The organism is Pedobacter vanadiisoli, assembly GCF_042684385.1.
In the GTDB taxonomy this organism is placed as follows: domain Bacteria; phylum Bacteroidota; class Bacteroidia; order Sphingobacteriales; family Sphingobacteriaceae; genus Pedobacter; species Pedobacter vanadiisoli.
Genome location: NZ_JBHULL010000004.1, coordinates 1 through 57,671, shown reverse-complemented (window position 1 = coordinate 57,671; position 57,671 = coordinate 1). Strand labels below are relative to the sequence as shown.

The window sequence follows — 57,671 nt, the reverse complement described above, 5'->3', positions numbered from 1 at the left end:
ATTTGATTCTGAGGCATTGGTTAAGAAGGCCCCTCGTATAAACAAAGTAACCAGTTGGTATGGAAGGCTTTGGTATAGCCTTAATGGAGGAAGAGATTATGAGGGCATAAACTATGATAATGATGGTAATCCCGTTCATGTATCCTATATTAAATTTGAGATCAATCCTCCTTTTGGGCCAAAAGGAAGTTTATCCCTTTTATCTCAGTTATCCGTAGAAGAAAAATTAGCGGGTTATTTACTAAATGCTGAACATGCTGTTGGGGCAAGTAAAGCAAAATGGTTTCAACAAGCTCTGGGTTATACTCAAGCAAACTCATCGGGATTAGCAAAACAATTAGTGTTTGATTCTGGTAAAGCTGTTCAAACCGCTGTAACCCAGTATGGCACTAAGTTTAATCAAGTTATAAAAGTTACTGGGGCCAATGGACGAACTATTGAAGTTATGACAGCTTGGATTAAAAATAACGATAATGTTGTTAGATTAATTACAGCTTTTCCAGTTAAATAGTCAATTCAATTATGATAAAGGAATATGATATTGTAAAGTCTTTAAAATCTTTAAATGATAAGGTACTCAAAGGATGTAAAGGCACTGTTCTAATTGTTTACTCCGATTTTCCTTCGACTTTTGAAGTAGAATTTGTTGATGAAATAAATGAAACTTTAGATGTCTTAACGGTTAAAGGTAATGATATAATTAAAATAGAGTAACTAAGCTGGTACGTGTTTCACGTGTGAGAAAAAAATAGGATATGGCAAAGCGTCCGGCGGTTTAAAAATTGCCGGGCTTTGTTATTTCTGTGCGAGTCCAAGTTTAATTAGCTTTGCTTTAATGGCTCCATAAGTTCGCATTATGGAATAATTAGTGTTTTTAGCGATAGCCAAAATCAGCTTATCAAGAAATAGGTATAGAATATCACTCCAAAAGTATCGTTCGTCAAAAAGATTTCTCTTTTTTGATGAGATATAATAGCTTTATCATAATTTATTAATCAATCATAAAAGATGTACATTAATCCCCCTTACTTTTATTTATGATTATTCGAATATTTTTAATTAAAATCTAAAATAACCCACAAAGATGAAACGTTTAACGCTCTTATTATTCTTAGTACCGCTATTGCTACTGTCGCAGATCAATTATGCACAAACCCCGGAATTTTATTTCAATGGTGCAGCAGATGTTATTTTTCGTTTTCCAGATCGTGGTATCGGAGGGAGGGCGCTGGTGCACGATTTCAACAATGTGTTTAGCTTAAATTATGGTGGCGATTTTACGGGTGGTACACGTATAGGTAATGGATTTCGTGTTGCAAACAATGGGAGTTTTAGTGCTTCTGACAAGCTATTCTTTTCTCCTGAAGGTAATCTCGGAATTGGAACATTCAATCCTGAAGCTCCTTTAACCGTTTATGGAAAGTCGCATTTTTATCCAAGTAGGGTGGGGCCAGGAGATGCAAGAACATTATCTATAGATAACGAATTAACTTCCATGAATTTTATGAGTAATGATTATCCTATCGTTTTTAAAACAGGTGGTGGTAACCAGCCGCTAATACTAAATGCTGCAAGGATAGGCATAGGAACAATAAACCCACAAGAAACGCTTTCTGTCAATGGCAACATCCGTGCGAAAGAAATCAAGGTCGAAGCCACCAATTGGCCTGATTATGTTTTTGAAAAAAAATACATTCTGCCAACTCTTAACCAGACAAAGTGCTACATCGAACAATACGGCCACCTTCCCGATATGCCGACTGCTGACGTTGTTACTAAAGAAGGTCAGAACCTCGGAGAAATTCAAGCTAAACTTTTAAAGAAAGTAGAAGAACTTACGCTGCATCTGATCCGTTTGGAAGAATCGAATACCGAACAGAAAAAACGGATTGACGAACAGGATAAAATAATAAATAACTTAAAAAAATCAGTTAAAAAATAAATTTAATACTAAATGAATGCTCTAATGAAAACTTTTACCAATAAGGTAGCAAATGCCTGTGCAATAATTTGCTTAATATTTTGTATTATAACAACAAAAAGCTTTGGCCAAACAGCTGCTAATGTAAACCAATATGGGTTAGCCTTTAATGCCCAAGATGCTTTTAATTTTATGGGGAATACTGTTTCGCATTATGGCTTAGGATGGTACAATGAATCGCCAAATACACCACCTATGGCCTATTTTTCGGGGTATCAGGGAATAAGGTTTTTTGCTCAAGGGCAGCCCAGGATGCTTATGGATGTGGGCGGAAATCTTGGCCTTGGTACATCAAGTCCCCATAGTCGTTTACATATTGCAGGGGGAGATGAAAGAATTACCCTTGGAGACTATAATAATTCTAATGATACGAAGGGGATATATTTTCCTGGATTTCGTGATATAATGCCCGGTTATTTTGGTGCTTCAATTGAATCAACACCAGATTGGATCTGTTGCGGTGGATTCCCTGCTGCAACGGGCTACCCAGGAATACGGAATATGGGGCTTAATTTCAATGTACATGGCAATGTTGATATAGCAGACAGTAAGGTAACTGCAATGGCGATCAATTCTAATGGAAATGTAGGTATTGGAACCTTAACGCCCAGGGAACGCCTTTCAGTTAACGGCAATATCCGTGCGAAAGAAATCAAGGTAGAAGCTACTAACTGGCCCGATTATGTTTTTGAAGAAGATTATAAGGTTGGTACGCTGAAAGAATTGGAAAGTTATATTAAAACGAATAAACACCTGCCTGAAATACCAAGCGCAAAAGAAATAGAGCGCAATGGCGTTGACCTAGGCGAAATGAATAAGTTGCTGTTAAAGAAAATGGAAGAACTTACGCTTCATCTAATCGAACAACAAAAACAACTTAGTGAGCAAGGAAAACTGATTAAAGTACTTCAAGAGAAATCCTCCACTAAAAAATAAGTGATGCCTTTAGGTATAGCTCTAATTATCTAAAAATCAGGTGTAATCAGAATACCTGATTTTTTTATGTTGGTAAATCAGTTCATCACTCCAAAAGTCAACAATATCACCTCAAAACACCCGTTCGTCAAAAAGATTTTTTAAGAATAAAACATTCGGCTAGTTTTATGAGATGATTCACAACATCCGTTGATAGTGGATTTTCCGGATAAACTAATTTTTATGAAAAAAAACTTTTACAGAATTTTGGCATCGGCTACTGCCTGCCTTTTGTTTGTACATGCAGACCGTGCAAATGCACAAGATCAGACCATTAATGGTAACCTGAATATTGGAGCGGGTTTTCATAATGCATTTGGGTATGGGCCAAGGATTTATTTCCTCGGAAACTCTGATGATTTTTTTATCAGCCATTATAACTCAGGAGGAAATCAAAGTGAATTCCGTTTCTGTATCGGTGATGATTTTCAGGCAGAAGACAAATTTGCGATCGGCGTTACTTATGCCGGAGATAACCAATGGTACGACAGGATGGTAGTACAGGGCGATGGAAATGTTGGCATTGGAACATCAAATCCAGACCAGAAACTTACTATAAAAGGTGGTGGAATCGGTTTTGATTATAATTCTGCCGATAAAAAATTATATTCTCCTCAAGATGGTGAGTTGGAATGGATGACTAATCAGGGTGCTGGTTATCATGGTTTTGCTGTCAGCCATCAGGGAGAAAGAAGAGTTTATTTAAATGTACTGGGTGATAGCTATATAAACGGAGGGAATTTAGGTATTGGCACAACATCACCAAAAGAAAAACTCTCCGTGAATGGAAAAATTCGGGCACACGAAATCAAGGTGGAAGCTACCAATTGGCCCGATTATGTTTTTCAAAAAGAATATTCGCTTAGCCCATTATCAGAAGTAGAAAAATACATCAATACCAATGGCCATTTACCTGAAATCCCCTCAGCACTTGAGGTTCAGAAAGAGGGGATTGCGTTAGGTGAGCTTAACAATACCCTTCTAAAGAAAATCGAAGAACTTACGCTTCACCTTATTGAGCAGAATAAATCTATCCTCAAGCAAAATGAAAAGCTCGTAGAACAAGACAAGCGCATTAGTTTACTCCAGGCTGAGCTTAGTCGAAATAAAAGGAAAAAATAAATAAAAGATAGTGGTGAAGTGGTAATGGATAACAATGGAGGTTCTTTTTTTGCAGGATAAACTCTGGTACTATACCATTCCCCACCACTGGTTTTTCATGAAATAAACCTGAAATGTTAAAAAATGTTAAGGGATTTTGAAAAAAACTTTTCGTTTTTTTGTTTTGAAATCTAATCAGATAAACAATCCAGAAAACATTTTTTAGAGCAATTATTAAAATTTTTGGTTTAGATGATGTCGAAAAAATTATTACCCAACAACTGGCGCAAAAAAATAATTGGCGCACTTTTATTATTAACCACCATTGCAGCAGCATTTCCTGCCAGTGCACAACAAACAAATGTGCAGAAAGGCCCATCGGGGCTAACCGCAAAGCTGATCAATATCGAGTCTGCAACAAACGAGCCTTTCCGTTTTTCGGTGTCGCTTCACAATGGAACTTCGTCACAGCAGCTTTACGAACTTAAAGCCGATCTGCCTGTTGGATGGCAGGCGAGCTACCGGGTAGAGGGCAGCCAGGTAACTTCGGTAAACCTGGAGGCCGGAAAAACCCAGGATATTGCAGTTGAAATTACGGCCAGTAATACTGCCCCAGCTAAGAAATACATCATTCCGTTTAAGGCCACATCAGCGGCTCAGCCCCTTTCGTTGCAACTCGAAGCGGTTGTTAAAGGAAGTTACGGTACCGCCATCAGTACCCCGAGCGGAAGACTCAGCGAAGAGGTAACATCAGGTGCCCACAAAGAAATTGAGCTCGAGGTGCGCAATACCGGTACACTTCCATTAAACGACCTTGAAGTTACGGCCCAATTACCGAGTGGTTGGGAGGCAAGTTTTGAACCGAGCAAGATCGCTAAGTTGGAGGGGGGTAAAAAGGCCATTGTAAAGGCTTCGCTCAAAGTTCCGGATAAGACCATAGCAGGAGATTACGGCGCAACCTTTAGCCTAAATGGCAATAATGCCAATGGTCAGGCTACATTCCGCATTTTTGTCAAAACGTCCATACTATCGGGATGGATTGGCATTTTAGTGATCCTTATCGCCATTGCAGCAGTATACGTGCTCATCCGCAAATACGGCAGGAGATAATCCATCGTTCAGCAAAATCTTATTGAAGAAAAGATGGAACCGATCATAAATTTGAATGGCCTGGAGAAAAACTATGGCACTCATAAAGCCGTTGATGGATTAAACCTTGACATTTACCCGGGAGAAATATTTGGCCTGCTTGGTCCGAATGGTGCTGGGAAAACCACTACTATACTGATGATGCTCGGACTTACCGAACCCGACAACGGTACAGCCATGGTTTGCGGTTACAATGCCACCAGAAATCCGATCGCGGTGAAGCAAAGAGTGGGTTATATGCCCGATAATGTGGGGTTTTATACACAGCTTAGCGCGCTTGAAAACCTGCTGTATATCGCCAGGCTTAATGGGCTCGAAGAACAGGGAATAGCAGAACGTGCACTCGCTGTGTTGGATATTGTCGGATTGAAGGATGCTGCGCATAAACGTACCTCTGGCTATTCAAGAGGAATGAAACAACGTTTGGGGCTTGCAGAAGTATTGATAAAAAATCCGGAAGTGATTATTTTAGACGAGCCTACCCTTGGTATTGACCCTACAGGAGTAAGGGAATTTCTGGAACTGATTAAAAGGTTAAGGGAAGAACAGGGCTTAACCGTGCTGTTGTCTTCGCACCACCTCCATCATGTACAGCAGGTTTGCGACCGGGTGGGTATATTTGTGGGCGGAAAACTGTTGGCACAAGGCAACCAGGCAACACTTACCGAAGAACTTTTCGGAAATGCAGGTATACAGACAGTGATCCAGCTGACCCAGGCTCCGGCAGATGTCGCCGCGCTGCGGAGGGAATTCTCGCAATGGCCAAACATTACCTCGCTGAACATATCAGGCGAGCTGCTAACCTTTAACAGTTCAGAAAATATTACTCCGGGCCTTATCCGTACCCTTGTTGAACGTGGAGAAGATATTCTGCGGGTTACCCAAAAAGAGTATGGTCTCGACGAGATCTATCAGAAATATTTTGAAAGCAGTCCTAACAAAACTACAGATCATGAAAGAAGCATCCGCAACCACTTATTCGGCCGTGGCAAACGAAAATAGCCTAAAGGAAAAAAAACAGAAGAGTGCCTTTAAGGTAATGGTGCATAAGGAAATTGCCGACCATGTACGGAGCTGGCGCTTTATTTTGCTGCTCGCGCTGGTGGTTTTAACCTTTACTGCCTCGCTTTATATATCGATGGGCAATATTAAAAATGTATTTAACAACACGGCAGATCCCGATCATGCCTTTCTATACCTGAAACTGCTCAGTAATACAGACGGTTCCATGCCGCCTTTCCATATCCTGCTCAGTTTTTTGGCACCTTTACTGGGCATCAGCATGGGTTTTGATGCCATAAATGCCGAGCATAATAGCGGTACCTTAACCAGGTTGCTGGCGCAGCCCATTTACCGTGATAATATTCTTTTAGCCAAATTCTATAGCGCGATGTTGATTATCGGCACCCTGTTTCTTTCGCTTACCTTGCTTATGATTGGTGGTGGGCTTCTGATTACCGGGGTAAGGATAGAACCACAGGAACTGATGCGGATTTTGGGCTTTGTCTTTACCACAATACTGTATGTGGCCTTTTATCTGAGCCTTTCTATACTATTGTCTATTGTGTTTCGCCAGGCGGCCACTTCGGCATTGAGCGCACTTGGTATATGGCTTTTCTTTACGGTTTTCTACCCGATTTTAGTGAACCTCATCATCAGGGCATTTATGCCCGATCCGGCCTACCTTACGCAGGCGCAAATCATGAATTACAATGAACTCATTCTCGATATCCTTCGTATTGCACCCAACCAGCTTTATAGCGATGCCGCCACCACACTGCTTATGCCTTCGATAAGGAGCTTAGGACCGATGAGTATGGAGCAACTATCCGGAGCAATACCTTCACCACTGCCCTTAAAAGAAAGCCTGATGATTGTATGGCCTCAACTCAGTGGGATGATTGCCAGTAGCATTGCCTGTTTTGCCCTGGCCTATTACCTGTTTATGAGGCGGGAGATCAGGAGTTAGAATAAACTATATTTATAGACTGATATAGTATAGCCATCACAACCTAAAAGCCAACCGATACTTATAGATTGATTACCGAAAACCGAATTTGGTATTGCAAAAAATAACGAAGGTATTAAGGAAAACGGGCAAGTACGAAAAATCAGTTGCTTGCCCATTTTACCATCTATTGCTTTGGCAATAAGCGTTTACCTGTCTTTTGTCGAATTAGGCTGTTATTGGCCCTGGTGCTCAGGCACGCCGTTCGGATCCATCCATACATATTCCCAATGGTGGCCATCAAGATCATCAAAACTGTGCTGATACATAAAGCCGTAATCGCTGGCAGGATTAGGTACTGTGGCGCCGGCAGCTACAGCCTTATCCACCATGGCATTAACCTCATCTTTACTTTCGGCCGATATGGCAATGGAGGTTTCTATGGCCTTATGCGCATCAATAATTTCTTTTTCAGTAAAAGTTTGGAAAAAAGTCCTGGTGAGCAGCATAACATAAATGGTATCGCTAATGATCATACAGGTTGCTTTTTCGTCTGTAAATTGCGGGTTAAAAGTATAACCTAATTTGGTGAAAAATTCTACTGATCTGTTAAGATCGCTAACAGCCAGGTTTACAAAAATTTGAGTTGCCATATTCTTTTCTTATTTAGTTTATCCAAAGATACAACCCTTGTTTATAGCTGTTAACGTGCAAAAACGACAAGTTAAGGGGTAAAACGCGACTTTGAAAACGAACGTTTTTGAACCATTGGACTCAGTACAATTACTTAAAAAATTAAATGCACGGAGTGTTATAATGCTTTGCAATTCTTTTTATCTTTAGTTGCGTTTTCAGATGGCAACCATTACATGCTAATTCTTTGAAAACCCTAAACCTTTTAGTGCTCATGAAACGAATATTACCCATTTTAATAGTCTTGGTTCCCTTTTCTGTTTTAGCTCAACATAAATTGCCGGTTGTAAAAGCAAGTGCTGCTCAGGCAAAGATTTACGAACAGGATAACGCCGTATCGAACTGGTACATCAATCCCAAAATAAAACCAGATGTTTATACAATCGGGAAGTTCACAAAATCTAAAAGCATAAAATTCAAAACCGACATCGATTCGATTGTTTTTAACATCAGCCCCGGACAGAAAAAAGAGTTTATTGTTTTATTGAGGGGAAAAGATTCGTGCTTTACCCAAATTATTGCTCCTGCCCTAAAAAACTTCAGTAAAGTATCACCCGAAATTCACGACTCCATACCTTTTTTTGTGAATAAATACAATACGAATTTCTTTCCGGTTGTTTTTAACGGGACAGATTCCCTGTCAATGAATTTTGATTCAGGCGCAAATGACATAGACTTTACCAATGCTGCACTGGCAAAAAAAATAAAATCGAACCCGAAGCTTTATCATACAGATTATGGGATAAAAATTGGAAACCATACCTATAAAAGCAAAATTTATGATATTGAACTGGCTGGAAATGAAGCTGATGGCCTGGTAGGATGGGATATATTCGATGGCATGATTGTGGCCTTAGATTACGATCAGAATAAAATGATGGTGCATTCCACCATGCCAAAGCAGATTTTACGGGACAAGCAATACGCCAGGTTTAAGATCTCCTACATCAAAAATAAACCTTTTATAGAAAGTGAAATTTCGCAGGGCGGAACCAAAAACAAAAGCCTGTTTTTCTTTGATTTAGGTTACCAGCGAACGGTTATGCTTGATAACGATCTGCTGCGGGAAATGAAGTTTCCGGCCGAAAAAATGGAAATTATCAAAAAGGTAATTATGCGCGGCATAAACGGTAACGAAGTACCGGTAACCACGGTAAAACTTCAAAGTTTAAAGATCGGTAACTTCGAACTGAAAGATGTGCCGGCTCAGGTGATGGAACGGAATAAACCCATGCCAGGCGTTAACGTTCATTATCTTGGAAACGATATTTTAAAAAGATTCAATACGGTTTTTGATTTTCAAAATAATGTAATCTATCTAAAGCCCAATCATCTTTATGATGTTGCCTATGCAGACCAAAAGACTTAAAATCGTCTTTCTATAACCATATTTTCCATTAATCAATAAATTGCAGCTGTTGAACCAGGTAGGCCTTCCCAAACTTCTGGGGATCTTGTACCACAGTAGCTTTAATGCCTTTCCATTTTGGTCTTTGTCCTTTTTGCCAGTTTGCACGGATTTCCTGCGCATTTAACCAGATTTCTTCGAGCTGGCCCTGAACGGTATTGTTTGCATAGGTAAGCTGTAATTTATCCGGGATCATATAATAATCAGTTCCTGTTTTATTTAGCCTGATAGCTGGTCCTCCAACAGCATAGTTTGTGATGAGCTGCACAGTGAACGGTTCAGTTCCTTCATATTGCTCTTTACTAATGATCTTTTCGAAAACAAAGTAGTATTCAGGCCCGTCTTGCAGAGGTACTTCATCGCGGTTGAACCTCGCTTTAATACGGTATGTATAACCGGGTTCGCGCTGATCAAAACCCCAAAGTGAGGCGCCGGCATCTACATGGTCAGGCAACTTTAACAAGGGGTCGTTATCGGATGCGTAGCGCGGGCTTACCAGCAATTCTACTTCCTGTCCGTTTTTTAAGTTTAGCGGGCCATATCTTTCCGATTTTTTGCAGGAAACAAATACGAAAGCAATTAATAAAATGAACAGGTTTTTCATGCGGTTGTGGTTTTAATTTACTGATGTACCCGTAAACGTAAAGATGGGGGGATACGCTACATGATATTGATCATTTTGAATCGCCTTCTGCAGATTTTTTACTGTTTTTTGGGAGGTGCCAATCCTGTACGGCCTGAGGGTGATAAGAAACACTCATCCCCTAAAATACTACGTTCCTGTACTTTATCTTTTTTCTTAGAATTTGTTTTCGTTGCTTTGTTCAGTGCAGAAAATTTTGGAAAAGAAACCCTACATATCGCTTTATTGGAAATGCCAGCTAATTGGTTGGTCGGTGGCTGCCCTGTATTGGACATTTCAAGGTTGGATTGATTCAGGCAATTTTAGAATCGACCTGGCGGTTGTGCAGTTTATTTTAGATGTGGCAATGTATATTTTAATTACCCACCTGTACCGTAATTTTGCGCATAAAAAGCATTGGAAAGATCTGACGCTTAAGAAACTGATGTGGCGGATGTTGATCGTTATTCCGGTGATGGGGATTTTTTATGCCATCGTTACCATTAGTAAGTTGTACCTGGTGAGGCTGTTGCTTTTAAGCCATCCCCTGCAATCGTTCGATGATTTTTTTAATGCAAATGCAGTAAATATTTTTGTTGCAGGTATCCGTTTAATGGCCATATGGCTTTTAGCCTATCATCTTTACCACTATGCAAAAAGAGAAATGCGCCTATCGGTAGAAAATGCGAGGCTTGAGCTTAGCTTTAAACAATCGCAGCTCGATAACCTCTCCGCCCAGCTAAATCCACACTTTCTATTCAATGCACTTAATAACATAAAGTTTTTGGTATATACCCGTCCCGATGCCGCGGGCAGGGCCGTCGATCTGTTGAGCGAACTATTACGCAGCGGATTGTATAAGGGCAATACCATGCTCATTAGGTTAAACGAAGAAGTAGACCTGGTGAGGGATTACCTGGAGCTGGAAGGGCTGAGAATGGAAGAAAGATTGCAATACGAATTAGATATCGATATTTCGCTATCAGGGCTGATGGTGCCACGACTCTGCATCCAAACCTTAGTGGAAAATGCGGTAAAACATGGTGTTGCCTTAGAAAAACAGGGAGGAAAGATTGATGTAGTCATCAACGAACGGGATCGCCTGGTCAGTATCCGTGTTTTAAGCCCCGGTAAACTGGAACAGGGTAAAGCAGTTGAAGGCATAGGGCTTAAAAACTTAAAGGAGCGGCTTAACCTCGGTTACCAGGGCCAGGCATCTTTCAACCTGTATGAAATGGATCAACAGGTTTGTGCTGAAATTAAAATTCCGATCAGATGAATAACATTAGGACTCTAATAATCGACGATGAACGCGGTGCCAGGCAGGAACTGATCAGGATGTTAAAAAGCTATCCGCAGTTTACGGTATTAGGCGAGGCTGCCAATGCTGATGAAGCCGAAAAGCTCATCGGATTTTTAAAACCCGACCTGATCTTTCTGGATATACAGATGCCTGGCCGTTCGGGTTTCGACCTGTTGGAAAATTTGATACATGTACCACAGGTGATTTTTGTAACCGCTTTCGACAATTATGCGGTGCAGGCTTTTGAAGTAAGCGCCATGGACTACCTGATGAAACCTGTAAGGGAAGAACGCTTTAAAAGTGCCATAGATAAAGCCCTGGAAAAAATTGGTACTAATGATGGAGCAGCCATTTTTGTAAAAGACAGGGGGAAACACCACCTCATAAAATGGAAAGATGTGCATTTGATCGAATCGGTGGAGAATTATGCGAGGCTCTTTTTCGGTCAGGAGCAGGTATTGCTTAAAACTTCATTAAACAAACTCGAAGAAAACCCTGGTTGCCAAAGGTTTTTTAGGGCAAACAGAAGCATTTTATTTAACATCGATTATATCAGTTTAATAAAAAAGGATGATGATGGTACCCTGGTAGAACTTAGTACAGGAGAGCTGGTCAGGATCTCAGAACGCCAGGCTATTAAATTTCGAAACTTGATTAAGCAATAAAAATTTAAAAATTTTAATAATGAACACGAACTTGGTAAAACTGGGTATGGCTGTGCTATGCCTTGTAATTGGGCTTAAAACTTTTGCTCAGCAAAAACTAACATTGCCCGATAGTAGTAATTATATCATCAACGACAGTGTGATGATTAAAACAAAGTATGGCATTACTTTATCTGCCGTGGTGGTGAGGAAAAAAGGTGTGCTGCAAAAATTGCCTGCCGCGCTCTTTTATTTTATCTATTCCAACACCAAGAGAAGTTTGATGGAAGCGAAATATGCGGCCGACCATGGTTATGTTGGTATTGTTGCAGATGCCAGAGGAAAACGGCTTAGCCCCGATGCACCCGTACCTTACGAACATGAAACCCGTGATGTAAATGCCGTTATCGATTGGATTATCCAACAGTCATGGAGCGATGGCAGGGTAGGGATGTATGGTGGAAGTTATTCGGGTTTTGCACAATGGGCAGCAGCAAAACACCTGCACCCGGCACTAAAAACCATTGTACCCTATGTGGCAGCTATACCAGGGCTTGGCTTACCCATGGAAAATAATGTTTTTTTAACTGCCAATTATCAATGGGCCTTTTACGTTACTAACAATAAGTATACTGACGATGCCATAAATAACGATAACGCACGTTGGCGCAAAATGAGGCTTAATTGGTGGCACAGTGGTGCTGCCTATAACAAAATCGACAGCGTTGATGGCACGCTAAACCCCTGGTTGCAGAAATGGCTTAGTCATCCCGATTATGATACTTACTGGCAATCGATGGTACCTTATGGCAAAGATTTTAAGCAGATCAATATTCCGGTACTCAGTATTACCGGTTATTACGATGATGGGCAGGTTTCGGCATTAGAATACCTGCGCGAACATTACAGGTATAATCCCTCGGCCGAACATTATTTAATTATAGGCCCATACGATCATTTTGGATCGCAGGTAGGAGGGGTAGCCCGGCTGAGGAGCTATGAAGTAGATTCAAATGCACTGATCAATACCCGCGAAATCACTTTTCAATGGCTCGATTATATCCTTAAAGGAGGGAAAAAACCTGCTCTGTTAAAAGATAAGATCAATTTTGAGGTAATGGGTGCAAATAAGTGGAAGCACACCCCTTCATTGGCACAGATGGAGGATTATCGCATCAGGTTTTACCTGGATAGTACTGCAAATGGAATGATACTGTCCGAGCAAAAGCCATCCAGAGAAGTGTATATGCATCAGCAGGTTAATCTGGCAGACAGAACCAGTTCCTATAATGATTATTATCCTGATCCGATTATTAAAAAAGAAATTGAAAGATCGAACGGATTGTTTTTTGTTACGAAACCATTTAATCAGGCTGTTTCAGTATCAGGTGCATTAGAGGGGCAGCTCAAAGCCATTATCAACAAAAAAGATATGGATGTGGGCCTGGTTTTGTATGAAATTACGCCTTCTGGCGAATATTTTCAACTCTCTTATTATTTAGGAAGAGCCAGTTATGCATATGATATGAGCAAAAGAAAACTCCTTAAACCCGGGAAATTGGAAACCATACCTTTTTATAGGTCAAGAGTGTTCAGCAGGCAGCTGCAAAAAGGCAGCAGGTTAATGTTGGTGCTCAATATTGATAAAAATTCTTTCGCACAGATCAATTATGGAACAGGTAAGGATGTGAGTAAAGAAACGGTAAAAGATGCCGGCCTCCCGCTTGAAATTAAATGGTCGTCAGAAAGTTTTATCGAGCTTGGTTTATCCGGAGATGCTGATTTTTGTTTTAAATAGTATAGGTTTTGAGTGTTAATCATTATTGCAGGGTGGGATATAAGCGAACCGAAGCAATCTTTTTTGATAATAAATTACAGAATAGATTGCTTCACTTCTACGCTAAGCCCGTTCTTCAGTTTGTAAATAGAGATTCCAGCTCGCTGTAGGCAGTATTGCGCAACGATTTACATCAAAACTCAAATTCAAGTTGGTTGCTTTCTGGCTTTTCGATTTCCAGCTCATCGTAAAACCGTGATAAAGTAATGCCCAGCAACCTAATCCGGGAGAGGCCGATAGCTGCCTCTTCCAAAAGTTTAACTGCTTCAGTATAAATTACTTCTGCTTGGTTAACCGGTACGGGGAAAGAACGGCTGCGTGTAATGATTTTAAAATCTGAAAACTTGATTTTTAAGGTTATCGTTTTTCCGCTCAGCTGGTATTTTGACAAGCGTTTGGCCACAATTTCGCTGATCTGTTTCAGCAGATCATGCATCACTGCATCATCATTGGTATCTTCTGAAAAGGTATCTTCTGCACCTACCGATTTGGTTTCGCGGTTTGACTGAACCGGGCGGTCATCAATGCCACGAACAATTTTATAATAAAAGCTACCCGATTTGCCGAATTGGGCAACAAGCTGCGCTTCTGTAAGTTTTTTTAAATCTGCACCCGTATTAATCTGCATGGCTTTCATTTTTGCGGCAGTAACCCTGCCTACGCCAAAGAATTTTTCTACAGGTAGTTTTTCCATAAAAGCTTCAATCTTCGATGGGCCAATAAAAGTTAAACCATCGGGTTTGTTCATATCTGAAGCCACTTTGGCCACAAATTTATTGATGGATACGCCTGCCGAAGCCGTTAAGTTTAACTCATCTTTAATCGCATCTTTAATTGATCGCGCAATATCAATGGCCGACCCGATTCCGAGTTTGTCTTCCGTTACATCCAGGTAGGCTTCATCCAGCGAAAGGGGCTCTATAATATCCGTATAGCGGCTAAAAATTTCCCTTATTGCTTTCGAAACCGCGGTATAGGCATCAAAACGTGGATATACGAAAATGGCCGTCGGGCAAAGCTGGTAAGCCTTACTCGATGGCATTGCCGAACGGATCCCATACTGGCGGGCTTCATAACTGGCCGTAGAAACCACCCCACGGCTATCCGGCTTGCCACCAACCACTAAGGGTTTCCCGCGGTATTCAGGGAAATCGCGCTGCTCAACAGATGCATAAAATGCATCCATATCGATGTGGATTATTTTTCTTAAAACCGGTGGGATTAAATCAGGCATGCAATGATCTAAATTTCGTGATTTTTATCAGGATTATTTGCCTGGATTTTTTTTCTTTACATAATATGGAGAGTAATCCGTTTTTATAAGAACGCCAAATACGAATGGTATGCCAATAATACCCGATTGGAGCATTACCACTCTGTAGCAGCGAAGTGGAAAACTGGTGCAAAATTGTTTTGCTGTGGCATTGCGCTCCAAATAGAAATAAGTTTTTCAAATCAGGAAATGAACGGATTGTGGTTCTTGGTGGTATACAGCCCTGCTTTCGCTTATAGTCCTCGCTGCGCTGCGGGCTATTCCGCTCAATCAGGTTTAGGAATAAGGGTTTCTGCACCTTACAACCTCACAAATGAAATGCTGTTTTGGCCACCTAGCCCCGGTTGGAGCATTACTCTGCAGCAATGAGGCATCCCGAACTTTCGGGAAAGCGTAAAAGCGAAAAAAGAGAGGAAATTTTCTGTATTGCACAAGCATTGCGCTCCAAATAGAAATAAGTTTTTCAAATCAGGAAATGAACGGATTGTGGTTCTTGGTGGTATACAGCCCTGCTTTCGCTTATAGTCCTCGCTGCGCTGCGGGCTATTCCGCTCAATCAGGTTTAGGAATAAGGGTTTCTGCACCTTACAACCTCACAAATGAAATGCTGTTTTGGCCACCTAGCCCCGGTTGGAGCGTTACCCTGCAGCAGCAAGGCATGAGGCAGCGAAGCGTATAAGCGGAAAACGGGAGCAAACTCTCTGTAGTGCAGAAGCGTTGCGCTCCCAAATATCAATTAGTGTTTAAAATCAGGAAATGATTAAGCTAATTATCGTATAAAAGGCCTTGAAATGAATTGGAAATAAAGCTTCTAAGCGGCATTACGCTAATCCAATAAAATTTCTACCCTGTTTAGCAACGAATCCATTTCGAATGGCTTTTCCATAAAATCATTTGCACCGGCATCCATTGCAGATTGCCTGATGTCTCTACTGGCCGAGATCATTAAAATAGGGATTTCTCTGTATTGAGGATCGTTTTTTAGCTGCTTGCATATATCCCTGCCGTCGTGTCCACTCATCCAGATATCCAGCATAATCAGATCCGGCTTGTTTTTTACTGCATCTATAACTGCCCCGCCATCATACGTAAATTCAACCTCATAACCCATCACTTCCAAAATCATTGTTACAGCATCAACAATTCCTTCGTCGTCATCGGCAATGAGTATTTTCTTATTCCCCATGTTGTAATTTTATTTCATATGGTTTTGTTTTTCAACCGGTAAATGAGAAGATGATTAATAGTGTATAAATTATTAATGCGGCAAAGATGCTTTTTGTTTTAAAAAAAATGAATATTTATTTAAAGAAATTACGAATAGACTAAGCAACTATTTTTACCGATTGTTTTGTTGCCTGATGACAAATTCATGATCGGATACAAAATCTACAATTTTAAAGCTTATAAAATATTTTGGACATTTATAGTTTATATTTACAGCGTTTATTCAAACTTATTGGGTTTAACAGCCAAAAATGGACAGCATTAATATTAAGAAGTTAGCAGAAGCATTAAATTTATCGACTTCTACAATTTCGAGGGCTTTTAGGGATAATAGTGATATAAATGGTGCTACCAAAGCGCGTATATTAGCCAAGGCAAAAGAATTAAACTATCAGCCCAACCACTACGCCAGTAATTTAAGGGAGCAGAAAAGTAAAACCATTGCAGTTATTGTACCCGAATTAGCCAATAATTATTTCTCGCAGGCCATTCATGGTATTGAACGCGTTGCCCGTGAAAACGGTTACCATATTCTGATTTACGTAACGGATGATGATTATGAAAAAGAAGTAACCTTCATCCGCCACCTGCATAATGGTAGGGCTGATGGCATTATCATGTCGGTTTCAGGAGAGGCCAACGATCATAATTACCTCAATAAATTTGGTGCTAAAAGATTACCCCTGGTATTTTTCGACCGGATTTACGAAGATATTGATACCCCAAGGGTAATTACGAACGATTATAACAGCAGTTTTCTGGCAACAGAACATTTAATTGAGCAGGGTTGCAGCAGGATTGCTTACCTCGTGGTGAATAAAAGCTTATCGATAGGTAAAACCCGTATGCAGGGCTATCTTGATGCATTGGCTAAGTATCAGGTTCCTTTCGATGAAAACCTGATTGTAGATTGCAGCAACAGTTATGAAGAAAATAGCGTAATCATCAAAGAGGCTCTAACGCAATTAAAGCCCGATGGTGTTTTTACTTCTGTTGAGCGTTTGGCTTTTGCCACTTATTATGCGTGTTACGATCTTAAGATCAATATCCCCAATGATTTAAAGGTGATCAGTTTCTCCAGTTTGGAGATTGCGCCTTTGTTAAACCCTTCGCTTACCACCATTACTCAGCCCGCTACTGAAATAGGAGAAGAAGCGGCAAAATTATTGTTTACTATTTTGGGTAATCATGCCGATAGAGACCCGTCAAATGAGGTGGTTTTAACATCTAAAATTATCAAGCGGAATTCCACCATGAATGGCTAAAAAAAGGGCCAAAAAATAAGCTGATTTTTAGCCCGGAATTTTCAAAAAAAATCTTCACTTAGTGTAAAATACGCAGAATTTTGATCAATTTTCGGGAACGTTCCCGAAAATTGATTGAAATTTAGACTGATTTTTTCGGGAACGTTCCCGAAAAAAGTGCTAAAAAACGCTTAGTGTAATTTTTACACTTTAAATTAAAATTTTATATTTTTAATTTATTGATTATTAAGTATTTATAAATAATAAATTTATTTAATGTGGTTTTTAAGTTTTCGAAAAAAGCTAATTTTTAGTTCGATTTTCTTGTCAATATTTCGGCCTGAAATATATTTTTTAAATAAATTTTGAAATATCATTAACAGCTGTAAATTAGGCCTATGTGTAAATCACTATAATATTTAACCAAATTTTTAAACTTAAACGAGCTTCAGATATGAGAATATTTTACCTGTTAAAACAGGGGCTTTTGGTGCTGTTGGTTTTTTCAGCATTAATGGTGAAAGCACAAACCGGATCGGTATCCGGTAAAGTGCTTGATGAAACCGGACTGCCATTGCCTGGCGCTTCTGTAGTTGTTAAAGGAACAACAAGAAGTACATCAACCGATGCTAATGGTAATTTTAAACTAGCAGGATTACCGAACGGTTCGATAACACTGTCTGCGAGTTTCATCGGTTACCAGAGCCTTGATAAAACCGTAAGTATTTCAGCAAATGCTACAGTTAATTTTCAATTGGTACCGGATGCACAAAAACTGAACGAAGTGGTGGTAATCGGTTATGGTACTGCAGAAAAGAAAAACCTGACCGGCTCAATCACTACGGTAAATGCCAAGGATTTCCAGAAAGGTACCATTACCACGCCCGAGCAATTGATCCAGGGTAAGGTAGCGGGTGTAAACATTGTTTCGGGCGGCGGAGCACCAGGTGGCGGTAGTACTATCCGTATCCGTGGAGGTGCCTCACTCAATGCCAGTAACGATCCTTTGATCGTGGTTGATGGAGTGCCTTTCAGCGGTAACAGCATTGGTAATGCACCAAGTCCGTTATCATTGATCAATCCCAATGATATCGAAACCTTTACCGTTTTAAAAGACGCAAATGCCACGGCCATTTATGGATCAAGGGCATCTAATGGGGTAATCCTGATTACCACTAAAAAAGGGGCATCCGGAGAGCCTGTAATCAATTTCAGTACCAATAATTCAATTGCAAGCGTTGCCAAAAAAGTAAATGTACTTACAGGCGATCAGGTGCGGGCCTTTGTAAATGCAAATGGTACTGCTGCCCAAAAAGCATTGCTGGGTACAGCCAGTACCGATTGGCAAAATGAAATTTATCAGAACGCATTCTCTACAGATAACAATTTAAGTATTGCCGGATCTTTAAAAGGTGTGCCTTACCGTGTATCGGCAGGGTATCTTGATCAGGATGGAGTGGTGATTACCAGTAAGTTGAAAAGGGCTACGGGTGCTATATCTGTTGCCCCTCGGTTTTTCACCGATCACCTCAAAGCCGAACTGAACTTAAAAGGTTCTTTAAGCCAGTCGCAATATCCCAACGATGGTGCTATTGGCGCAGCAATTCAGTTCGATCCTACACAATCCGTTTATGCCAACAATAACTATGGCGGGTATTTCGAATGGTTAAGCTCTACCGGTGTGCCTAATCCTAATGCCCCGCGCAATCCGGTAGCCTTAATCAGGCAACAGGATAACCGTGGAAACGCCGGAAGAAGCTTTGGTAACTTGAAATTGGATTATTCTTTCCATTTTTTACCTGAATTACATGCAGTGGTAAACCTGGGTTATGATTATTCAAAAGGTTATGGCCGCACCATCGTGCCCACTTATGCGGCACAGAGCGCATCAACCAGCGGATCATATTCAAACCGGTTAAATACCGAGATGAACAAATTTTCTGAGGCCTATTTAAGTTACGCCAAAACCGTTGAAAGCATTAAAAGTAAATTTGATGTGACTGCTGGTTACGGTTATTACGACGATGCAGTTACCAATTACAACTTCGCTACCTATAAAGGTACCGGAGAACTGTTAACTACGCCTGTTTTTCCTTTTTCAGTTGAGCAGAACAAATTGCTTTCTTATTACGGCCGCTTCAATTATACGCTGAACGAGAAATATATCTTATCAGGTACCATGAGGGCAGATGCTTCCTCTAAATTCGCGCAGAACAACCGTTGGGGTTATTTCCCATCGGTAGGTTTTACCTGGAGAATTATTGGTGAGAATTTCCTCAAAAACAGCGAAACCTTATCTGACCTGAAATTACGCTTAAGCTATGGTGAAACGGGTAACAAGGATGGTATCGGCAATTATGATTACCTTTCTAAATATTACGCCAGCACAAACAATGGTCAGTATCAGGTTGGTAACAATTTCTATAATTATTATAGTCCGGCAGGTTACGATCCTGACTTGAAATGGGAAACCACAACCACTTACAATGCCGGCTTGGATTATGGTTTTATAAAAGGAAGGTTATATGGAAGCATTGATGTTTACTATAAAAAAACCAAGGATCTGTTAAGTACCGTAACTATTCCGGTAGGAACCAACTTCACCAACGTATTAACCACCAATGTGGGTAATATGGATGTACGGGGTGCTGAGGTAAGCTTAAATTATGTGGCCATTAAAACAGCCAATACAAATTGGGAACTGGGAATCAATGCCGCATACAATAAAAGAGAGGTAACCAACCTGACCTTAAATCCAAATTCGGGTTTCAAGATTGATGCTGGTGACATTACCGGAGGTACAGGTATACACCTGAAATACAATGCGGTAAATCAGTTGCCGGGTTCATTCTATGTATATAAACAGGTGTACAATGCCGATGGCAAACCACTTGAAGGTGTTTATCAGGATCTGAACGGCGATGGTAGCATTTCTGCCGCAGACCAGTATTTTTATAAATCGCCTGATCCTAAAGTAATCCTGGGTTTCAACACCTCATTTACTTATAAAAAATGGACAGCAAGCACCGTGTTAAGAGCCAATATCGGTAACTATGTTTACGACAATATTTCGTCAAACTTTGGCATTAGAAATAACGTATTGAGTACCCAGGGAATTCTGAATAACTCCACTTCAGATTTATATGTAACCAACTTCTCAGGAAGTTCAGGGGTGCAGTACCTGAGCGATTATTTTATCAAAAATGCCTCTTTCCTGAAAATGGATAACCTGGGTTTATCTTATAATGTTGGTAAACTGTCGAAAACCGGAAATGCAAACATGCGCATCTCCGCAAACTGCCAAAACGTGTTTGTGGTTTCTAAATACAAGGGAATAGATCCGGAACTGGTTTCAGGTATCGATTATAACCTTTACCCTCGTCCACGTACATATACTTTGGGCTTAAATGTTGGTTTCTAATACTGAACAAAGAAATAGAAAGATGAAAAATTCATTTAAAACGATATTGGCATTGGGTTTTCTGGCAATCAGTTTAAATGCCTGTAAAAAAGAAGATTTAAACCTGAGGCCTACCAATGATGTAACCGCCGAGAATGTTTATGCAACGCCGGCAGGTTATAAAAACAGCTTAGTTAAGCTATACGCAACCTATGCACTTACCAGTCCATCCGGATCTGATAACAGCGATGTAGGCGGTTTGAATGCAGGTTTTGCCGATTTCTTGAGGTTATTCTGGACTTCACAGGAACTGGTAACCGATGAGGCCATCTGTGCCTGGGGCGATGTGGGCATTCCAGAACTGGATTACGGTACACCAAGTCCGGATAACCAGTTTTTGCGCGGATTGTATTCGAGGAGCATTCTGCAGATCACTTTCTGCAATGAGTTTCTCCGCGAAAGTACACCTGAGAAATTAGCCAGCAGAAATATCACGGGAGCCGATGCTACCGCGATCAATCGTTACCGTGCCGAGGCCCGTTTCTTACGTGCCTATCAATATTGGGTATTGATGGATGCTTTCGGAAACCCTCCTTTTATTACTGAGGATGATGCCATTGGTAAAGTAAACCCGAAACAGATTCAAAGGGCCGCTTTATTTACCTATGTAGAATCGGAACTGAAAGCCATTGAGGGCGATTTAGCCGATGCGCGTACCAATGAGTACGGTCGTGCCGATAAAGGGGCCGATTGGGCTTTACTGGCAAGGTTATACCTAAACGCTCAGGTATACACCGGAACAGCTAAATATACCGAGGCCATTACCTATTCGAGCAAGGTGATCAATGCAGGCTATAGCTTAAAAGGAAACTACATGGATTTGTTCAAAGCAGATAATGAAGTGAACAATACCGAAAATATTCTTACCATTAACTATGACGGCATTAACGGTACCAATTATGGCGGAACTACCTTTATTATTAATGCAGCCATTAATGGCGATATGAATCCAACAGCTTACGGGGTACCCAATGGTGGCTGGGGTGGTAACAGGACCAGGCAAAACTTGCCGGCACTTTTTCCTGATGCCAATGGAAGCCAGGATAAACGCGGGGTATTTTTTGGAACAAAAAGAAATGTTGATGCTGTAGGCGAATTTACGGATGGTTTACGTGTAACGAAGTTCAAGAACGTAACCTCTGCCGGTGCAATGGGCCGCTCTCTGAACGGAACTTTCAGCTCACTTGATTTTGCACTATTCCGTTTAGCCGAGCAATATTTGATTTATGGCGAAGCGGTAGCCCGTGGAGGTTCTGGTGGTAGTGCTGCACAAGCATTAACTTATGTAAATCTTTTGCGTCAGCGCGCTTATGGCAATGCCAGTGGAAATGTGTCGGTAGCGGCACTGACGACTGATTTTTATTTAGATGAACGTGCCCGCGAACTATACTGGGAAGGCCATCGCCGTACTGACTTGGTCCGCTATGGTAAATTTACAGGTGCAACCTATCTGTGGCCTTTTAAAGGCGGAGTACAGGCCGGGGCATCTTTACCAGCCTACCGTAATTTGTATCCGCTGCCTTTAGCAGATCTGATTGCAAATCCGAATCTGGTTCAAAATACTGGTTATTAATTTTTAATCTTAAAGAGATGAAATCGATATTCTTCAAAACCCTGGCAGTTGGCCTTATGGCGGTTTCGCTGTGGTCATGTAAAAAAGACGAAACCCAGACCGTTTCAAACATTAGCCCTGCAGGAACATTAACAACATCGGCAACCACGATTAACCTGGTACAATCCAACGCCTCACAGGTGGCATTTACCTTGAGTTATCCGCTTGCCACTTCAACCGGATATGTGGTGCCGGTAAACACCAGCTTACAGTTTGGTTTAAAAGGCACTAATTTTTCTCCGGTAAGAGAAATAGCCGTAACTACTAAAACCTATGCACCAACCGTTACCGAGGTTAACAATATGATTTTGGCACTGGGTGGAAAGGTAGGTAGTGCAGCACAGATCGAGGTGAGGCTAAAATCAGGTGCGGCAGTTAACGATTTAACTTACTCAAACGTAATCACCTTAACCGCTACGCCTTATCTGGCCTCGGCATGGGTTTATGTTCCCGGTGCATATCAGGGCTGGAATCCTGCCACTGCCGATAGTCTGATCTCTGCTTCAAGCAATGGTGTTTATACCGGCATGATCGCCTTTACCCCTGGTAACCTCGAATTTAAAGTTACCCCGGCAAAAAAATGGGATGTAGCTTATGGCGACGCAGGAGGGGGTAAAATCAGCAGCAGTGCAGGCGATAACCTTAAATCGACTGATGCTGTGGTGAAACAGGTAACCGTTGACCTGAATGCGGGTACTTATACCATCGGCGTTCCGAAAGAATGGTCGATTATTGGCGACGCTACCGCAGGTGGCTGGGGCAATGATACCGATATGAAGGTAACCAATGATGGCAAGGCGAACTTTTATACCATTAAAACCACATTAACCACCGGGGCTTTCAAATTTAGGTTTGCCCATGATTGGGGTACAAACCTTGGTGGTAGCTTAAGTACGCTTACGAACGGAGGCGATAATATTGCCGTTACCACTGCCGGCACTTATACCATTACTTTAGATGTGGCGGCCAAAAAAGCCACTATGGTTAAAAACTAATTGTTATACATACCGTCCTGCAGCATTTTTTGCTGTAGGGCATTTTTAAGTTTTAGCATGATCAGACCTCAAACCCTTAAAAAATTTCCATTGCTATTTAATGCTCATACTAATACTTTTTTTAAAAAGATAAGCAGCACCCTTGCGCTTTTGCTTATCCTTTCTTTCAATAGCCTTTTCGGCCAAACACTCGAGCGTATCGAACCGATGTTTTGGTTTACCGGTATGCACAACCCAAAACTGCAATTATTGGTACATGGCGAAAACATTGCCAATACCACTGTGGCCTTAACTTATCCGGGGGTTAAACTCGTTAAGGTTAATAAAGTAGAAAACCCAAATTATTTATTTCTCGATTTAACAGTTGCGCCAACAGCTAAAGCCGGGAAATTCCCGATTAACTTTACTGTTAACGGAAAAAAGATATTGACTTACACTTACGAATTAAAAAACCGCGATAAAAGTGCGGGCAGGATTCAGGGGGTAACCAGCAAAGATTTTATTTACCTGCTCATGCCCGATCGTTTTTCGAACGGCGATAAAAGCAACGATGTGGTTCAGGGCTTAGCTGAAACGGCATTAAACCGTGATAGCATGTACTACCGCCATGGCGGCGATATTCAAGGTGTAATTAACCACCTCGATTACCTGAAAGATTTGGGGATAACTACCGTTTGGATGACACCAGAGGTAGAAAACGACATGCCGCAAGCTTCCTATCACGGCTATGCGGTAACCGATCATTATAAAATAGATCCTCGATATGGCACAAATGCACTTTATAAAAAGTATGTAGAAATTGCCCATGCTAAAGGACTGAAGGTGATTAAAGATGTTGTGCACAACCACATCGGCACCCATCATTGGTTTTATAAAGATTTACCAATGAAAAACTGGTTAAACCAATGGCCAAAATATACCCAAACCAGCTACCGCGATCAAACTTTAATGGATATACATGCATCGGCGGCAGACCGTAAACAGATGCTAGATGGTTGGTTTGTACCTACAATGCCCGATTTAAACCAGCGTAATCCTTATGTGCAAAATTACCTTACGCAAAATCACATCTGGTGGATCGAATATGCTGGTATTGATGGCTTGCGTTTAGATACTTACGGATATAACGATCCGGTTTACATGGCCGATTGGGCTTTAAAAGTTCAGGCAGAATTCCCGCATTTATCTGTTTTTGGCGAAACACTGGTTACTGCGGTGGCGAACCAGGCCTTTTTTACCGGTGGCAATACCGTTAACCGCGGCTTCGATACCCATTTGCAAGGCATCACCGATGCGGCTTTAAAAGATGCGATTTACGAAGGAATAAATGGTAAAAATGGTTGGGTAGACGGAATTAACCGTTTGTATGCCACCCTGGCACACGATTTTCTTTATAAAAACCCAAATACCAACTGCATCTTTTTAGATAACCATGATTTGAGCGGATTTTACTCGATGGTTGGCGAAGATTTCGATAAATATAAAATGGGTATGGGTATCCTGTTAACTATGCGTGGTATTCCGCAGATGTATTATGGAACCGAAATCCTGATGAAAAACTTCTCTAATCCCGATGGTTTGATCCGTTCTGATTTTCCTGGTGGATGGGAGGGCGACAAAAAAGATAAGTTTGTGGCAGATGACCGGACCAACAAAGAGAATGAGGCTTTCAATTTTGTAAAAACACTGGCCAATTTCAGAAAAAACAGTGCTGCACTTCAAACCGGTAATTTGATGCAGTTTGTTCCGCAGGATGATCTTTATGTTTATTTCCGTTACCATGCAGAACCAAAAGGCACTGTAATGGTTATTATAAACAATACAGAAAAAGAAAAAACATTGAATACCGATCGCTTCGCCGAAAGAACAGCAGGAATTACCACAGCTAAAAATGTTATTACCGGCGAAAACATCAATTTTCAAAATATTAAGGTGCCTGCTAAAACCACATTGGTATTGGAATTAAGGTAAAAAAAGCAAAAAGTTGAAGGGGGTAAGGTTACATTTTTATGCCAGATACTCACTACCCGATGCCAAAAAACATAACAAAGATGCAAGATAATAATCATTCAAAACCTTCCGCCTCCCACCTTTCATCTTCCAGCTCAATAAAGGCTTGCCTATTCGATTTGGACGGTGTACTGGTTGATACGGCGGTATACCATTATAAAGCCTGGAAACGCCTGGCCAATACCATGGGCTTCGATTTTACGGAAGAACAGAACGAGCAGTTGAAAGGCGTTAGCCGTGTAGAAAGCTTAAACAAGATTCTCGCCTGGGGCGGGGTAGAAAAAACCGATACAGAAAAAGAAGAACTGGCGGCCTTAAAAAACGGCTGGTACGTAGAGATGATTACCAAAATGACCCCTGCAGAAGTTTTACCCGGAACGGTCGATTTCTTAACCACAATTCATAAAGCCGGTTACAAATTAGCTTTGGGTTCGGCAAGTAAAAACTCGGCAATTATTTTAGAAAAAACAGGTTTGGCCCATTTCTTTGATAAGATTGTGGATGGCAATATGGTAACCAAATCAAAACCCGATCCGGAAGTATTTTTAAAGGGAGCCGAACTTTTAGGCTTTAAACCTGATGAATGTGTGGTTTTTGAAGATGCCGTAGCCGGTGTGGAGGCTGCAAAAAGAGGTGGAATGAAAGCCATCGGTATCGGCGAAAAAAGTGTGCTTGGCCAGGCCGATCTGGTAGTAAGCGGATTAGACAAATTAACAGTTAACGATTTAGAGAATTTATAGGTTTAAGGTGTAGGGTTTAGGTTGAGGACATTGTCTCAAATCTCATATCTCACTACTCAATACTAATTATGAAAAATTACATTAAAGCAGATGAGTGGAATATTATCGAAGAAGGCTTTGATCCACATTTAAATAAAATTTCGGAAAGTATTTTCAGTTTGGGTAATGGACGTATGGGCCAGCGTGCTAATTTTGAAGAAACTTATACCGGAGAAACCCTGCCCGGAAATTATGTTGCAGGTGTTTATTATCCGGATAAAACCCGTGTGGGGTGGTGGAAAAACGGGTATCCGGAATATTTTGCCAAAGTACTAAATGCGGCAAACTGGGTAGGGATCGAAGTAAAACTGGATGACGAAATCCTTGATCTGGCAACAGCTAAGGTTAGTGATTTTAAACGCGTGTTAAACATGCATGCAGGGTATTTAGAACGTACTTTCACAGCCGAATTAAAAAGCGGTAAAACCCTAAAAGTTAAATCGACCCGTTTTTGCAGCATTGCCGATGATGAAGTTGGCGCCATCCGTTACAGCATTACTCCATTAAATTTCGATGGCAGATTAACATTAATGCCCTTTATTGATGGCGATGTTAAAAATCAGGACAGCAACTATGATGAAAAATTCTGGGATAAAATCACAGATGAAATTTCGGGAACAGAAGCTTATATCAAACTAAGAACAAAGAAAACCGCCTTTGAGGTTTGTACAGGAAGTAATGTTGAGCTATATAAAAATGCAGAGAAATTAGCGATCAGTCCGGATGCTGTACGTAAAGAGAAATTTGTCGGGCAAGTTTTTGCCCTGGATGTTAAAGCAAACGAGGAGATCACGCTGATTAAAATTGCAGCGAATTTATCTTCCGAAAATTACCCAAAAGAATCACTTTTAAAAGAAACAAAATCGGTAATTGCCAAAGCCTCTGCTAAAGGTTTTGATACTTTGTTAAAAGAACAAAGCGAAGCCTGGGCAACTAAATGGGAAGAAAGCGATATCATTATTGAGGGCGATGTTTCGGCTCAACAAGCCATCCGTTTTAATATTTTCCAGCTTTTTCAGACCTATACCGGTAAAGATGACCGCTTGAACATTGGTCCGAAGGGATTTACCGGGGAAAAATATGGTGGTTCAACCTATTGGGATACAGAGGCTTATTGCGTGCCTTTTTACCTCGCCACTGCTCCACAGGAAGTTAGTAAAAATCTGCTGGTTTACCGTCATAAACAATTGGGCAAAGCCATAGAAAATGCCGGGAAATTAGGTTTTAAAGACGGTGCAGCATTGTATCCAATGGTAACGATGAACGGCGAAGAATGCCATAACGAATGGGAAATTACTTTCGAAGAGATTCATCGTAACGGGGCCATTGCCTTTGCCATTTTTAATTACATCCGCTACACTGGCGATGAAAGTTATCTTTCTGATTTCGGTTTAGAAGTATTGATCGGTATCGCTCGTTTTTGGAAACAGCGTGTTAACTGGAGCAACGATAAACAGCAATATGTAATGCTTGGCGTAACGGGTCCAAATGAATACGAAAACAACGTAAACAACAATTGGTACACTAATGTTCTGGCAACATGGTGTATGAAATATGCCACCGAAGCAGCCGAAATTGTAAAAACACAACAACCTGAAAAATACGATAGTCTGTTAAAAAACTTAAATTTCGATGAAAAGGAATTTGCCGATTGGGCCGATATCATTGAGAAAATGTATTATCCACAAGATGAAAAATTGGGCATTTTCTTACAACAGGATGGATATTTAGATAAAGAACAAACTTTAGTAAAAGACCTGCCGGCAAGCGAAAGACCAATTAACCAGAAATGGAGCTGGGACAGGATTTTACGCTCGTGTTTTATTAAACAGGCCGATGTTTTACAGGGATTATATTTCTTTGAAGAAGATTACGACCAGGAAACATTGAAACGCAACTTCGATTTTTATGAGCCTCGTACCGTGCACGAAAGTTCATTGTCGCCTTGCGTACATAGTATTTTGGCCGCAAAATTAAACGACGAAGCCCGTGCTTACGAATTTTATTTACGTACTGCCCGTTTAGACTTAGACGATTATAACAACGATACCGAAGATGGTTTGCACATCACTTCTATGGCCGGCACTTGGATGAGTGTAGTAGAAGGTTTTGCAGGTATGCGTGTACGCGATGGTAAACTGCAGTTTAATCCTTTCTTGCCAGGCAAATGGAAGTCTTTCTCTTTTACTATTGGTTTCAGGGGAGCTACCTTAAAAATCAACATTGCCGAAAACGGTATCAGTATTAAGAACCATGCCTCCATCGATTTGGAAATCGGTATCCGAAACCAGGTATATAAATTGGCAGGAAATACCGAAATTGAAGTAAATAATGCCGAGTTGGTATGATTGTAGAGGTAAAATGTAAAATGAAAAATGCCACTTCCCTGATGAATGATCATTGCGCGGAGGAGCAGCAGAGCAATCTTAAAGCGGTTGTTTACATGGTGGTAATTTTCTTTTTAGTTATTTCAACATCATCCTTTGCACAAAAACAGTATGCCCACATGAACGATAAACAGGTCGTTATATACCAGTTGTTGCCCCGTTTGTTCGGAAATAAAAGCACTGCCAATATCCCTTACGGTACCATTGAACAAAATGGTTCGGGTAAGTTTAATGACATTACCGGTAAGGCACTCGATGGTATAAAAGAGCTTCATGCAAATTATGTTTGGTATACAGGCGTTATTGCCCACGCCAGCCTTACCGATTATTCGGCTTATGGAATCAAGGTTGATCATGCCAGTGTGGTGAAAGGAAGGGCGGGTTCGCCTTACGCTATACGCGATTATTACGATGTAGATCCCGATTTAGCCGTTGATGTTAAAAACAGGATGAAAGAATTTGAGGCTTTGGTTAAAAGAACACACGACAGCAATTTGAAGGTGTTGATCGATTTTGTACCCAACCATGTTGCCCGGAGCTATCATTCTTATGCAAAACCTGAAGGAATAACCGATTTTGGGGCTAAAGACGATGTAACCCGGGCATTTAGTCCCGAGAACGATTTTTATTATATCCCGGGCCAGGCTTTGGTGGTTCCTGCGGGTGCACAAAAAACACCACTTTCCATACATCAGGATGCTCCGTATCAAGAAAATCCTGCAAAAGCAACTGGCAATAATGTATTTTCAGCAAAGCCCAAATACGACGATTGGTACGAAACCATTAAGTTGAATTACGGCATAGATTACCAGAATGGCAAAAAACAATATTTTGATCCCATTCCACCGGTTTGGCTAAAAATGCGCGATATTTTAACCTACTGGACCAATAAGGGGGTAGATGGCTTTAGGTGTGATATGGCCGAAATGGTACCCATTGCTTTTTGGAGCTGGGTCATTCCACAGGTTAAAAAAGTGAATCCTGATTTAATTTTTATCGGAGAGGCCTACAATCCAAAAGTTTACAAACAATATTTAGATGAAGGTAAATTTGATTACCTCTATGATAAAGTGGGTTTATACGATGGACTTAAAAAACTGGTCAGAAATGAACCAGTTGCAGATGTAGCAGCGATTAAACATGTGTGGCAGGTAGAGAGTGCGGGTTTTGGCAAACATATGTTACGCTTTTTAGAAAATCACGATGAGGAGCGCATTGCATCAGCCGGATTTGCGGGCAAGGCCGAACTGGCTTTACCGGCCATGGTGGTTTCGGCAACCCTTGGGGGCGGACCGGTGATGCTTTATTTTGGCCAGGAAGTTGGAGAACCGGGGAAAGGACAAGAGGGGTTTGGTGGTGATGATAACCGCACCACGATTTTCGATTACTGGGGTGTTCCCAATCACCAGAAGTGGATGAACGGCGGCTTGTTCGACGGCCGGAAATTAAATGCTGCTCAGCAAAATTTAAGGGCTTATTACAAGCAATTATTAAAAGTAACTTCAACAAGTGATGCCGTCATCAATGGTGGGATTTATGAGGTGCCTGTAACTGGAAATATGAATAACCGCATGTATGCTTTTATCCGTTACTCGGGCAAGCAGCGCTTGTTGGTGGTGGCCAATTTCGACCGGAACCAAACTTTAACCGCCAATATCGAAATCCCTGATCAGATTTTAAAGGTAAAACCTTCATCACCAGTTACTGAGCTCATAACCGATAAAAAATTGAATATCCCACCAGGAACAAGCATACCTGTAACCTTGGCGCCGGTTAGTGCTCAGGTGATTGAATTTTAATAGTCTGTGTCGAACGTCTGGCGCCCCGCGTTGGCGATTTACAGATGAATGGCATTGAAATTAATTTAATTAAACCAAATTAGAACGCCATGCGCCCCGCGCTAAGCGCTTAAACGAAACAAAATGAGCTTAAAAACAATATTCGAAAACCCTAAATTAACCTTGGCACAAATTATCAATATGAGTGTGGGGTTTTTCGGGATCCAGTTCGGTTGGGATTTACAACGCGCCAACATGGGCCGTATTTACGAAAATCTTGGTGCCAATCCAGATCAGGTTCCATTATTGTTTTTAGCAGCACCTTTAACCGGCCTGTTGGTGCAGCCCATTATCGGTTATTTAAGCGATCGCACCTGGCATCCAAAATGGGGCAGAAGAAGACCTTATTTTATGATTGGGGCCATTGTAAGCAGTATTGCTTTAATTTTTATGCCACATAGCAGTGCATTATGGATGGCCGCTGGTTTACTTTGGATTCTGGATGTTTTTGGAAATATTGCAATGGAACCTTTCCGGGCTTTTGTTACCGATAAATTACCCGATAGCCAGGTTAACAGGGGTTTTATTATGCAGAGCATGATGATTGGTTTAGGAGGCAGCGTGGCTTCGGCCTTACCGTGGATCATGAACAATATCTTCCACCTTACCAATACAGCAGAGCAGGGAACTATTCCTGAAAACGTAAAGTTTTCTTTTTACATCGGTGCATTTTTCTTTTTTGCTGCGGTATTATGGACAGTGCTTACCACCAAAGAATACCCGCCACAGGATGTAGATTTTAAAGAAAAGGTAAAAGAAAGCAATAAAGGTTTTGGTGGCGGTGCAAGTGAAATTTTTCACGCCTTGAGGAATATGCCCAAAAGAATGCAGGTAGTTTCTTTGGTACAGTTTTTTACCTGGCCAGGTTTGTTTTTAATGTGGTTTTACTACACTACAGCTGTTGCTGTTAATGTTTTTGGCGGTAAGGATGCAGCTGATCCCGTTTATGCGCAGGGTGCAGATTTTGGCAGTTTAACCTTGGCCTATTACAGTGTGGTTACCTTCCTCTTTGCTTTAATACTCCCTAAAATTGCCGATACACTTGGCCGTAAAACCACCCACGCCCTGTGTTTAATCTGCGGCGCAGCTGGTTTAATCAGCGTAGCCTGGGTACACGACAAAAACATGTTGTACCTCTGCATGACGGGGGTGGGCATTGCCTGGGCGAGTATCCTTTCTATGCCATACGCCATGTTAAGCGGTTCGCTACCTAAAGATAAAATCGGGATCTACATGGGCATCTTCAACTTTTTTATTGTATTGCCGGAGATTATTGCCTCCTTAGGTTTTGGTTGGTTAATGCGTAATGTACTCCATAACGACAGGCTTTTGGCAGTTCAACTGGGGGGTGGCTTAATGATTTTAGCTGCTGTAATCTGTTATGTATTTATCCGTGAACCAAAGAAAACAGACGAAGTTTTGGCTTCAAAACTAGAAGTGGAAGAAAATAGGTCTGTGTAAACTATTCTTTGGTCTGTGTCCATACAGACCAGTAAAGATATAAATAGGTCAATATAAGATATCAATGGGCTGTGTGTTTACAACTCATTAACCACATTAATGATATTTCAGTCTGTGAAGACACAGATCGATAGAATTGCGAATCACAAAGCAATCTTACTACGATCGCTTTGTGCATTACAATGATATAAATTAATACAAAATCTCTAACCAAATGAAAAAAATTATCTACCTGTTGCTATTGGTAACAGCGTTTAATACTGCCTGTAAAAAAGCATTAACAGATGCTAGCTTAGAACCAACACCAACAACCCAAACAGCAGCCTTGCCTGCGGGAGCTAAAGATGGCGTGGTATTTATCAATAACGGAACATCGGCTATTGTAAGCTTGTATGCACCCAATAAAAAATCAGTCTCATTGATTGGTGAATTTAACGATTGGTCTACGACTACTTTACCCATGAAAAATACACCTGATGGAAATTATTGGTGGATTCAGGTTGATAATCTAAATCCGACTACTGAATATGCCTATCAGTTTTATGTTGATGGAAACCTAAAGGTTGCCGATCCTTATTGCGAGAAAGTGCTTGATCCTGATAACGATAAATACATTACTGCAGCAACGTATCCAAATTTAAAAATCTATCCAGCAGGTAAAACAACAGGAATTGTAAGTGTAATGCAAGCTAATCAGCCACTTTATACCTGGAAAAATGCCGGCTTTACCCGTCCTGCTAAAGATAACCTGGTAATTTACGAATTGCTCATCCGCGATTTTACTGCCGAGCATAATTACGCATCAACTTTGGCCAAACTCGATTATTTAACAGGTTTGGGCATCAACGCAATTGAGTTAATGCCGGTAAATGAATTTGAAGGGAATTTAAGCTGGGGTTATAATCCTTCTTTTTATTTTGCACCCGATAAATATTATGGTACCAAAGTGGCTTTGCAAAACTTTATCGATGAATGCCATGGCCGCGGCATTGCCGTAATTATGGATATGGTATTAAATCATTCTTTTGGCCAATCGCCTATGGTGCAATTGTATTTCGATGGTTCAAAACCTACTGCAAATAGCCCGTGGTTTAATGTTGATGCCAAACATCCTTTTAATGTGGGTTACGATTTTAACCATGAAAGCCAAGCCACCAAAAAATTCTCGAAAGATGTAATGAAATTTTGGATGCAGCAATATAAAATTGATGGCTTCCGTTTCGATCTTTCTAAAGGTTTTACCCAGAAAGCATCAACCGATGATGCGCAGTTCAGGTTATACGATGCTGGTCGTATCGCCATCTGGAAAGACTATAATGGTTACATCAAAAGTTTAGATCCCAGTTTTTATGTGATTTTAGAGCATTTTGCTGAAGAATCGGAAGAAAAAGTTTTGGCCGATGATGGCATGATGCTTTGGAACAACATGAATTATAACATGAACGAAGCAACCATGGGTTGGTTAGATAATTCTAATTTTCAGTGGGGTTTTTATGCCAATCATGGTTTTACCAGATCAGAGAATTTGGTTGGCTATGGCGAAAGTCACGACGAGGAGCGGTTAAACTTTAAGAATATTACCTATGGAAATGCTTCAGGTAGTTATGTAATTAAAGGAAATTTGGCCACCTCATTAAAAAGGGAAGAATTGGCAGCAGCTTTCCTCTTCAGCATTCCCGGGCCAAAAATGATCTGGCAGTTTGGAGAACTGGGTTACGATATTAACATCGATTTTAATGGAAGAACAGGAGAAAAACCTATTAAATGGGATTATTACGCAGATCCGAACCGTAAAGCTTTGTACGATGCTTATGCCAGGTTTATCAGGCTGAAAAAGAACAACAGTATTTTTAATTCAATAAACTCTGCTTATAGTCTTGCCGGAGGAATTAAATACATCAGATTAACAGAAGGTTCAAATACCGTTGTAGTAGTAGGCAATTTTGATGTAGTGAGCCAGACGGCCCATATTGATTTTGGTTCGTCGGGAGTTTGGGTAGATGCGGTCGGAAGCAGTATTAACCTTGCATCTAATAGTTATAACAGAACGCTGGCGCCGGGTGAATATCATATTTACAGTAAAACGGCTTTAAAGTAATATCTACCTCTCTGGTTTTCAAAACCTGAGAGGTTTTTTTTTAGATTCAACAATCTGCAGGTATAATCTTGTTGTTTTTAGTTAATATTGTGATAACAACTAACAGGTTAATGAGCAGTAAACTAACGCATCACTTATTATGGGAACGGTTACGGATTGGCGATAAAGATGCATTTTTTGATCTGTACGCAGCGCTTTATTACCCGCTCGTCAATTTCGGTATCAGGGTTTGTGCCGATGCCGATACTGCCAGTGAAGCTACAGATCTTGTTTTTACCACCATTTGGGAGAAACACGAAAGCTTAACCCGTGTAGATCATGTTGAAGCCTATCTGCGTACTTTTCTTAAACGTAAACTGCTCAGAATATTAGAAAGAAAGCGCAAAATTAACGATGCGCTTTTTAATGCCGGGGCCGATGGCGATTGGATGGAAATGAGCTACGAAGAGTTTATTGTTAAGGTGCAAAGCGACGAATTGGTTCAGCATCAGCTCAAAAATGCATTGGAAAAACTCACCTTTAAGCAAAAACAGCTCATCCATTTAAAATTTTTTGAAGGTTTAAGCTATGAGCAGATTGCCGAACAAAGCAACCAAACCATAAAAACGGCATATAATACCATTTACGATGCGCTTAAAATTCTGAGGAAAGAATTTAATGCGTAAACCTCGTTGTTTCGTCATCCCGATTGCAGCGCAGCGGAATAGAGAGATCTTTATTCATCTTAAAACTTCCAAAGCCTCCCTTACGATCAATCTCTTTATAACTTCTCATTTGGACAGAAAATATGCGTTAACGATAGAAGCGGCATCCTTTTGGTGTCATCCTGAGCCGGGTCGAAGGAAAGCCAAAAGATACAGCGGATAGCGTGTTAAACGCTCAAAAATTAATAACTTAAAACTGCTAAAGTCTTTCTATTCTCACAGTTTGCCAGTTTGAGATAATGGGTTTTATATTTTGAAAACGAACATTCCAAGCTCCGTAGGTGCTGTAGTCCCGTTATTCACTTCAATCTTTTTATTGCAGATAAACGGTATAGTTAAATATTGTTATTAAGCAATAAAAAGGATTTTCGTTACTACCGGGTTTAGGAATAGGAGGCTGGTGGTTCTTGGCGATCTAATCCCCTTCGAACAGTAAGTTATTTATTCTGCACCCTGCAACCCCAAATAGTAATACAGGCTGCGCCACCTAAACCTGATAGAAGCGGACATCGAACGCAGTGAGATAAAGCGGATAGCAGGACTATCGTACCCAAACGCTTCTGCAATTGCTTTCCATAAAAAATAAAAACCGCTTGAACCGGTAGCGGATCAACTCCTTTGTATCTTTTAATCTGCATTTCTGCAAATTAAATTTCTTTATCAAATCCACTTTCAGGGCACATATTTCGCCACATTAAAAAAAAGTTAAAATTTTCTTAGGAAAAAGTAAAGCTTTTGGGCACTGATATATAAAAGGCAAATGATAATGGTTGATAGAAGTAAATTCAATGCAGAAGATTTTCTTGTCGATAGCACTTTCCAGCAATATTGTGCCGGTACCGATAAGCTTTGCATTGGATATTGGGAAAAGTACATTAATGCCCACCCCGAGCAGGCTGCAGTAATTGCAGAAGCAAGAAAACTTTACGTGATATTGAGCGGGAATAAACGCCCATTAAATAAACAGACCGAGATTTTAAGGGGAAGTATGTTCCCTGAAGAAAAAGTGGTTAAACTGAACCGTTATTTATGGCTTAAAATTGCGGCGGCATTAGTTTTAGTGCTTGGTACAGTGTTGGTTTATAACACATACTTTAAGCACAACAATACAGGAAATGCTGCGCAGGAGGTTTACACCTTTACTACAAAAAGCGGCGAGCGTAAAAAAATTAAGCTCCAGGATGGAACTACAGTACTCTTAAATGCCAAAAGCACTTTAGAGGTTACCAGAGGTTTTAACGATCAATACAGAGAAGTTACCTTAACAGGGGAGGCTTTTTTTGATGTGGCTCATGATAAAAACAAACCTTTTAAAGTGCGTACAACCGATTTTAATATCAATGTATTGGGTACCGCTTTTAACGTAAAGGCTTATCCTGATGAAACAACATCAGAAGCCACTTTAATCCGTGGCCTAATTACCATGGAAGGGGTAAATGGTAACGGAGGAACCATTACCTTAAAACCAAGTGAGAAAGTTACTTTTTATAAGAGTGTGGTTCAGCAGCAGAAAAGTAAATTGCTTAAGCATGCCACTTTAAGGCCCGAAATTACCATTAACCATTACACAAAGATTAAAGACAGCACCATTGTAGAAACAGCCTGGACACAGAACCGGATCGAAATTTATGATCAGGATTTTGATGAGATTAAGAATGTTTTAGAAAAATGGTATAACGTTGAAATTAAATTTACAGATCCTTCAATAGAAAAATACCGTTTTACGGCAACCATTACAAACGAAAGCATTGAAGAAGTTTTACATGCTTTAAAAGCAGCTGAAAATAATTTTAAATATGAGATAAAAGGAAAACAGGTAACCATCTCGAAATAGGAAGAAAAAGGACGGTGTTGGAGCACCGCCCTTAACAATTTCTCTTTTGATTAATTAATGGCAGTTTATGCGCAAACAGATTGCTGCCAAGAACTTTATGCAACCAAAAAAAACAAAAATATGATTTATTATTACTTACTGCAAGGGCGCCCAAAATATAAGGCGCTTCTAAAATTCATTATGCTAATGAAACTAGCCTGTATTATGGTTTTCATTACCTGTCTTAATGTTTCGGCATCGGTTTTTTCCCAGGAAAAAATTTCTTTAGATGTTAAAAAAACAAAGCTAGCCAGGGTTTTACAGATTATTGAACAGCAGAGCAGTTACCATTTTGTTTACAGTTCTTCTTACGTTCCGGTAAATAAAGACGTAAGCATTACGGTAACCAATACTTTGGTTACGGATGTGCTGGCAGCCATTTTAAACAGAACGAACCTGAAATATTCTGTTTCTGAAGGCGGCTTAATCGTAATCAGTAAAAATAAAGAAGTACCTATTAGCGGAACCGTAAAAGATGCCCTTGGAGGGGCTTTACCCGGTGCAAGTGTGAGGGTTAAAGGAACTGGTATTGGCACTTCTACCGATATAAACGGAAAATTCGTCTTAAACGCCCCCGAAAATGCAGTTTTGGTGGTTTCTTATGCAGGTTTTCAGACAAGGGAAATCGCTATAGGCACGCAAAACAGTATCGATATCGTACTGGCAGAAGATACCAAACAGCTTACTGATGTGGTGGTTACTGCTTTGGGTATCAAAAAAGAAAGAAGAGCATTAGGTTATTCGGTTACACAGGTAAGTGGCGAAACGTTAACGCAGGCCAGAGAAAATAATGTAGCCAACTCTTTAGTAGGTAAAGTGGCCGGTTTAGACATCAGTTCCACATCAGGAGGTGCTGGCGCAGCAACCAGCGTAACCATTCGCGGGGTTTCAAGCTTAAGCCAAACCAACCAGCCCTTATATGTAATTAATGGTGTACCGATGGAAAATAAACCGGTAGGTTTAAATAACCTAAATGCCAATGGAAACTCTGGTAGCCAATATGATAATGCACCTGATTTTGGGGATGCGGTTGGAAATTTAAATCCGGATGATATTGAAAGTATTTCAGTACTTAAAGGTGCTGCGGCTGCAGCATTATATGGTTACCGTGCAAAAGCAGGGGTAATTCTGATCACCACCAAAAGCGGAAAAGGCAATAGCATCGAATTTAATACCAATTACGTTGCAGAGCAAGTAATGGACAGAACCAACTGGCAGTACGTTTACGGACAGGGTGCCAATGGTGTAAAGCCAACTGATGCCGCTGCTGCTGCACAGGTTGGTGGATCGAGCTGGGGTGCCAGATTAGATGGATCTAACGTGGTTCAGTTTGATGGGGTAAGCAGGCCTTATACTGCACAGAAAAATAATATAGAAGATTTCTACCGTACCGGAGGCACATGGTCTAACACCCTGGCTTTAAATAAAAGTTTTGATGGCGGCTCTATCCGGTTGTCTGCCAACGATGTACACAATACTTCGGTTGTGCCTAATTCTGGTTTAAACAGGCAATCTTTTAACCTGGTAGGTACCTTTAACCCAATTAAATGCCTAACCATTGATGCCCGAATGAATTACATTCTGGAGCAGGCAAAAAACAGGCCGATGGTATCAGATGGTGCAGGTAATGCCAATTATAATGTGGCTTTTTTACCAACGAGTGTAAGTGTAAAAAGCCTCGATCCATGGAAAGATGCAAATGGAAATGAAATTCAGTACAATAAAGGCAATGCCTATGCCACCAATCCATGGTTTGCGGCAAATGAATTTGTAAACGATACCAAACGCGAACGTTTGATCAGCTCTTTTAATGCCCGCTATACTTTTGATAATGGTTTGTTTTTACAAGGCCGTGCAGGTCGTGATGCTTATAACGACACCTATAAAAATGTAGTACCTTCAGGTACAGCTTATTATGCTCCAGGTAAAATTGTAGAGCAGGCTACCAAATTTGCAGATGTTAACGTCGATGTATTAATCGGCAAGCCTTTTAAAGTAGACGAAGATTTCTCGATCACGCCAAATATTGGTGGCAGTTACCGCAGAACAAATATAACTCAAACGACCAATAGTGGTACCGATTTTGCCGTAGCAGGTGTTTACAACATTTTAAATGCTAAAAATAAATCAGTGGCTTATGTCACATCCGAAGCCGAAACGCAATCGGTATACGGTACGCTTGAACTTGCCTATCAAGATATTTTGTATTTAACCGGTAGCGGACGTACTGACTGGTTTTCTACACTGGCAACGCCTGGTAAAGACAATAAGTTGAATGTGGTTTATCCTTCCATTAGTGGTTCATTTGTTTTTTCAGAAGTTTGGAAACCATCATTCTTAAGCTTTGGTAAAGTTAGGGCAGGTTACGCAGTAGTTGGCCAGGCCACTGATCCTTATCAAACTTTGTTGACCTATAGTTTGAGAAGTGAGGTTTTAAACGGATTGCCATTGGGTACCATTTCGAATGTAAATATTCCTAATTCTGCATTAAAGGCTTCAAAAGCATCAGAATTGGAGATCGGAACGGAAATGCGCTTCTTTGGAGACCGTTTAAACCTTGATTTTACCTGGTACAAAAAAATATCTAAAGATGAAATCACTTTTGTAACCACATCTACCTCAACAGGTTATAGTGGTGCGGTGTTGAACTCGGGCAAAATAGAAAATAAAGGAGTGGAGCTGTTGCTGTCTGGTCAGGTAGTAAAAAACAAAGATTTCGTATGGACTTCTTCTTTAAACGGATCGTATAATGATAACAAAGTAATCTCGCTCGCCGATGGTGTGACTTCAAATCTTATTGCCACTTCAAGATCTGGAGTTGGATTTTTACAGAATATTCCGGGCAAAGCAGCCTCTCAGGTAATGGCTTATGATTATAAGTACGATGCATCGGGCAATATCATGCTCGGCGCAAACGGTGCCCCCCAACGTGGAGATCTTGTTGCATATGGCTCTGCCTATAATAAATGGTTTGCCGGCTGGAATAACGAGTTTAATTATAAAGGGGCAACATTATCATTTCTGATTGATGGTAAATGGGGCGGAAAATTATTTTCAGCTACCGATTATTATGGCTACGTATTTGGGTTACACCAGGCCACACTTGAAAACCGTGAGGCTTTAGGAAATACTGCTGCAGCTTATTATCAGCTTTCTGCAGATAACGTATCAAATAAATTTGTACAGGATGCCAGTTTCATAAAGTTCAGACAGATAACCCTGGGTTATAACTTTCCTGCCAAGATGTTCAATAACAAGATACATGGCTTAAATGTAAGTCTTGTTGGCCGCAATTTATTTATCCTGATGAAAAAGACGGATAATATCGACCCTGAATCGAGTTACAATGCCACTTTTCCGGGATTGGAATTGGGTGGTGTACCGCCAGTTAGAACGTTTGGTGTAAACCTTAGTGTTAAGCTTTAATTTTAAACAGACAGAACAATGAAAACAAACATATTAAAAAAATATAGCCTGTTACTTTGTATCGGCATGTTAATGATCTCGGGTTGTACCAAAAACTTCGAGGATATCAATACCAACCCTTCCGCATATGGAGCAGCAACTTTTGATCCCAATTATACTTTAACTACTGCTCAGCTTACTTACACCGGGAGTATCGATTTCGCTTACGATACCTGGAGAGGAAACCTCATTTATTCATCAACCATGATGCAGGGACTTTCTACCGTGCTGAGTTATTGGGCAGGGGATAAATATTTACTTAATGAGGGTTACACCGCAGCATACTGGGGCAGTACCACTGTTGGGGCCTACGTAGAGCAGGTTAAACCGATTGTAGATATTGTTGAATTTACAAAAGGATCTCCTAAATATAATAACGTTCGTCAGGTGGCCAGGTTGTGGAAAGCGCTGATCTTTGAACGTATTACAGATTTATATGGCGATGCACCGTATTCGGAAGCAGGGCAAGGTTATTATACAGGCAATTTAGCCCCTAAATATGATAAACAACAGGCAATTTATACCGATTTGTTAAAAGAAGTAGAAGAAGCCACTAATGCCTTGGATGTTAATGGAGATAAGGTTACCGGAGATGCTATTTATAAAGGCGACATCAATAAATGGAAAAGGTTTGGAAATACATTATTGTTACGTATAGCCATGCGTTTAACCAAAGTAGATGAAAATACGGCTAAGGCCTATGCTCAAAAAGTTATTGGTAAAACAATGATTAGTAATGATGATAATGCCCTTGTTAAACATGATGTATCAGGTGCAAGAGTAACCCAGAATCGTAATAGTCAGGTGCTGGCCGGAGATGGCGGACAAGAAAATTATTATGTGAAGTGGTCACAGACATTTATTAATAAATTAAAAACAGCGAACGATCCACGTTTAGGAAAAGTTGCGGTTACAGGTCTTTATCTTGATGAAAACAGTAAAACACAAAATCCTAATTACAGTGCCGATCCACTTTTACAAAAAGGAATGCCTAATGGAAAAGACCTGAGCGGTATTGCAGGCAGAGATATCAGGCAAGATGCTTCCTATACCACTTTTGCTGCTTATTCATCACCAAACCCGGCAATGATTAAGAAAGACGGGGTAACTTTTATCTTAACCTATACCGAAAGTGAATTGTTATTGGCAGAAGCAGCACAAAGATGGGCAATTGGCGGATCTGCGGCGGCCCACTATGCCAATGGTTTATCTGCCGGTATCACTTTCTTATCACAATACGACGCTAGCCTGGCCATATCGGGCACAATAGCCGATGCCTATGCTATCGCCAACCCATATATTCCAGCAAACGGATTAGAAATGATCAATACCCAATACTGGCTGCATACATGTACCATGTTAGATTTTTACGAAACCTGGTCTAATTGGCGCAGGTCAGGTTTCCCGGCACTAAACCCTGTGGTTTACCCCGGAAATGCTACCAATGGAACTATTCCCCGCCGTTTCCCTTATCCAGTAGAAGAGGCAACCAAGAATGGTGTTAACTACAAGGCCGCTTCTGCAGCTGTACCAGGCGGAGATAATCTGACCGGTAGAGTTTGGTGGGATAAATAATTTATATCATCCCGGTTACTGGCCGACATTGCTTATGCAGTGTCGGCTTTTTTTGTTTCATTATTTTCTGTTGTATTTTCATCAAACGTTTGCGCAAAACTTGCTTGAGTGTATAAAGAAGTTTAGTTTATCTTTAACTCATAAGCGCATTATTTTCAGCATTAAAACTGTAATGTGCTTAACGGAATAACCTAAACACCAATTATAACCATTCACCATTTACACATGAAAAGCATTCTGATTACCATTGCTTTTGTTGTTGTCAGCCAAAGTCTTTTATTCGGTCAAACCGACAGTACGGTTATTCAATCCGTACCTGATATTAAAGAAATAAGGGTTGGCGATAAGAAAGTTATTTTCCCCCAAAGCCCCAAAGGTTATTCGTTGGTATTTAAGGGGAGTAACCGCGAACCCATTATTGATGGATCCGGAAACATAACTATCCCCCTGGTTGCAACAAATGTGAGCTTATATTTCGAGTTGATCAGTGAGCTTAGCGATTCGATAAAGTACGATGTGTCTAAACAGATCGTGGTGCCTGGAAAATTCTCCGATGGAGGGGTTAACCCACAGCCTTTTGTAATCCCTGCTTTACGGGAATGGCATGGCGGTAAAGGCAATTTTTCTTTAACCACAGCCAGCAGAATCGTTTTGAACACAGCGAATGAAAAACAGTTGCAAAGCGCTGCACGTATATTAAAACAAGAGCTGAAAGATCTGGCAGGTATTAACCTGTCAATTGCAAAAGGCAGGCCTAAGAAAGGGGATATTTTTTTAACCTTAAATGCAAAAGACAAAAGCATTGGCGAAGAAGGGTATTACTTTAGTACAGATGAGTATATTGCCATTAGTGCCGTAAACTATCAGGGATTGTTCTGGGGAACGAGAACCTTGCTGCAATTGCTGGAGCAGAAAAATGTTATTCCGAAAGGATTGGCAAGAGATTATCCAGAATTTAAAGTGCGTGGTTTTGTGCTGGATGTGGGGCGCAAGTTCTTTAGCCTGCAGTTTTTAAGAGATTATGTGAAATTCATGTCTTATTACAAATTGAACGATTTTCAGATCCACTTAAATGATAATGGTTTTAAAAAATATTTCAACGATAATTGGCCCGATACCTATTCGGCTTTCCGTTTAGAAAATACGACCTATCCGGGATTAACCGCAAAAGATGGTTCTTATAGTAAAAAGGAATTTATAGCATTGCAACAGCTGGCTGATGACTATGCTGTTCGTATTGTTCCGGAAATTGATGCACCGGCACATGCATTGGCCTTTACCAAAGTGGTTCCCGAAATTGGTAGTAAAGCGTATGGTATGGACCATCTCGATTTGCATAATCCGCTTAGTTATACCGTTATGGAAAATATATTTAAAGAGTATATTTCTGGCAGCACGCCGGTATTCACCAGCAAAGCGGTTCACATCGGTACAGATGAATATGCTAAAAAAGATGCAGAGGTTTTTAGGGCTTTTACCGATCGCATGATTAAATATGTAGAAAGTTTTGGAAAAGAGGTTCGGCTTTGGGGAGCGTTAACACACGCAAAAGGTACTACTCCTGTAAAAGTAGAAAATGTGGTGATGAATACCTGGTATAATGGTTACGCCAACCCTGTTGAAATGAAGAAACTGGGCTATAAGCAAATCAGCACTCCGGATGGGTGGTTGTATATTGTACCTGCGGCCGGCTATTATTACGATTACCTGAATATTAAAAATCTTTATAACAAATGGACACCCTCTATGATAGGCAATGTTCAGTTTAAACCTGGCGATCCAACCATATTAGGTGGGTCTTTTGCGGTATGGAATGATATTGTAGGCAATGGTATTACGGAGAAAGATGTACACGACAGGGTATTCCCTGCCATGCAGGTATTATCACAAAAGATGTGGGGCGGCAGTAACACTACTTTAAAGTTCGACGATTTTAATGTTCTGAGTAAAAAAATAGGAGAAGGCCCTTCCTTAAATATAAGTGGAAAGTTATCTAAAAACGATGCGCCATTTACAGTCCGGTTTAACTTTGATCAAAAAGATAATCAAATTAAAACCAAGGGCGCTGTTTACTTAGAAGGATATTCAAAAAATGCCTTGTCATTTTCAGGAAAAGATAGTTATGCCAGCTTACCATACACTGAAATAGGATATGATTATACCGTTTCGTTTTGGATAAACCCTGCCAGTAACAATTTGGATGACGCAGTATTATTCAGATCGCCTAACGCTACTGTAAAATTAAGACAGACAGGTACCGGCAAACTTGGCTTTTCAAGAGAAGGTTACGATATTGATTTTGGCTATGCCGTACCTGAAAATAGCTGGACACATATTGTTATAACCGGAACCAATAAAGGCACCAGCCTTTATGTAAATGGCAAACCCGAAAAGCGATTGTACGATAACTGGATCGTGTTTGCAGATAAAGACAAAACGAGAATGCGTAAATCGGAAACTTTGTTCTTCCCGCTTCAAACAGTGGGCGGATTTAAAGGAAAGTTAGACGAATTACAAATTTGGAACAAAGTCCTGTCAGACGACGAGATTCTGGAATTAAAGTGATAGATTCTTTGTGATCTGGTATTTGCTTATCAGTCAAACGTTTGCGTGTAGATTTAGGGAAATATCTTTTCCATAAAGCATTATCTTTAATTAACAGGCAACTATACCACCCGTAATTAGCGGTTATTAACTTCTATCACTACCAAAGGTTGTAGTTGTATTTTCTGGCACTATACACCAATAATTTTTAATTAATAGTTAACCCACTTAAACAAAAGAAAATGAAAAAAACAATTGCTTTACTCGTAGCTTCTTTAGCTTTTACAGTTTGTCTGTTCAGTAGTTTTATACCCGGAAAAGTAACCCTTTCTCCTAAAAAGGTTATGCGTAGGGGGGGAGTTACGGTTACGAAAAATTTTACTACCAGTAACGGCCTGTCTGCAGTAGCAACACTTCAGTATACCACGGGGCAGGTTTATTCAAGCATTACAGTAACCATACAGGGAGAGGGTAATGTTCCGCTAACGTCGGTGTCTCATTCCTCGGGTCCGATTTATGCCGATACTTTTGAAGGTTACAAGGCCGGGTCTTATTATGAATATTTTGTACATGTATTGGTTACCGGAAACCCAACTATAGGCTGGCAGATTGGAGATGCAAGTGCCGAAGCAGTTGTAATTTAAGTTGCAACCCTGAATAAAGAGTCTACTGCTTCATCGCAGCAGTTTTTTGCAGAACCGGCAGACCTAAAAGTTTGCTGGTTTTTTTATGTTAACATTTCTAATGCGCTTTTTTGATAAACGCCGTAATAGTTTGATATTTAGGAACCAAATCAAAACAATGAAATTCAAATTTATACTTGCTACATTTTTAAGCGTAAGTGCTTTGGCATATGCACAACCCGGACCGAATAAAAGCCAGTCTAAAGAAACGGTAACCACTACGCAGGTTACAGTTAAAGACGAAGCGAAACCATCTGCTAATGAAAGGATTATCAAGGTGGAAAGTTCGGTGGTTACCAATCACTCCGTAAACATCGATGGGAAGGCGGTGCCTTACAAGGCCACTGCAGGTACACTTCCTGTATGGGATGAAGACGGAAAGCCGATTGCAGGTTTGTTTTATACTTATTACGAACGCAGCGATGTTCAGAACCGCGATAAGAGGCCTTTGGTTATTTCTTTTAATGGAGGCCCCGGTTCGGCTTCAGTATGGATGCATATCGCCTATACCGGCCCAGTGATGTTAAATATTGATGATGAGGGTTATCCGGTACAGCCTTACGGTTATAAAGAAAATCCATATTCTATTTTAGATGTGGCCGATATCGTTTACATCGATCCGGTTAATACAGGGTATTCGCGGGCGGTGAGCAAAGATATCCCAACCAATAAATTCTTTGGTGTACGCGCCGATATTAAGTATCTGGCAGAGTGGATCAATACTTTTGTAACCCGGAACAACCGCTGGGCTTCGCCAAAATTTTTAATCGGCGAAAGTTATGGTACAACCCGTGTTTCGGGCCTTGCTTTAGAGCTGCAGAACAGCCAGTGGATGTATTTAAACGGGGTGGTGCTGGTATCGCCAACCGAATTGGGTATTGAACGGAGCGGTCCTGTTGATGCAGCTTTGCGTTTGCCTTACTTTGCCGCAACGGCATGGTACCATAAAGCCTTGGCCAGCGATTTACAAGGAAAAGATTTAACAGCAATGCTGCCCGAGGTAGAAACTTTTACCATTAACGAGCTCATCCCGGCAATTTCGCAGGGTGGCATGCTCAGTGCCGATAAAAAGAAAGCCATTGCCGTTAAAATGGCCCGTTATTCGGGGCTTTCTGAAAAGGTAATTCTAGATTATAACCTTAACGTACCGACCGATTTTTTCTGGAAAGAACTGTTAAGGGATAAAGGTTTCACAGTTGGGCGTTTAGATTCGCGCTACCGCGGTATAGATAAAATGACTGCGGGCGAAGGTCCGGATTATAATGCAGAGCTAACTTCCTGGCTGCATTCTTTTACCCCGGCCATTAACATGTATATCCGCAACGAGCTTAACTACAAAACCGATTTAAAATACAATATGTTCGGTTCTGTGTATCCCTGGGATAAAACCGGAGACCAAACAGGCGATAACCTCCGTCAGGCCATGGCACAAAATCCTTACCTGCATTTATTGGTACAATCGGGCTATTATGATGGTGCCTGCGATTATTTTAATGCCAAATATAGCATGTGGCAGTTAGATGCTGCCGGTAAACTTCAGGATCGTATGAGCTGGGAAGGTTACCGTAGCGGACACATGATGTACCTGCGTAAAGATGATTTAAAAATGGCCAATAACCACATTCGCGAATTTATTAAAAAAGCCCTGCCTAAAGCAGGTGAGGCAGCTAAGTTTTAAGATTTAGCGTTGGCAACAAACAGGACTTAAAGTTATTAGCTGTTTTAGGTTTTTTGGAGCGTAGCTTCAGCACAATAATGAATGTTAGTCCTGCTTTACATTACATCTTTTTTTGTTTATGTCATGCTGAGGTATGAAGCATCTGTTTCATCGGGGCGAGATGCTTCGTGCCTCAGCATGACAGCACATTTGAGGGCGGCGGTACAGAACTTACATAGTTGCAGAAACCGGAATAAAATAAACCTGCTCTACCTTCTGCCGCCCTTCGCGGCAGAAGGTAGAGCAGGACAGAACCAGGCCAAAGTATCACTGCAATTGCTTTTCAAATCATATCATTTTTTAGAACGGGCAGAATTCTCTACACGTTACTATTGTTTTCCCAATTATAATAACTTTTACTATAAGCATCTGCTAACCTGCTGATGTATTTTATACTTGTAAAAACGTAAACAAAAAACTGTTGGTTACAAACTAAAAATAATTACTTATTTTTGTGGTTCAATTATGCAGCAGATAAAAACATCATTCGATTTTGAAAAACCTATTGCCGATTTAGTTCAGCAGATAGAAAAGGTTAAACAAGTTGCCGAAAAAACCAAGGTAGATATGTCTGCCACTTTAGACGAGCTTGATGGTAAATTAGATGAAACTACCAACAACTTATATAAAAATTTAACCGGTTGGAACAAGGTTCAGATGAGCCGTCACCCGGATCGTCCGCAAACTCTTGATTATATCAATATGATTTGCGATGATTTTATTGAAATGCACGGCGATAGAACGGTAAAAGATGATAAAGCAATTATTGGTGGCTTTGCTTCTATAAATGGCCAAACCGTAATGGTTATTGGTCATCAGAAGGGTAAAAACACCAAAGAACGCCAGTACCGCAATTTTGGTATGGCCAATCCGGAAGGCTACCGCAAAGCTTTAAGGTTAATGCGCCTGGCCGAAAAATTCAATAAACCTGTTATTACGTTTATTGATACCATGGGTGCTTACCCGGGTTTGGAAGCTGAAGAACGCGGACAAGGAGAAGCTATTGCCAGAAACTTATTGGAAATGGCTGTTTTACGTGTGCCTATTATCTGCATCGTTGTAGGAGAAGGTGCATCGGGAGGAGCTTTGGGTATCGGTATCGGCGATAAAGTTTATATGTTAGAGCATACCTGGTATTCGGTTATTTCGCCTGAGTCTTGTTCATCTATTTTATGGAGAAGCTGGGATTTTAAGGAAAAAGCTGCCGAATGCCTCAAATTAACTTCTGACGATATGTTCAATAATAAGTTAATTGATGGAATCATTCCTGAACCTTTAGGTGGTGCGCACCAGGATCCGGAATTGATGGGTAAAACATTAAAAGAGTATATCGTAAAAGATTTAGCCGCTTTGGGTAAATTAAAAACCGATAAGATGATTGAGCAAAGGATTGAGAAATTTTGCGAAATGGGCGTAGTAAACGAATAGCCCTAATAAAAATATAAAAATTAATCCTGTTCGGTAATACTGAACAGGATTTTTTTGTGGGTAAAGGCATGCTCACGCTCGTTTCTAACGAGCGTGTAAATAGCAGGTCGTATTTACGATTTAGAAACACTTTCCTTTTCTTTACGATGGAATCGTAAAAACTATTTTGCACTCGTTAGAAACGAGCGCAAGCGAACACTTTATGGGCTGATCAACAAAAAAGCAGCTACAAATTAATGCAGCTGCTTGCTAAGCTATTTACAGGCCCGTTTATTATTGCGGACCTTGTTGTGGAAAGAACATCGATAAACGGCCTTCCAGATTGTTGAATGTTTTCTGAAGCTTCTCGCTCAACTTATCCTGACCTGCAGCTTTACTCGTTTTAACCATTCGGTCAAGATAGTATAAACCGGTCTGGATATTCTGCGATCCGGTTAAACCTTTTGATTGTGAAATATCAGCCAGGTAGTTTAATTCCTTACTGATATAATCGCCTGATTTGTCTAAAATATCGTTAGCCCTTGCTGTTTCACCTAATTTATATAAATTTTCGGCCATGTAGAACTTTACAACCACCGTGCGTATGCCAAAGAATTTTTCGGTTGGCATCACGGCAAAATATTTATCTACTACTTTTTTAGCTTCATCAATTTTACCTTCTTTAATCAGGCCGCTTGTTAAACTGCTGAAAATATTGGTAAAAATGAAAGTATCATCTGACGATTGCGGATCTAAATATTTAGCGGTTTTCATATTGCCCCACTTAAATTTAGTCATCACATTATTATAAAGAACAGGTGTGTTCAACTGGTCTGGTTTATCGTCAGATGCTGTGGTATCAGCTTTAAGTGGCAATAAACGCAAAGCCAACCCTTCGCTGTACAGGTATTTATCTAAACCGTTATATTGATCTGAAGGCACTGTAGAGGCGAAATAGATCGGACGTTTCCAGTTGTTGTGAGCAAGGATATCGAACATGGCTAAAGTACCTTTAGTTACATAACCCTTGTTAAATTTCCAATCCATTTCGGTGGCAATTTTCGCAGCATCTGCAGCCGGAACGGTCCCGGTACTGATTACCTGCTGCGGATCAACTGTAATTTTTAAGTTCTTGGTTGGTAAAAAGTTAGATTTCGACCCATCCTGCATAGGGACTTTATCGCTGTCATCATTTGATAACAATAAGTCAACCACATTTTTTAACTCAACATTACCTGCAAGCTTATAATCGTCATAAGGCATTACATCGCGTTCGCCCTGTACATATTGTTCAGGTTTCATGGTAATTGGCAATGGAGCCGATTCGTTTTGTTTCTGGCGTAAGCCGTTAATATACCAGTCTGTATCGAATAAACTCAGGTTTACAATGCGCACATCAGGACGTACATTTTCTACTTCCTGGATATACCAAAGCGGATAGGTATCGTTATCGCCATACGTAAACAAAATGGCATTAGGCGCACACGATTGCAGGTAGTCTAAAGCAATATCGTGCGGAACCAGTTTGGTAGAGCGGTCATGATCATCCCATCCCTGCTCGGCCATAATAACCGGGGCAGCCAGTAAACCAATAACCGTTGCACCAATGGCTCCGGCAGTTGGGGTTAATTTTTTAAACAGCCATTCCTGTAATGCCAGTGCACCCAGCCCTATCCATATAGCAAAGGCATAGAAAGATCCTACATAGGCGTAATCTCTCTCGCGCGGCTCCAAAGGCTTTTGATTCAGGTATAATACAATTGCAATACCGGTAAAGAAGAATAACAAACCCACTACACCTGCATCTTTTTGGTTGCGTTTAAAGTGCCAAAGTGCACCGATTATTCCCATAATCAAGGGTAAAAAGAAGAAACGGTTATATGCTTTATTGTCAACAGTTGATGGCGGCAAATGACTTTGATCACCTCGCAGCCAGCTGTCAATCGGTTTAATCCCGCTAATCCACTCGCCTTCAAATCCGCTGCCCTGACCTTGCTCATCATTCTGGCGGCCAACAAAGTTCCAGAAGAAATAACGCATATACATATAACCAATCTGGTAACTTGCTAAAAAGCCAACATTATCAACCAGGTTAGGGTTTTTTGAATCATCTAGGTGCATCCATTCTTTGTAAAAACTGGCATGTCTGGCGTCATCACTGTACATACGTGGCAATAGCGTATTGTTATTGTATTCGTAATCAGTTTTTTTACCAGCTACTTCATATTTGTCTTTACCTTTTCTCCAAATGGTTTTTCCACCTTCAACTACTCCTGTTCTTTCAGAATTATAGTTAGGGCCGTACAATAATGGCCTGTCGCCATACTGCTCACGGTTGAGGTAGCTTAAAAAAGAGAAAGCATCTTTAGGCGCACTGTTATTTAAATTCGGGTCTGCCTTTGCCCTGATAATGATCATCGAAAAAGATGCATAACCAAATATAATCAACACGGCAGATAGTAAACCCAGATTTAATAATTTCTTTTGATGTCTGATCGAATAACGGATTCCCCAAACCAGGGCTCCGATTAATAAAATTGCGAAGAATAAAACACCGGTTCCAAAACCAAGACCCAACGTATTTACAAAGAACAAATCGAAATACGCACCGAACGAAACCAGATATTGGATAATACCATATTGGATTACTGCCAGAATTAAAATACCAACCAGCAAGGTTTTAAAAATACCTCCGGTTGTCGCTTTATCAGTTCTTTTGAAATAATAAACAAAAGCCAGTGCAGGGATGGTTAATAAGTTTAATAGGTGAATACCGATAGATAAACCCATGATATAAGCTATAAACAGCAACCAGCGGTCGGCTCTTGGCTCATCTGCGTGTGCCTCCCATTTAAGGATGGCCCAGAAAACAATCGCAGTAAATAATGATGATTGTGCATAAACTTCCGATTCAACTGCCGAAAACCAAAAACTATCAGAAAAAGTATAAGCCAGTGCACCAACAGCGCCGGCACCCATAATGCTGATGAGTTTTCCGGTTGTAAGTTCTTCACCAGCTTTAACGATGGTTTTTTTAGCTAATGCGGTAATGGTCCAAAACAAAAATAAGATAGTTGCCCCGCTCGAAACAGCCGACCCCACATTCATCCAGTAAGCGATTTTGGTTAAATCTCCAGCTGCAAAGATAGAGAAGAAACGCTGTATCATTAAGAATAATGGGGCGCCCGGTTGGTGAACAACCTGCATTCTAAATGCTGACGCAATAAATTCACCGCAATCCCAAAAGCTGGCAGAAGGCTCGAGGGTCAAAACATAAGTGAGTGTAGCAATTAAAAAGCAGATCCAGCCTACTATATTATTAACTTTTGAATAATTCATCGGTTTGTTTAATGATATTAAAAATTGTTTTTATATAAAAATGCTGCCGAAATTAACTATTCTAGTCGACAAAACAGGTAATTTTTTGGATTCATTTAACAATTTTTAACGGCTTAAGCCTATTAACATCAAGGATTTTAATCAGTCTTAAAAGAAAAACCCATAGGCAGGAATGTTAAAAGCCGCCTATGGGTTTAAATTTAAAATATTTTTATGCTAACCGGTTGCATAGGGGGTAAAACGGGCAATCAGATCGTTGTACTCTTTTTCGAGGCTTTTACTTAGCCCTCCCTGTTTAAAAACACCAGTTAATTTTACCATTTGACCCAGGTAGGCGAGGTAAAAACGTACATCCTGCTCTGCCGCAAGCTGGTTTTTGCTTTCCGAAACATCAGCAAGATAATTCAGTTCCTTATTAACGTAATCGGCCGTTTTTTTGATCATTGCATTTGCGCGGTTTAAGTCGTTTAAGCGGTAAAGGCTTTCGGTAAAATAATAAGTACTCATTACCTGGCGCATGCTGTAAAATTTATCCGGGATTACTTCAAGGAATTTATTCACCATTTTTTTGCTTTCTGCAATCTTGCCCTGGTTGATCAGGTCGTTTAAAGCACTGTTAAACATATTCGAGATTCTGGTTACATCATCAGACGATTGCCTGTCCAGGTGATTTGCATTTTTGATATTTCCATAAGCATAAATGTTCATCAGGTTGTTGTACAATGGTCTGAGGTTGATGCGCTCATAATCTTCAGTAATGGTTGTATCCGGTTTTAACGGCAGTAATCTTTTGTTCAGCCCTTCCGAATAAAGGTATTGGTTTAAACCGATATACTGTTCATCGGGCATGGCTCCGGTAAAGTAAATGGGGCGTTCCCAGTTGTTGTGCACCAAAATATCGAACAATGCCAAAGTTCCTTTCGTTACATAGTTTTGGTTAAAGGTCCATTCCATGCTGTTTGCAATTTTGCCCGCATCTTCTTTCGGTACCGTACCTGTATCTAAAACCTGTTGCGGGCTTACCGCAAGTTTCAGGTTTTTGGTAGGCAATACATTATATTTTGTGCCATCGTTCATGGTTACTTTATCAGCATCGTTATCCGATAACAGTACATCTAAAATTTCTTTCAGCTCAATGTGCTGCGCAATTTTATAATCCTGGTAATACATAATGTCGCGGGTACCTTCCACGTATTGTTCAGGTTTTAAGGTGATGGGCAAAGGGGCCGATTCGTTCTGCTTTTTCCGCATGCCATCAATGTACCAATCGGCAGTGAATAAACTTAGGTTTACCACCCGCACATCCGGACGTATATTTTCTACTTCCTGTGCATACCATACCGGGTAAGTATCGTTATCGCCATAGGTAAACAGAATGGCATTGGGTGCGCAGGATTTAAGGTAGTTGACAGACATATCCCTTGCGTCGTGACTATCCGAACGGTCGTGATCATCCCAGCCCTGGTTGGCCATGATGATCGGTGCGCAGAACATGGCCACAACAGATGCAAAAATACCAGCCCGTGCAGGTGTCAATTTTTTAAATACCCAGTCTTTTAACCCCAACACGCCTAAGCCAATCCAGATGGCAAAAGCATAAAATGAGCCTACGTAAGCATAATCCCTTTCGCGGGGCTCAACCGGAACAGAATTGAGGTACAGCACTATGGCAATCCCGGTAGAAAAGAACAACAGGCCAATAACACCGGCATCTTTCTGGTTGCGTTTAAAATGCCAAACCGCACCGATAAGGCCGATAATTAAAGGCAAAAAGAAAAAACGGTTATAAGCTTTGTTCTCGGTAACAGATGGAGGCAGGTTTTTCTGACTGCCCAGTCTAATCGCATCTACCGGTTTTATTCCGCTAAGCCAGGTGCCATCTGTGCCGCCTAACTGACCGTCTTCATTGTTTTTCCGGCCTGCAAAATTCCACATAAAATAACGCATATACATCTGTCCGGCCTGGAAAGAGAACATGTATTGCAGGTTTTCTAACAATGTTGGTTTATGCTGATCGTCAAAACCCATGTAATTTTTATAAAAGCGAACATGCTCAGGTTTATCGCTGTACATGCGGGGCATTAAAGTTTTATCGGCAAAAACGTAGGCCGATTTGGTTCCGGCAGGTTCGTACTTCTTATTGCCCTTACGGAAAATCTTGCCGGTTTCCTTAATGTCGATTTTTTCTGAATTGTAGTTTTCTCCATAAAATAAAGGCCTGTCGCCATATTGATCGCGGCCCAAATACCTGGAAAATGAAAATACATTATCTACATTGTAGTTGTTGAGGTTGGGCTTAGCCTGCGCCCTGATTACTAAAAGCGCAAAAGAACTGTAACCGAATAAAAGCAGTACAGTGAATAATAAGATCAGGTTTAAGGCTCTTTTGTTCCTTCTGATCGAATAACGGATGCCATAAACCAGGCCGCCAATTACTAAAATGGCAAAAACTAATATACCTGTGCCGAAACCCAGGTTTACGGTATTAACGAAAAAGTAATCGAAACCTGCTGCAAACGATACCACATACTGGATTATACCAAACTGCACGCTGGCCAATGCCGCAATAGCAACAAAAGATACTTTTACAATGCCCAGCCATGTTGGCGAAGGGTTCTTTTTAAAATAATAAACAAATATTAATGCAGGGATGGTCAGCAGGTTTAAAATGTGTACTCCTATAGAAAGCCCCATAATATAGGCTACAAAAAGCAACCAGCGATCTGATTTCGGCTCGTCAGCCTGCGATTCCCATTTCAATATGCCCCAGAGCACTACGGCACTGCAAAGCGACGACATGGCGTAAACCTCGGCCTCTACGGCCGAAAACCAGAAACTATCCGAAAAAGCATAAGCCAGGGCACCAACCAAACCTGCGCCGATAATACTTATTGTCTGTTGTTTGGTAATGATTTCTCCTTTTTTAACCAGGATTTTCTTTGCCAATGCTGTAATGGTCCAGAATAAAAATAAAATGGTACCCGCACTTGCGAGCGCCGATGCAATATTCATAAAATAGGCTATCTTGGTTTTATCTCCAAAAGCCAGTATAGAGAACATTCTTTGAATCATGGACACAATTGGCGCACCAGGCTGATGCACCACCTCCATTCTATAGGCCGAGGAAATGAATTCGCCACAGTCCCAAAAGCTTACGGATTGATCTAAAGTTAAAATGTAGGTGATTGCAGCAATGCAAAAGCAGAGCCAGCCTCCAATGGTGTTGATCCTGGTGTAGTTCATAGTTTAATTTTTTGTCTTTGATAATAAATGATTTATGTGGTTCACAGTAAAAAAATGTCGTTTAAAAAAATAAAATGTTGCATCGGATGGGATCATTTTTTTATCTTTGTATCGCAAACAACGAACGGCAGGAAAGAAATTAAAATATTTTAAAATCACTCTTGCATAATTAAAATAAGGTTCCTACATTTGCATTCCCTTTCGAGGAGAATATCCTTGATAAAAATTGTCCGATAGTATAAGGGTAGTACAACGGTTTTTGGTACCGTTTGTCTTGGTTCGAATCCAGGTCGGACAACAAAAATTTAATGTCGGATCATGTTTTAAACAGACATGATCCGATTTTTTTTAACCGTAAACTACACACGGACCATGCCATTGCAGTTTAACCCGGTAAAACTTTTTTCCGGAACAGGTTCTAAGGGATTATCACTTAAGATTGCCGAACATTACGGCAAACCACTTGGTAGCGTAACCATCCATAAATTCAGCGATGGTGAATTTCAACCTTCTTTTGATGAGTCAGTTCGTGGTAGTGATGTTTTTCTGATTCAGTCTACCTATCAGCCAAGCGATAACTTAATGGAACTTTTGTTAATGATTGATGCCGCTAAAAGAGCATCTGCGCATTACATTACAGCAGTGGTTCCTTATTATGGGTTGGCACGTCAGGATAGAAAAGATAAACCACGTGTAGCAATCGGGGCCAAATTGGTAGCCAATTTATTAAAGTCGGCAGGTATCCACCGCATCATGACGATGGATTTACATGCTGCACAGATACAGGGTTTCTTTGATATTCCGGTTGATCACCTGGACGGATCGGTTATCTTTGTGCCTTATATCAAAAGCTTAGGTTTAAAAAACTTAACCATTGCATCTCCCGATATGGGCGGTTCGTACAGGGCACGTACTTTTGCCAAGTTTTTTAATGCAGAAGTGATTATTTGCGATAAACGCCGTAAACGCGCCAACGAAATCGAATCGATGTCTATTATTGGTGATGTGCAGGGGCAAGATGTGGTATTGATAGATGATATCTGCGATACTGCAGGTACCTTGTCAAAGGCTGCCGCCCTGATTATGGAGAATGGTGCTGCCAGCGTAAGAGCGGTTTGTACACATGCCGTATTATCGGGCAATGCAGTAGAAACCGTAGAAAATTCAGTATTAACTGAACTGATAGTAACCGATACAATCCCGTTAAAACAGGAAAGTTCGAAAATAAGGGTGTTAAGCACGGCAAGTTTATTTGCAAGGGCCATTGCCAATGTAAATGAGCACGGATCCATTAGCGATCTGTTTAGGGTTTAATGCAAAGCGTTTAGTGCATTGCGATTAGCGTTTTAAGGCTATCGCCCAAAAAAAAAGAATAATAAAGGTAGGAGGTAAGGTGTAGAAAGCTTTAAGTCTTGATACAAACTACTAAATACTTGATACTAATACATAATTAAATAAATAAAAAATGAAAACAATCGCAATTAGCGGTTCTCCAAGAGAGAACGTAGGGAAACGCGATGCCAAGGAACTTCGTTACGAAGGTAAAGTTCCGGCGGTATTGTACGGTGGAAAAGAGCAACAACACTTAGCTGTGGTTATTGCTGATTTAAGAGATGTAATTTATACCCCGGAGGTTAACTTTGTTGAAATCAATGTTAACGGTGTTAAAACTAAAGCTATCGTAAAAGATACGCAGTTTCACCCACTTACCGATGTATTATTACACATCGATTTTCTTCAGTTGTTCGACGAGAAAGAAATCGTGATGGAAATCCCTGTAAAATTAACAGGAACTTCTCCAGGTGTTAAAATGGGGGGTAAATTAATCCAGAAATTACGTAAACTACGTGTTAAAGCGTTACCAGCTAACATGCCACAAAACGTAGAAGTAAGCTTAGAGAAATTAGAAGTAGGTAGCTTGTTCCGTGTTCGTGACCTTAAAGGTGATAAATACGTAATCACTAATACTCCTGAAGATACTATCGTTTCTGTTGCAATGTCTAGAGCATTAAAACAAGCAGAAACTGAAGCTGCTAAAGGTAAAAAGTAATCAGGATTCTTAGGATTTCTTGATTTCAAGATAAAGCGTTTCGATTTAATTCGGAACGCTTTTTTTTTACATTAAAATTAATCCGCTAATTAATTTTGTGGTATAGGCTTCGGACTCCTGACTTCGGACCTTTTTTTTATCTTTGCCCCATGAAATATCTTATAGTTGGCTTAGGAAATATCGGACCGGATTATGCACATACCCGGCATAATATTGGCTTTGATATTGCTGATGAACTGGTAAAAGGTTTAGGTGGTAGTTTTGATAATGTTCGTTTGGCCTATTATGCTGAGGTCGGTTTTAAAGGCAAAAAATTGCACGTAATTAAGCCTACAACCTTTATGAACCTAAGCGGTAAGGCTGTTAACTATTGGATGAAGGAGTTGAAAATAGCACCAGAAAATGTACTCGTTGTTGTTGATGACCTTGCACTGCCATTGGGTAAACTCAGGTTAAAACTGCAAGGCTCAAGCGCTGGACATAACGGCTTAAAAAGTATTGAAGAAGTGTGTGGGGGGCAAAATTATGCGCGTTTACGTTTCGGAATCGGTAACGATTATCCCAAAGGCCGGCAAGTAGATTTTGTGTTAGGTTTATTCGATAAAAACGAACAATTGGAACTGCCGGCACTGATTGATAAAAGTGTAGAATTGATTAAAAGTTTTGTCACTGTTGGGCCCGCTCACACCATGACGGCTTTTAATAAGTAGTTTTCTTACAAGAATCGTCATGCTGATCCGATAGCTATCGGATTTATTTCGGCATCTTTGCAAAACAAATCCTAAAATAAAATTCATGCTAACGGATAGTTTGACTGTAACAGGGATAATCCAGAAAGAAGGTTTTTTGGAGAGCAATTACAGTAGCACTTTTTAATGTTCGCCCTGCTTTTCATTACAAGTCCTCGCTACGTGGACTGCCCCCAAAAAGTTGGACACTTTAATAGGAGCATTTTATGAGCAGAAAAATTAAGTATAGTCTGGAATTTAAACTGGCTATCATCGGTCAGGTCTTAAGTAGAGAGAA

39 protein-coding genes (1 of these 39 running past the window's edge) are annotated in these 57,671 nt (G+C 40.6%); 33 read left to right on the top strand and 6 right to left on the bottom strand.

Annotation, left to right across the window (positions count from 1 at the left end):
• The 8 genes from ACFSR6_RS03745 to ACFSR6_RS03710 all read left to right on the top strand — a co-directional run.
• Window positions 1-511, top strand: the 3' portion of a protein-coding gene (locus ACFSR6_RS03745) for a DUF6443 domain-containing protein (protein ID WP_379075128.1). The gene continues 2,879 nt to the left of window position 1, outside the view; the window shows 511 of its 3,390 coding nt (coding positions 2,880-3,390); its start codon lies off the left edge, out of view; its stop codon occupies window positions 509-511.
• An 11-nt stretch (window positions 512-522) separates the two neighbouring features.
• Window positions 523-714 (top strand): DUF4926 domain-containing protein, encoded by a 192-nt coding sequence (locus ACFSR6_RS03740; protein ID WP_265852989.1) that lies wholly within the window; start codon window positions 523-525, stop codon window positions 712-714.
• Between the two features lie 370 nt (window positions 715-1,084).
• On the top strand, window positions 1,085-1,942 hold the full coding sequence (locus ACFSR6_RS03735) for a hypothetical protein (RefSeq protein ID WP_379075126.1): 858 nt from the start codon (window positions 1,085-1,087) through the stop codon (window positions 1,940-1,942).
• Window positions 1,943-1,966: 24 nt separating this feature from the next.
• Entirely contained in the window at window positions 1,967-2,917 is a 951-nt protein-coding gene (locus ACFSR6_RS03730) for a hypothetical protein (protein WP_379075123.1), read from the top strand.
• 222 nt (window positions 2,918-3,139) lie between these two features.
• Window positions 3,140-4,078: a hypothetical protein gene (locus tag ACFSR6_RS03725; protein WP_379075120.1), complete on the top strand. Its 939-nt coding sequence runs from the start codon at window positions 3,140-3,142 to the stop codon at window positions 4,076-4,078.
• A gap of 231 nt (window positions 4,079-4,309) precedes the next feature.
• A complete protein-coding gene (locus ACFSR6_RS03720) occupies window positions 4,310-5,167 on the top strand; it encodes a COG1470 family protein (RefSeq protein ID WP_379075119.1) in 858 nt (285 codons plus the stop codon).
• Between the two features lie 33 nt (window positions 5,168-5,200).
• On the top strand, window positions 5,201-6,208 hold the full coding sequence (locus ACFSR6_RS03715; RefSeq protein WP_379075116.1) for an ABC transporter ATP-binding protein: 1,008 nt from the start codon (window positions 5,201-5,203) through the stop codon (window positions 6,206-6,208).
• The gene (locus ACFSR6_RS03710) at window positions 6,159-7,175 is read left to right on the top strand and encodes an ABC transporter permease (protein WP_379075114.1); all 1,017 of its coding nucleotides are present in this window, start codon (window positions 6,159-6,161) and stop codon (window positions 7,173-7,175) included. The genes ACFSR6_RS03715 and ACFSR6_RS03710 overlap by 50 nt, the downstream gene beginning before the upstream one ends.
• A 215-nt stretch (window positions 7,176-7,390) precedes the next feature.
• On the opposite strand, the gene ACFSR6_RS03705 is transcribed toward ACFSR6_RS03710, so the two are convergent.
• Window positions 7,391-7,807 (bottom strand): VOC family protein, encoded by a 417-nt coding sequence (locus ACFSR6_RS03705; RefSeq protein WP_379075112.1) that lies wholly within the window; start codon window positions 7,805-7,807, stop codon window positions 7,391-7,393.
• 254 nt (window positions 7,808-8,061) lie between these two features.
• Between ACFSR6_RS03705 and ACFSR6_RS03700 the strand changes: the two genes are divergently transcribed.
• Window positions 8,062-9,216 (top strand): aspartyl protease family protein, encoded by a 1,155-nt coding sequence (locus tag ACFSR6_RS03700; protein ID WP_379075110.1) that lies wholly within the window; start codon window positions 8,062-8,064, stop codon window positions 9,214-9,216.
• A gap of 28 nt (window positions 9,217-9,244) precedes the next feature.
• Here the strand turns inward: ACFSR6_RS03700 and ACFSR6_RS03695 are convergent, their stop codons facing one another.
• Window positions 9,245-9,859 (bottom strand): hypothetical protein, encoded by a 615-nt coding sequence (locus ACFSR6_RS03695; RefSeq protein WP_379075108.1) that lies wholly within the window; start codon window positions 9,857-9,859, stop codon window positions 9,245-9,247.
• Between the two features lie 235 nt (window positions 9,860-10,094).
• On the opposite strand from ACFSR6_RS03695, the gene ACFSR6_RS03690 reads away from it, so the two are divergent.
• The 3 genes from ACFSR6_RS03690 to ACFSR6_RS03680 are packed head-to-tail and all read left to right on the top strand — an operon-like array spanning window position 10,095 to window position 13,622.
• Window positions 10,095-11,156 (top strand): sensor histidine kinase, encoded by a 1,062-nt coding sequence (locus tag ACFSR6_RS03690; RefSeq protein WP_379075105.1) that lies wholly within the window; start codon window positions 10,095-10,097, stop codon window positions 11,154-11,156.
• Complete coding sequence (locus ACFSR6_RS03685) at window positions 11,153-11,845, top strand: LytR/AlgR family response regulator transcription factor (protein ID WP_379075102.1); 693 nt, start codon at window positions 11,153-11,155, stop codon at window positions 11,843-11,845. The genes ACFSR6_RS03690 and ACFSR6_RS03685 overlap by 4 nt, the downstream gene beginning before the upstream one ends.
• A gap of 19 nt (window positions 11,846-11,864) precedes the next feature.
• Window positions 11,865-13,622, top strand: coding sequence for a CocE/NonD family hydrolase (locus ACFSR6_RS03680; protein WP_379075099.1), 1,758 nt, complete (start codon window positions 11,865-11,867; stop codon window positions 13,620-13,622).
• A gap of 172 nt (window positions 13,623-13,794) precedes the next feature.
• On the opposite strand, the gene dinB is transcribed toward ACFSR6_RS03680, so the two are convergent.
• Entirely contained in the window at window positions 13,795-14,895 is a 1,101-nt protein-coding gene (dinB, locus tag ACFSR6_RS03675) for a DNA polymerase IV (protein ID WP_379075096.1), read from the bottom strand.
• Between the two features lie 865 nt (window positions 14,896-15,760).
• Window positions 15,761-16,120: a response regulator gene (locus ACFSR6_RS03670; RefSeq protein WP_379075093.1), complete on the bottom strand. Its 360-nt coding sequence runs from the start codon at window positions 16,118-16,120 to the stop codon at window positions 15,761-15,763.
• A 292-nt stretch (window positions 16,121-16,412) separates the two neighbouring features.
• On the opposite strand from ACFSR6_RS03670, the gene ACFSR6_RS03665 reads away from it, so the two are divergent.
• The 18 genes from ACFSR6_RS03665 to ACFSR6_RS03580 all read left to right on the top strand — a co-directional run bounded on the left by ACFSR6_RS03665 (window position 16,413) and on the right by ACFSR6_RS03580 (window position 48,034).
• Complete coding sequence (locus ACFSR6_RS03665; RefSeq protein WP_379075091.1) at window positions 16,413-17,426, top strand: LacI family DNA-binding transcriptional regulator; 1,014 nt, start codon at window positions 16,413-16,415, stop codon at window positions 17,424-17,426.
• A 433-nt stretch (window positions 17,427-17,859) separates the two neighbouring features.
• Complete coding sequence (locus ACFSR6_RS03660; RefSeq protein WP_379075088.1) at window positions 17,860-20,826, top strand: SusC/RagA family TonB-linked outer membrane protein; 2,967 nt, start codon at window positions 17,860-17,862, stop codon at window positions 20,824-20,826.
• A gap of 22 nt (window positions 20,827-20,848) precedes the next feature.
• A complete protein-coding gene (locus ACFSR6_RS03655; RefSeq protein ID WP_379075085.1) occupies window positions 20,849-22,438 on the top strand; it encodes a RagB/SusD family nutrient uptake outer membrane protein in 1,590 nt (529 codons plus the stop codon).
• Between the two features lie 17 nt (window positions 22,439-22,455).
• On the top strand, window positions 22,456-23,472 hold the full coding sequence (locus ACFSR6_RS03650; RefSeq protein WP_379075082.1) for a SusE domain-containing protein: 1,017 nt from the start codon (window positions 22,456-22,458) through the stop codon (window positions 23,470-23,472).
• Window positions 23,473-23,529: 57 nt separating this feature from the next.
• Window positions 23,530-25,443 (top strand): glycoside hydrolase family 13 protein, encoded by a 1,914-nt coding sequence (locus ACFSR6_RS03645; protein WP_379075080.1) that lies wholly within the window; start codon window positions 23,530-23,532, stop codon window positions 25,441-25,443.
• An 80-nt stretch (window positions 25,444-25,523) separates the two neighbouring features.
• Window positions 25,524-26,222: a beta-phosphoglucomutase gene (gene pgmB / locus ACFSR6_RS03640; protein WP_379075077.1), complete on the top strand. Its 699-nt coding sequence runs from the start codon at window positions 25,524-25,526 to the stop codon at window positions 26,220-26,222.
• Between the two features lie 68 nt (window positions 26,223-26,290).
• The gene (locus ACFSR6_RS03635) at window positions 26,291-28,609 is read left to right on the top strand and encodes a glycoside hydrolase family 65 protein (RefSeq protein WP_379075075.1); all 2,319 of its coding nucleotides are present in this window, start codon (window positions 26,291-26,293) and stop codon (window positions 28,607-28,609) included.
• The gene (locus ACFSR6_RS03630; RefSeq protein WP_379075072.1) at window positions 28,606-30,447 is read left to right on the top strand and encodes an alpha-amylase family glycosyl hydrolase; all 1,842 of its coding nucleotides are present in this window, start codon (window positions 28,606-28,608) and stop codon (window positions 30,445-30,447) included. The genes ACFSR6_RS03635 and ACFSR6_RS03630 overlap by 4 nt, the downstream gene beginning before the upstream one ends.
• A gap of 123 nt (window positions 30,448-30,570) precedes the next feature.
• Window positions 30,571-31,947, top strand: coding sequence for an MFS transporter (locus tag ACFSR6_RS03625; protein ID WP_379075069.1), 1,377 nt, complete (start codon window positions 30,571-30,573; stop codon window positions 31,945-31,947).
• A gap of 214 nt (window positions 31,948-32,161) precedes the next feature.
• Window positions 32,162-34,045 carry an alpha-amylase family glycosyl hydrolase gene (locus ACFSR6_RS03620; protein WP_379075066.1) on the top strand — a complete coding sequence of 628 codons (1,884 nt, stop codon included), beginning with the start codon at window positions 32,162-32,164 and terminating at the stop codon, window positions 34,043-34,045.
• A 110-nt stretch (window positions 34,046-34,155) separates the two neighbouring features.
• Window positions 34,156-34,710: an RNA polymerase sigma factor gene (locus tag ACFSR6_RS03615; protein ID WP_183765225.1), complete on the top strand. Its 555-nt coding sequence runs from the start codon at window positions 34,156-34,158 to the stop codon at window positions 34,708-34,710.
• 805 nt (window positions 34,711-35,515) lie between these two features.
• The gene (locus tag ACFSR6_RS03610) at window positions 35,516-36,583 is read left to right on the top strand and encodes a FecR family protein (protein WP_379075062.1); all 1,068 of its coding nucleotides are present in this window, start codon (window positions 35,516-35,518) and stop codon (window positions 36,581-36,583) included.
• Between the two features lie 186 nt (window positions 36,584-36,769).
• Entirely contained in the window at window positions 36,770-40,048 is a 3,279-nt protein-coding gene (locus tag ACFSR6_RS03605) for a SusC/RagA family TonB-linked outer membrane protein (RefSeq protein ID WP_379075059.1), read from the top strand.
• Window positions 40,049-40,066: 18 nt separating this feature from the next.
• Window positions 40,067-41,662, top strand: coding sequence for a SusD/RagB family nutrient-binding outer membrane lipoprotein (locus ACFSR6_RS03600; protein WP_343524664.1), 1,596 nt, complete (start codon window positions 40,067-40,069; stop codon window positions 41,660-41,662).
• A 225-nt stretch (window positions 41,663-41,887) separates the two neighbouring features.
• A complete protein-coding gene (locus ACFSR6_RS03595; protein WP_379075056.1) occupies window positions 41,888-44,227 on the top strand; it encodes a family 20 glycosylhydrolase in 2,340 nt (779 codons plus the stop codon).
• Window positions 44,228-44,448: 221 nt separating this feature from the next.
• A complete protein-coding gene (locus ACFSR6_RS03590; RefSeq protein WP_379075053.1) occupies window positions 44,449-44,850 on the top strand; it encodes a hypothetical protein in 402 nt (133 codons plus the stop codon).
• 157 nt (window positions 44,851-45,007) lie between these two features.
• Window positions 45,008-46,567: a S10 family peptidase gene (locus ACFSR6_RS03585; protein ID WP_379075050.1), complete on the top strand. Its 1,560-nt coding sequence runs from the start codon at window positions 45,008-45,010 to the stop codon at window positions 46,565-46,567.
• A gap of 504 nt (window positions 46,568-47,071) precedes the next feature.
• Window positions 47,072-48,034: an acetyl-CoA carboxylase carboxyltransferase subunit alpha gene (locus tag ACFSR6_RS03580; protein ID WP_379075047.1), complete on the top strand. Its 963-nt coding sequence runs from the start codon at window positions 47,072-47,074 to the stop codon at window positions 48,032-48,034.
• A 273-nt stretch (window positions 48,035-48,307) separates the two neighbouring features.
• Here ACFSR6_RS03580 and ACFSR6_RS03575 read toward each other — a convergent pair whose 3' ends face one another.
• Both ACFSR6_RS03575 and ACFSR6_RS03570 read right to left on the bottom strand, forming a co-directional pair.
• Window positions 48,308-51,352 (bottom strand): DUF2723 domain-containing protein, encoded by a 3,045-nt coding sequence (locus ACFSR6_RS03575; RefSeq protein WP_379075045.1) that lies wholly within the window; start codon window positions 51,350-51,352, stop codon window positions 48,308-48,310.
• Window positions 51,353-51,568: 216 nt separating this feature from the next.
• The gene (locus tag ACFSR6_RS03570) at window positions 51,569-54,595 is read right to left on the bottom strand and encodes a glycosyltransferase family 117 protein (RefSeq protein WP_379075042.1); all 3,027 of its coding nucleotides are present in this window, start codon (window positions 54,593-54,595) and stop codon (window positions 51,569-51,571) included.
• Between the two features lie 372 nt (window positions 54,596-54,967).
• On the opposite strand from ACFSR6_RS03570, the gene ACFSR6_RS03565 reads away from it, so the two are divergent.
• From ACFSR6_RS03565 to pth, 3 genes are all read left to right on the top strand, one after another.
• Window positions 54,968-55,909, top strand: coding sequence for a ribose-phosphate pyrophosphokinase (locus ACFSR6_RS03565; protein ID WP_379075228.1), 942 nt, complete (start codon window positions 54,968-54,970; stop codon window positions 55,907-55,909).
• Window positions 55,910-56,060: 151 nt separating this feature from the next.
• A complete protein-coding gene (locus ACFSR6_RS03560; protein ID WP_183765198.1) occupies window positions 56,061-56,645 on the top strand; it encodes a 50S ribosomal protein L25/general stress protein Ctc in 585 nt (194 codons plus the stop codon).
• Window positions 56,646-56,794: 149 nt separating this feature from the next.
• A complete protein-coding gene (gene pth, locus ACFSR6_RS03555) occupies window positions 56,795-57,355 on the top strand; it encodes an aminoacyl-tRNA hydrolase (RefSeq protein ID WP_379075039.1) in 561 nt (186 codons plus the stop codon).
• The last annotated feature ends 316 nt before the right edge of the window (window positions 57,356-57,671 follow it).

Bases quoted from the DNA above. Each gene is read 5' to 3' on its own strand.
- ACFSR6_RS03655 (WP_379075085.1), top strand. From the start codon at position 20,849: ATGAAAAATTCATTTAAAACGATATTGGCATTGGGTTTTCTGGCAATC.
- ACFSR6_RS03575 (WP_379075045.1), bottom strand. From the start codon at position 51,352: ATGAATTATTCAAAAGTTAATAATATAGTAGGCTGGATCTGCTTTTTA.
- ACFSR6_RS03635 (WP_379075075.1), top strand. From the start codon at position 26,291: ATGAAAAATTACATTAAAGCAGATGAGTGGAATATTATCGAAGAAGGC.
- ACFSR6_RS03670 (WP_379075093.1), bottom strand. From the start codon at position 16,120: ATGGGGAATAAGAAAATACTCATTGCCGATGACGACGAAGGAATTGTT.
- ACFSR6_RS03600 (WP_343524664.1), top strand. From the start codon at position 40,067: ATGAAAACAAACATATTAAAAAAATATAGCCTGTTACTTTGTATCGGC.
- ACFSR6_RS03620 (WP_379075066.1), top strand. From the start codon at position 32,162: ATGAAAAAAATTATCTACCTGTTGCTATTGGTAACAGCGTTTAATACT.
- ACFSR6_RS03680 (WP_379075099.1), top strand. From the start codon at position 11,865: ATGAACACGAACTTGGTAAAACTGGGTATGGCTGTGCTATGCCTTGTA.
- ACFSR6_RS03610 (WP_379075062.1), top strand. From the start codon at position 35,516: ATGGTTGATAGAAGTAAATTCAATGCAGAAGATTTTCTTGTCGATAGC.
- pth (WP_379075039.1), top strand. From the start codon at position 56,795: ATGAAATATCTTATAGTTGGCTTAGGAAATATCGGACCGGATTATGCA.
- ACFSR6_RS03705 (WP_379075112.1), bottom strand. From the start codon at position 7,807: ATGGCAACTCAAATTTTTGTAAACCTGGCTGTTAGCGATCTTAACAGA.
- ACFSR6_RS03740 (WP_265852989.1), top strand. From the start codon at position 523: ATGATAAAGGAATATGATATTGTAAAGTCTTTAAAATCTTTAAATGAT.
- ACFSR6_RS03595 (WP_379075056.1), top strand. From the start codon at position 41,888: ATGAAAAGCATTCTGATTACCATTGCTTTTGTTGTTGTCAGCCAAAGT.
- ACFSR6_RS03695 (WP_379075108.1), bottom strand. From the start codon at position 9,859: ATGAAAAACCTGTTCATTTTATTAATTGCTTTCGTATTTGTTTCCTGC.
- ACFSR6_RS03715 (WP_379075116.1), top strand. From the start codon at position 5,201: ATGGAACCGATCATAAATTTGAATGGCCTGGAGAAAAACTATGGCACT.
- pgmB (WP_379075077.1), top strand. From the start codon at position 25,524: ATGCAAGATAATAATCATTCAAAACCTTCCGCCTCCCACCTTTCATCT.
- ACFSR6_RS03725 (WP_379075120.1), top strand. From the start codon at position 3,140: ATGAAAAAAAACTTTTACAGAATTTTGGCATCGGCTACTGCCTGCCTT.
- ACFSR6_RS03710 (WP_379075114.1), top strand. From the start codon at position 6,159: ATGAAAGAAGCATCCGCAACCACTTATTCGGCCGTGGCAAACGAAAAT.
- ACFSR6_RS03590 (WP_379075053.1), top strand. From the start codon at position 44,449: ATGAAAAAAACAATTGCTTTACTCGTAGCTTCTTTAGCTTTTACAGTT.
- ACFSR6_RS03570 (WP_379075042.1), bottom strand. From the start codon at position 54,595: ATGAACTACACCAGGATCAACACCATTGGAGGCTGGCTCTGCTTTTGC.
- ACFSR6_RS03565 (WP_379075228.1), top strand. From the start codon at position 54,968: ATGCCATTGCAGTTTAACCCGGTAAAACTTTTTTCCGGAACAGGTTCT.
- ACFSR6_RS03625 (WP_379075069.1), top strand. From the start codon at position 30,571: ATGAGCTTAAAAACAATATTCGAAAACCCTAAATTAACCTTGGCACAA.
- ACFSR6_RS03660 (WP_379075088.1), top strand. From the start codon at position 17,860: ATGAGAATATTTTACCTGTTAAAACAGGGGCTTTTGGTGCTGTTGGTT.
- ACFSR6_RS03700 (WP_379075110.1), top strand. From the start codon at position 8,062: ATGAAACGAATATTACCCATTTTAATAGTCTTGGTTCCCTTTTCTGTT.
- ACFSR6_RS03730 (WP_379075123.1), top strand. From the start codon at position 1,967: ATGAAAACTTTTACCAATAAGGTAGCAAATGCCTGTGCAATAATTTGC.
- ACFSR6_RS03665 (WP_379075091.1), top strand. From the start codon at position 16,413: ATGGACAGCATTAATATTAAGAAGTTAGCAGAAGCATTAAATTTATCG.
- ACFSR6_RS03735 (WP_379075126.1), top strand. From the start codon at position 1,085: ATGAAACGTTTAACGCTCTTATTATTCTTAGTACCGCTATTGCTACTG.
- ACFSR6_RS03580 (WP_379075047.1), top strand. From the start codon at position 47,072: ATGCAGCAGATAAAAACATCATTCGATTTTGAAAAACCTATTGCCGAT.
- ACFSR6_RS03615 (WP_183765225.1), top strand. From the start codon at position 34,156: ATGAGCAGTAAACTAACGCATCACTTATTATGGGAACGGTTACGGATT.
- ACFSR6_RS03630 (WP_379075072.1), top strand. From the start codon at position 28,606: ATGATTGTAGAGGTAAAATGTAAAATGAAAAATGCCACTTCCCTGATG.
- ACFSR6_RS03720 (WP_379075119.1), top strand. From the start codon at position 4,310: ATGATGTCGAAAAAATTATTACCCAACAACTGGCGCAAAAAAATAATT.
- ACFSR6_RS03650 (WP_379075082.1), top strand. From the start codon at position 22,456: ATGAAATCGATATTCTTCAAAACCCTGGCAGTTGGCCTTATGGCGGTT.
- ACFSR6_RS03560 (WP_183765198.1), top strand. From the start codon at position 56,061: ATGAAAACAATCGCAATTAGCGGTTCTCCAAGAGAGAACGTAGGGAAA.
- ACFSR6_RS03645 (WP_379075080.1), top strand. From the start codon at position 23,530: ATGATCAGACCTCAAACCCTTAAAAAATTTCCATTGCTATTTAATGCT.
- ACFSR6_RS03605 (WP_379075059.1), top strand. From the start codon at position 36,770: ATGAAACTAGCCTGTATTATGGTTTTCATTACCTGTCTTAATGTTTCG.
- ACFSR6_RS03685 (WP_379075102.1), top strand. From the start codon at position 11,153: ATGAATAACATTAGGACTCTAATAATCGACGATGAACGCGGTGCCAGG.
- ACFSR6_RS03585 (WP_379075050.1), top strand. From the start codon at position 45,008: ATGAAATTCAAATTTATACTTGCTACATTTTTAAGCGTAAGTGCTTTG.
- dinB (WP_379075096.1), bottom strand. From the start codon at position 14,895: ATGCCTGATTTAATCCCACCGGTTTTAAGAAAAATAATCCACATCGAT.